This is a genomic window from Curvibacter gracilis ATCC BAA-807 (assembly GCF_000518645.1).
Lineage (GTDB): Bacteria > Pseudomonadota > Gammaproteobacteria > Burkholderiales > Burkholderiaceae_C > Curvibacter > Curvibacter gracilis.
In genome coordinates, this window is record NZ_JADZ01000016.1 from 1 (window position 1) to 56,581 (window position 56,581).

Consider the following 56,581-nt stretch of genomic DNA (forward strand, 5'->3'; position numbering starts at 1 on the left):
ATGAGGTTGCCCTCGAATTTCGGAGTTCATAGCTCAGCCCGGAGAATGCCGGGAAAGGACAGAAGAGATGAACGCTGGAGTGATGAGCAGAGCCAAGTACACCTTGGAGTTCAAGCAAGAAGCTGTCAGGCAAGTCAAGGCCGGACGACCAGCCTCCGTGGTGGCAAAGACCTTGGGCATGCCCAGCGCTAGCTTGACCAACTGGGTTCGGGCAGACGCAAAGGGGCAGCTTGGGGTATCGGCAGATGGCAAGCCCGCAGCAGTGGTGAGCCCTGAACAGGCAGAGATTGCCCGACTGAAGGCAGAAGTTGCACGCCTGAAGATGGAGCGAGATATTGCAAAAAAAGCGGCGGCGTACTTTGCACAGGATGTGCTGCAAAGTACGCCTGGATTCAATCGATGAGGCAACGCTGGCCGATCACGCTGATGTGCGAGGTCCTGCAAGTCAGCCCCAGTGGATATTTCAGTTGGGACCGGGCTGGCAAGAGTGGCCACGATGGGCCCACGCGGTTTCACAGCGACGAGGCTGTGCTCGCCCATATGCGAGCCATCCATGCCGAGGTCAAGGGTGAATATGGCTGGCCACGCATGCACAAGGAGCTGTCAGTCAGGGGCATCCGAGTCGGCAAAGACCGGGTACGCAAGCTGATGCAACAACACGGCATCCGAGCTAAGACGAAGCGCAAATTCGTGGTCACCACCGATAGCAGACACCGTTTGCCGGTGGCAGCCGATTTGGTCCAGCGACAGTTCACTCCACCAGCACCCAACCAACTGTGGAGCGGCGACATCACGTATATCGCCACGGACGAGGGGTGGCTGTACCTGGCAGCAGTGCTGGACCTGCACAGTCGTCAGGTGGTGGGCTGGAGCCTGCAAACGCACATGCAAACTAGCCTGGTCAAGGATGCGTTGCTGATGGCCTGTTGGCGTCGCCGACCTGCCAGGGGCCTGATCTTTCACAGCGATAGGGGCAGTCAATATTGCAGCGATGATTTCCAACGGACACTCAAGGGCCGGGGCATTGTCAGTTCAATGAGTCGCAAGGGGAATTGCTGGGATAACGCCCCTACCGAGAGCCTTTGGGGACATTTGAAAACAGCGTGTGTTCATGGTCAAAAATTCGCGACCAGAGCTCAAGCAAGGCAGGTGATTTTGGAATGGATCGGGTTCTACAACCATTCCCGACTACATTCGACATTGGGCTACATGAGCCCTATGCAGTACGAAAAACGCTGGTTGGCGGCGCAGCAAAAATCTGCCGCTTGAAGACCGGTTATGCACTCCGATTTTCAGGGGCAACCTCACGACACCTTGGTTTTCAAGGCATCCATCGCGTCTTGTTGACTGAGGTGCGCTGGAGGCGCGCTTGACAATTTCAGTGCCAGTGCTTTTTTGGCGAGAGTCGCTATCTGACGCGCTCGCGGCTCTTCAGACGGATTCTGAGCAAGGCCTTTCAAGGCATCCTGTCCATATTGACCACTGCTGAAGCGCAAGAAGTTCCAGTCAAATTGGGATGGATCGAGCTTGCCTGACTGCAGCCGTTCCAGCTGGTCATTGACCGCAATTTTGCTGACATCCGCCACTGGACTGATCAATGTTGTCACGATGACGATCAAGGCGATTGCAGCGGTGATATTGGTTGCGGGAAGCGATGCCATCCATTGCGAACGCTTGAACAACGACAGGGCGTAACCTGCGGAATACACCGAGAAAAGGGTCGCCGCGACGGATGCCCAGATGCGTGAGATTGACCAGCCGTGCTGCAGGATACGTTGGGCCAGAGCCCAATCTGCGAGCAGCGCCAACGGTATCAAGGTCAACCAGGCCCAAGACAGCACCAAGGCCAGCCAGTGGGGATAGGCAGGCTTTTCACATCCGTCTTGAAATGCCGCGTTGGTGAAACAGGTGACCAACGCGCCGAACCACAACAGATAGAACGCTGCATTGTGGGTTGCGAACAGTTTTTCAGTGCCCGTGAAAGGCAGCGCCAAGACCCATAGCAGCGCAAACGTCAGTGCCAGCGGCAGGAACCATGCGTTCACCGACAGGCTGAATTGGCGGGACGCCTTCAAAAGCTCTGCCTTTCCGAGGGCCAAACCGATTGCTATGCCAAACCCTCCGGCGCTGAGCAAATACGCCACCGATCGCTGAGCCAGGAAATGGCGAAAACCATCCAATCCGATGCTTTCCAAAAGCCATGCACCGGCCCAGAGCAGCATCCAGAAAATAAGCGTGAGGGCAGCAGCAGCAAGCAGCAAAATCGCATTGCGCCACGAGTGTTCGAAGAGCCGCTGGTAGTCAAACCGCCTTCGTGAGCTGTCATAGCCTGACGCGAGTGGAACCAACATGAATCCCATCACACCGGCTGCAAGCAGGTGATCCATCTGCACCGAACCGTAGACACCAGGAACCCAGGACTGGCCCGCATGAGCACCCAACAAAGTGAACACCCCACCGGTCACCAAGGCAAATGCCATTCGGTGTAAACGGTTGGCCCACCCACCTGCGGCCAGGTACCAGGCGATTGGCACGGAGACGGTGAGGTAGAACGCAGCCCCCAACCAAGGCCCAGAGGTGCCCGGCCAGATACCGTGCTCAATGGCACGCTGCAATGACCACAGCACGGCCCCTTGAAGCAGGCCCACCAAGCCGTATACCCAGACCTTCAGGCTCCTGCTCCTGTGCGCTGGTTGTGGCATGACAGCGCCTTGTTCGTTCTCTGGCATCTTCGCTCCCCTTTTTTGAGGGATCTTATGTGATCCGTCTCAACCCATCGCCACTCAGCACGCACTCGAAACGCGGCCTCACCGCTACCGAGACCGATGCCCTCCCCGCATAAGCTCAGGCGCTCCTGTTCTTGACGGCCCCAAGCCCGGATGAAACCATCGCAGCATGGATCGACTCACCCTCCGCCCCGCCCGGGCCGACGATGCCCCCGGCATTGCCGCCATTCACTGCGCCAGTTGGCGCGACACCTATTCGAATGTGCTCTCGCCCGAATTCCTCGCCGGGCCGATTGAACAGAACCGAAGCGAGCTGTGGGCCGCCCGTCTGGCGGCGCCGGATGAGGCGCGGCAGGTGCTGGTGGCCGAGTCGCCCAGCACCGGCCCGGCGGCCTTTCTGTCGGCCTACCGCGACGCCGACGCCCGATGGGGCAGCCTGATCGAGAACCTGCATGTTTCGCCGGCGCTGCGCGGCCAGAGGATAGGCGAACGCCTGATCCGCACCGCGGCCACGGCGCTGGCAGCCCAGGCCAAGGCGACCGGGGTTTACCTGTGGGTGTTCGAAGCCAACCAGGCCGGGCTGAGGTTCTATCAACGGCTGGGCGGCCAAGTCGTCGAGCGCAGCACTTCGAAATTGGCGGAAGCCCGCGGCGCAACGGTCCTTCGCGTGTTCTGGCCCTCACTGGAGGCCTTGCGGGTTTAGCCGAGGGCTGCCCTCCCCGGAAAGCCACCCCAACTGCCCATGAGCCGGTTGGCCCAGTCGGCCCAGTCGGCACATGGCCGGGCAATGGCCCGTGCCCTTGGCCGGCCGCCAGGTCAATACCTTTTGGCTAGCCGACCCAATGGGCGAACAGGGGTGCAAGCAACACCATCGAGACCCCGGTGAAGACCATGACCAGGCTGGCGACAGCACCTTCCTGGTCGCCGATCTCGTAGGCCTTGGAGGTGCCGAACCCGTGTGCTGAAGCGCCCAACGCAGCCCCCTTGGAGACGCTTGAGCGCAGACCGAGCCAGCCCAGAAAGGCGTCACCGATGAGGAGACCGAAGATGCCCGTGACCATGACGCAGATCACGGTGAGGTTCTTGTCGCCGCCGAACGCGCCCGCAGCCGCCAAGGCAAACGGGGTTGAGACCGAACGCGGCAGGAGGCTGTGGGCCAGATCAGGCGGCAGCCCGAACAAGCGCGCCAGCAGCCAGGAACTGAACAACCCCAGGCACAGGCCGGCGCTCACCCCGACGAACAGGGTGACCGGATAGCGGCGCAGCAACGCGCGCTGCGTGTAGATGGGGTATGCGAAAGCGATGGTGGCGGGCCCCAACAGCCAGGACAGCCAGCGTGTGTCCTCGAAATAGACGGTAAACGGCGTGTGCGTGAGCTTGACCAGGATGATCAGCGCGATCGGCGTCACGACGACGGGGGAGAGCCAGAGCCGAGGGCGGCGCTGGTAAAGCCCTTTGGAGACGCCATAGATCACGACCGTGGCGGCGAAGAACAGCAGGGCGATCAGGTGGGTGTTCATATCAACCTCAACACAACGACTTCGCCGGCCCCTGCCGACGGGATTCAAGATGAAAGACCCAGTCGACGATCAGGCCGGTGCAGGACATCACCACGAGGCTGCCGAGCAGCACGGCGGCGAGCAGGGCGAAGCCGTAGCGGGCAAACACCTGGCCGAAGTCCATGACCGAGAGCAGTGGCGGGATGAAGAACAAAGGCATCTCCGCCAACAGCCGGCGGGCGCCCGATTCGATGTGGCGATGCGCCATGAGACCGGTCATGAGCAGTGCCGTGACCACGACCAGGCCGATCACGCCCGCCGGCATCGGCCAATGTTCGAAATCAGCCAGCCGATCACCGATCAGCCACAGGCCGACAAAGAAGAGGATCTGGACCGATTGCAGGGTGATGCGAGCGAGGAGCTTCATGGGCAGGAAATCAATCGAACGTCGAGGCTGCTTAGATTAGTCCGCTCAAAAATTCCATGCATGAATTGTTATCATGATGTGCATTCCAAAACAGAATGCTTCAACCATGGAACTGCGAGCCTTGCGGGCCTTTGTCGAAGTGGCCAGAAGTGGCAGCTTTACCCTGGCGGCCGAGCACCTGGCGGTCACCCAGCCGACCATCAGCAAGCTGATCGCGAGGCTGGAGGATGAGCTGGGACAGCCGCTGTTTCAGCGGCATCGGCGGCAGGCCGAGCTGACCGACGGTGGTCGGGTCGTCCTGAGCTACGCCGAGAACATGTTGGCGAATGCGGCGAACATCCATCGTGCGCTGGATGAACTGGCCGGGCTCCAAAAAGGCGATTTGCGCATTGGCATCCCCCCGCTCGGACCTCGCCTGTTCGTTCCCCTGCTCGGCGATTTCAAACTGCGTCATCCCGACATCGAGTTGAAGCTCTTCGAGGATGGTTCGCATGCGATCGTGACGGCACTGATTGATGGGCAGCTTGAGTTGGGCGGCCTCCTGGCGCCGGTCGATGAAGCCCGTTTTGAATACCGCGGGCTGGTGGATGACCGGCTGGCTTTGCTGGCACCGGCCAGCTCATGCTGGGCCAAGCGCGACGAGGTGCGCCTGGGGGAATTGGCCGAGGAGCCCTTCATCCTGTTTCCGCCCGCCTATGCCATCAATGAACGGATCGAGCAGGCCTGCCAGCAATGCGGCTTTGCGCCCGAGGTCGTGGGCCGCAGTGGCCAGATCGGCCTCATCCTCGAAATGGTGCGCTACGGCGTGGGCATCTGCCTGCTGCCGAGCTCGCAACTGGGTCCGTTGGACTTGAGCGAGTTTTCGGTTTCCACCCTGACCGACCCGGTGATTCCTTGGCGGATCGAGCTGGCCTGGTTGCGTGGGAGCTATTTGTCTGCAGCAGCGAAGGCTTGGCTGGCGATGCTCGACAGCGCTGGGTGAACCCGGTTCGCGTGGTGGGGCAGCGCCGCGAAGCGGGTGCGCTCAAGGGCTTGTCGTGGCACCCGATGGGGGCCTGATCCAGATCCGGCAGGGGTTGCGGCTGCATGGCCAGCGCAGATCAGGGCGGCCGGGAACGGGTGGATTGAATGGCAGTCGACGGGGCCGCTTGGCGCCGGGTTTCAATCCCGCTACCCTTGCCTGGCTGCCGCCGCGATGGAGCTCCACCAGGGCCGCCATCGGCCGCGCTGCATGCCCCAACTGAAGGAGTTTGCCGTGTCTTCACAACGCCTGGCCGGGCTGCGGGTGCTGATCACCCAGGCCAATGAGTTCATGGGCCCCACCTTGTGCGAGGTGTTTGCCGAGCAGGGAGCCGTGGTGCTGGCCGATGACGGGCCCCTGACCGACCCGCAGGCACCGGCCCGGCTGGTGGCCGGGCACGGGCCCATCGATGTGCTGGTGGCCAATCTGGCGGTGCCGGCGCCCAGCACCCCGGCGCATCAGGTCAGCGAGCAGGAGTGGCGCGACACCTTTGCCGCCCTGGTCGACCCCCTGCCCCGGCTCTGCCAGGCCGTGTTGCCTGACATGATGGCGCGGCGCAGCGGCCGGATTCTGGTGATGGGCAGCGCGGCCGCCTTGCGGGGCATGAAGCGCACCTCGACCTACAGCGCCGCGCGGGGTGCGCAACTGGCCTATGTGCAGGCCTTGGGGGTGGAGGTGGCCAGCCACAACATCCAGGTGAATGCGATCGCCCAGAACCTGGTGGACAACCCGACCTACTTTCCACCCGAGGTGCAGGCCGACCCGCGCTTTCAGGAGCGCCTGCGGCGCGAGGTGCCCCTGGGCCGCCTGGTGAGCGCGCGCGAAGACGCCGAGTTTGCCGCCTACCTGTGCAGCGCGCCCGCGGCCTGCTTTGTGGGCCAAGTGTTCCCGGTCTGCGGCGGGTGGGTGGGGCGCTGAGCAGCGCAGTTTGAACGTGCCGAGCCCGGGCCTCAAACCCGAGCGCATTCCTCGCACTCCAGCACTGTCGATTGACCTCTCCGCAGGCCGTCCCGGATACTGAGCCTTTCATACAGCCCCCATACCGCCCACGTGCAGCCCGGAGTCTCATGCGCCCGTTTCTCGTGACCCGCTGGGCCCTCTGGGCTGGCCTGGTGCTGACTTGCGGCACCAGCCTGGCCGACCCCAGCTATTACCTGGTCACGGTCTACGACAACGAGGGCGAGACCAACCTCAGTTTCCGCTACTGGACGGTGGAGTCCAAGCACCGGCGCCAGATCGTCTGGCCCGAGGTGGGCGTGGGCTACGGCGTCACCAGCCGCTGGTACACCGAGGTGTTTGCCAGCGCGATCGGCTCGGACTTCTGGCAGACCAGGGCTGAGGCGCTTCATTGGCAGAACGACTACCTGCTGACCCAGGGGCAGTACCCGTTTGACCTGGCCCTGCACAGCAAGCTGATGTTCAACCACGATGCCGCCGATGGCACCATGCTGCAGTGGGGGCCCGTGCTGCAGACCGAGGTGGGCAGGCTCCAGCTCAACGGCAATGTGTTTTTTGAACGGACCGTCAGAGCCGCCTCAGCGGTTCCGTCCGACATGAAATACCAGTGGCAGGCCAAGTACCACTGGCGGCCCGGACTGCAGGTGGGGCTGCAAGGCTTCGGCGAACTGGGCCCCTGGGACCAATGGCTGCCCGCTGCCCGCCAATCCCACCGCGTGGGCCCGGTGCTGACAGGCAGCCTGAGCCTGGGCCACAAAGAGTCGCTGCGCTACAGCGTGGCCTACTTGGTGGGCAAATCGTATGGGCAGCAGGGGCAGATGCTGTCGGTGAGGCTGCAGTACGCGTTCTGAGGCGGGGCCAGGGCGCTCGGCATGGCCCCGCCTCATGCGGCAGCCTGTGAGCCAGGCAAAATGATCAAGATCAGATATTCAGTCCAGCATTGCCATTTTGATTCGATGCATCGAATACGATACATCTTGTTTCAAATAGGGAGAGAGACTGAAATGAAGAGCCGATTCGCCATCCTGGCGTCCATGGTCATGCTGAGCACCGGTTGCTCGTCCATCACCGGTACCACGGGCCAAAGCGTGTCCTTGCAAACCCGTGACAAGACGGGTGCCGAAGTGCCCGGTGCCGCCTGCGAGCTGACCAACAACAAAGGCAAATGGTTTGTGACGACCCCGGGCTCGGTCCAGATCCGGCGCTCCAATGACGACATGCTGGTGCAATGCACCAAGACCGGCCACGAAACCGGCCAGGCTTCGGTGGTGTCAGACACCAAAGGTTCGATGTTCGGCAACATCATCTTCGGCGGCGGCATCGGGGCGGTGATCGACCACAACACGGGCTCGGCGTATGAATACCCCACCTTGATCCAGGTGGTCATGGGCCTGGTCACCAAGGTGGAAACCCCCAGAACCGGCACACCCGGCTCGGGCAGCATTCCGGCGGATGCCTCGCCCTCTCACCCACAAACCCTGCCCCAGGCCCAGCCTCAGGCCGCGGTGCAGCCGCAGGCTCAGGTGGCGGCACCCGCTCCGGTGCAGGCCCCAGTCAGCGCAGCGGCAGCGGCGCCGGCGCCGACACCGTTGCAGCAGGCAGCCCCGGCCACCCCAGTCCAACCGGCGTCTGTGATCGACTTGGCGGCCAAAGCCCCCACGCCCGCAGCCTACGCCCAGGTCACCGCCAACAACACCCGTGGCGTCGAGGCCCGACTGCTGGAGCTCAAGCGCATGCGCGACGCCAACCTGATCAGCCCCGAGATCTATCTGGAACGCCAGCGCAGCATTCTGGACGGGCACTGACCGGATCGCTCCACCCGCTCGCGGCTGAAGGCCTGACCCGGCTCGACAGCCGATGAGCGAGTTGTCCTCAGCCGGGCGCGGAAGGTCGGTGCTGCAGCCAGCCCGGCGGGCCCCTCAATCCAGCTTCACATTGGCCTTGACCACGATCTTGGCAAAGCGCTCCTGCTCGGCCTTGAGAAACTGGCGCGCCGCCTCGGGGGTGCTGGGGTTGATCACGTTGTCCTGCTTGGCCATGGCGGCCTTGACCTCGGGGTCGGCAAAGGCGACCACCACGGCTTCATGGATGCGCTTGACCTGGGCGGCCGGCAGCCGGGCGGGGGCCACCACGGCGAACCAGCCCATCACGTCCACCTCCGGAAAGCCCTGCTCGGCAAAGGTGGGCAGATCGGGCAGCGAGGCCACGCGGCTCTTGCCCAGCACGCCGATGGCGCGCAGGGTGCCGCTCTTGAGTTGGCCCTGCACCGAGGGCACCGAGGCCACGCCCATCTCCAACTGGCCGGCCATGATGTCGGTGATCATGGGCCCCATGCCTTTGTAGGGCACGTGGCGCACCTCAACGCCCAGGGCGTCGATGACCATCTCGCCGGCCAGGTGGATGACGGTGCCGTTGCCTGAGGAGGCGTAGTTGTGCTCTTCGGGCTTGATCTTCAGAAAGGCCTGCAGCTCTTTGGCGTTGCGCGCACTCACCAGCTTGGGGTTGACCACCAGCAAAAAGGGCGAGCCGCCCACCACGCTGATCGGGGTGATGTCGTTGAGGCTGTCGTAGGGCAGCTTCTTGAACACGCTGGGGTTGACCGCGTGGTTGTTCGAGATCACGGCGATGGTGTTGCCGTCGGGCGCCGCCTTGACCAGGGCCGAGGTGCCGGTGATGCCGCCGGCGCCGGGCAGGTTCTCGATCACCACGGGCTGGTTCAAGGCCTTGGCCAGGGCCACCTGGGCAGCCCGCACGATGGTGTCCACCCCCGAGCCCGGGCCCACGGGCAGGATCACCCGCATCGGGGGCGTGTCGGCCCAGGCGGGCGCGGCCAGCATCAGGGCGGCCCCCAGGGCCAGGGCCGCACAGCGTTTGTGATTGAAGTTCATGGCGTTTGTCTCTTTTTTGTCTCTGGTTTGTCTCTGTCTTGGTTTCTTGAAAAAGCAGGCCAGGGTTCAGCGTTTCAGGGTGGCCAGCACCTCCTCGGTGTGCTCGCCCACGCGGGGCAAGGGCCGGCGCACCCCCGGGCGGCGCCCGCCCATCAACAGGGGCAGCAGCACCACCTGGGTGCTGTCGCCGTCGTCGGTCTGCATGGGCACCAGGCCGCCACTGGCCAGCAGGTGTTCGTCCTGCACCAGTTGATCGGGGCGCACCACCTTGGCATAGGGCAGGCCGGCGGCCTTGAGGCGGGTGCACAGCTCTTCGATCTCGAATCCGATGGTGCTCTCGGCCAGGCGCGCCAGCAAGTCGGGGCGCACCGCCACCCGCTGGGCATTGGTGGCCAGGGCCGGGTCGCTGGCCAGGTCAGGGCGGTTCAGCACCTCGCACAGGGTGGTGAACTGCTTGTCGCTGACGGCGCCAATGAACAGTTGCTCGCCATGGGCCACCTCAAAGGTGTCGTACACGCTCCAGGCCGACACGCGCGAGGGGAACGGTGGCGGCACCTCGCCCGTCATCTGGAACTGCTGCATGTGCTGCGAGGCCAGCAGGCAGCAGTTCTCGAACAGGGCGCTCTGGATCTCCTGACCCTGGCCGGTGCGATCGCGTTCGCGCAGCGCAGCCAGCACGCCGATGGCCCCGAACATGCCGCCCATGATGTCGTTGACCGAGGTACCGGCGCGCAGCGGGCGGCCCTGGGGGCCGGTCATGTAGGTCAGGCCGGCCATGTTCTGCACCACCTCGTCCAGCGCCAGCCGGTCTTCATAGGGGCCGGGCAGAAAGCCCTTGTGCGACACATAGATCAGGCGCGGAAACTGGGCCTTCAGCGCCTCGGCGCCCAGGCCCAGCCGGTCCATCAGGCCGGGGCGGAAGTTCTCCAGCAGCACATCGCTCTGGCCGATCAGCTCTTTGGCGGTGGCCAGGCCTTCGGGCGTCTGGATGTCGAGCACCACGCTCTTCTTGTTGCGGTTGAAGCTGCGGAAAAAGCCGATGCCCAGGCCGGGCAGCTGGCGTGTCTTGTCGCCGCCCGGGGGCTCGATCTTGATGACCTCGGCGCCCAGGTCGGCCAGGATCATGCCGCAGGTGGGCCCCATGACCATGTGGGTGAATTCGATGACGCGGATGCCTTCCAGGGGCAGGCCGGTGCCTTGTTCTGTGTTCATGTCAGAGGTGCTTCTTTGAAGGATGATGGGCTCAGCAGTGCAAGGCGCCTGCGGGGTGAAAGGTCTTGGGCAGGCCGGCCCGGTGCAGGCTGCCGTGCGTGGCCTCGCCGGCCAGCCAGCCCGTGACCTGGGCCCGCAGGGCCAGCAGTTGGGGCAGGTCGATGCCGGTGGCCACACCCCCTGCCTCCAGCAAAAAGGCCAGGTCTTCGCTGGCGGCATTGCCGCTGGCGCCGGGCGCGTGCGGGCAGCCGCCGATACCGGCCAGGGAGGCATCGAAGCGGTTCACGCCCAGCTGCAATGATGCGTACACATTGGCCAGCGCCAGCCCGCGGGTGTCGTGGAAGTGGCCGCACCAGAAGCGCTCACCGGCCAGGCGCAAGGCCTGTTCGAACAGGCGGCTGACCGAGGCCGGGTCGGCATAGCCCACGGTGTCGGCCAGGCTCACGCGGTCGGCACCGGCATCCAGCAGGGCCTGCATCAGGCGCAGCACCTCGGAGGGCTTCACCTCGCCTTGCAGGGTGCAGCCAAAGGCCGTGCCCACACCGCCTTCGATCAGGGTCTTGCGGCCCGAGGCATCGCGGGCGGCGCGGATGCGGCCCAGCTCGGCCACCACCTCATCGGGGGTCTTGCGCAGGTTGGCCAGGCTGTGCGCATGGCTGGCCGACAGGGGCAGCAGCATCAGGTCGGCGTCACCCGCCAGGGCGGCTTCGGCGCCCCGGAGGTTGGGCACCAGCACCGAGGCGAACAGCCCGGGCAGGGTCTTGGCATGGGCCAGCAGCTCGGCGGTGTCGGCCAGTTGGGGCAGCAGGCGGGCCGGCACAAAAGAGCCCACCTCGATCTCGCGCAGGCCGGCCGCGTGGGCCTGGTCGATCCAGGCGATCTTCTGCGCCGTGGGCAGGACGGTCTGGATGCTTTGCAGGCCGTCGCGCAGGCCGACCTCGCGGATCACCGCGCGGGGGGGAAGGGTGGTGAGGGGGGGCATGGGGCTGTCTCCGCGTCTCAAGGACGTGTTTTTCAATGAACAAGAGTTTCTAAAATTCCAAATAAAACATCAAATGAAACGTGGGAACCATTTGGATTCCAAAATGGAAACATCATGAGAGACTTGGACCTCAAAACCCTGCGCCTGCTGGTGGCCGTGTGCGACCTGGGCAACATCAAGGACGCAGCGGCCCAAGAGCTGATCGAGCCCTCGGCCATCAGCAAACGCATCACCCAGCTCGAAGACGCCCTGGGCCTGCAGGTGCTGGTGCGCGGGCGGCGCGGCACCGAGCCCACACCAGCCGGGCAGGTGCTGCTGGAGCACGCCCGCACGGTGCTGTTCACGATGGAGAAGATCGAGGCCGACATGGCCGGCTTCAAAGGGGGCATCCAGGGCCATGTGCGGGTGGTGGCCAGCGCCTCGGCGATTGCCGAATCGCTGCTGGACGATCTGGCCGCCTTCATGCGCGAGCCCCGGCACCAGAACATCCAGGTCGACATCGAAGAGCGGGTCTCCAAAGACATCGTGGGCCTGGTGCGCGACGGGGTGGTGTCGCTCGGTGTGTGCTGGAGCCAGATCGACCTGGGCGGGCTGGAAAGCCGGCCCTACCGCCACGACGAGCTGGTGCTGGCCGTGCCGGTGGGCCACCCGCTGGCCGGGCAGCCAGCCCTGCACTTTGAAGACACGCTGGATTTCGAGCACGTGGGCCTGCCGCCGTCCACGGCGGTCTACACCCTGCTGCACCGCTGCGCGCTCAAGGCGGGCAAGCCCCTGAGCTACCGGGCGGTGGTGTCCAACTTCGACGCGGCCTTCCGGGTGGTCGGTGCCGGCCTGGGGGTGAGCGTGGTGCCGCTGGAGATCAGCCGCCTGCACACCGCGGCCGGGCGCATCCAGACCGTGGCCCTGCTGGATGACTGGGCACACCGCACTTTTTCGATCTGCTTTCGGCGCCAGCAGGCGCTGACGCCGGCCGCACAGCGCCTGCTGGCCTATCTGGAAGAGCGGGCCGCAACAGCCCCCGCGCCCCCGGCCGCAGGCTGAGCGCCCAGCTCAGCGCAGCAACACCGACTTGCCCAGCAGGCTTTCGATCATGGCCACCAGGCACTCGGCGGTCTGGTTGCGCACATCGCAGGCGGGGTTGAGCTCGACCACATCAAGCGAGCCCAGCCGGCCGGTGTCGGCCACCATCTCCATGCACAGCTGGGCCTCACGGTAGCCCGGGCCGCCGGGCACGGCGGTGCCCACGCCCGGGGCGATGTCAGGGTCCAGAAAATCGGCGTCCAGGCTCACGTGCAGATGGGTGTGTTCGTCCAGCCCGGCCAGGGCCCGGCGCAGGGTCTCGGCCATGCCGTGTTCATCGATGAAGCGCATGTCGTAGGCCTCGATGCCCAGCTGGCGCAGTTCGAGCTTTTCGGCCGGGTCCACGCTGCGCAGGCCGATCTGGCGCAGCTCGGCGGGCTGCAGGGCGGGCGGCGGGCCGCCCAGGGTGGTCAAGGCCTCGGGGCCCAGGCCGCACAGGCAGGACACGGGCATGCCGTGCAGATTGCCGCTGGGCGTGGTTTCGCCCACGTTGACGTCGGCATGGGCGTCCAGCCACAGCACGCGCAGGCGCTGGCCCTGCTCGCGGCAGTGCCGGGCCACAGCGCTGATCGAGCCGATGGCCACGCTGTGGTCGCCGCCCAGCAGCACCGGCAGTTGCCCGGCGCGCAGGCTGGCCAGGGTGGCCTGGTGCACGCTGCGGTTCCAGGCGATCACCTCGTCCAGATGCCGGTAGCCCGCCTGCACCGGACCCAGCGGGTTGGCCGGCCCGCACAGGTCACCGGCATCCAGCACCGTCCGCCCCAGGCCTTGCAGCGCCGCCGCCAGGCCCGCCACCCGCAAGGCCTCGGGGCCCATCGAGGCGCCCCGGCGGCTGGCGCCCACATCGGTGGGGGCGCCGATCAGGCAGATGGGAGAGAGGCCGGTGGCGGTGGACGGTTTCATGCAGGGCTCCTGGAGCGGCCAGCCCACTATACAAAGCCTGCGGCCCGCAAACACAAAGAGCGCCACCTGGGCGCTCCTTCAAAAGCCCTTGACGGGGCTCAGGCCTTGCGGGCGCGGCGGGCCTTGACGGCCTCAGACAGCACGGCCAGCACGTCGGCCGAGTCGTCCCAGCCCAGGCAGGCGTCGGTGATGCTCTTGCCGTATTCCAGGTCAGCGACCTGGTCCTTGCCCGGGGTGAACTTCTGGGCGCCGGCATGCAGGTGGCTTTCCACCATCAGGCCGAACACCTGGTGCGAGCCGCCTTCGATCTGGGTGGCGATGTCGCGGGCCACGTCGATCTGACGCTGGTGCTGCTTGCTGCTGTTGGCATGGCTGCAGTCCACCATCAGGGTGGCGGGCAGCTTGGAAGCCTCGAGCTCCTTGCAGGCAGCGGCCACGCTGTCGGCGTCGTAGTTGGGGGTCTTGCCGCCACGCAGGATCACGTGGCAGTCCTTGTTGCCCTGGGTCTGCACGATGGCGACCTGGCCGTTCTTGTGCACCGACAGGAAGTGGTGGCCGCGGGCCGCCGCCTGGATGGCGTCGGTGGCGATGCGGATATTGCCGTCGGTGCCGTTCTTGAAGCCGATCGGGGCCGAGATGCCCGAGGCCAGTTCGCGGTGCACCTGGCTTTCGGTGGTGCGGGCACCGATGGCGCCCCAGCTGATCAGGTCGCCGATGTACTGGGGCGAGATCACGTCGAGGAACTCGCTGCCGGCCGGCAGGCCCAGGCGGTTGATCTCGATCAGCAGCTGGCGGGCAATGCGCAGGCCTTCGTCGATGCGGTAGCTCTCATCGAGGTAGGGGTCGTTGATCAGGCCCTTCCAGCCGACGGTGGTGCGGGGCTTCTCGAAGTAGACGCGCATCACGATCTCGAGCGTGTCGGCGTATTTTTCGCGCTCGACCTTGAGGCGGCGGGCGTATTCAACCGCGGCGGCCGGGTCGTGGATGGAGCAGGGGCCGATCACCACCAGCAGGCGGTCGTCCTTGCCGGCCATGATGTTGTGGATGTTGTGGCGGGTTTCGGTGATCAGCGACTCGACCTGCGTGCCGTGGATGGGGAAGAAGCGGATCAGATGTTCGGGAGGCGGAAGCACGGTGATGTCCTTGATGCGTTTGTCGTCGGTCTGGCTGGTCTTGTCGACATTCGCGTACCAGGCATCGGCCTTGGTGCTGGGCTTGTTCATGGTGGGGCTCCTTTGGATTTGAAACAGGTTGGAATCAGTTTTCGGTCGGGCAGAAAAAAACCGCCGGGCTTTTCAGCTTCGGCGGTTCCTGGGAGGGGTGTTCGGGTGCTTACGCGCTCGCCTCTCGTCCGCCGGGGACAGAGAACCAAAAGTAAAAATAAAAGGCTGCGCGAACTTGCATGGCAGGCAATTTAGCACAGCAAGCGCCCCAATTGCCGTCTGTCGCCCCCACACCACATCGGTTTTTTTGCGCGATAGGCACCTCCAGCGTGCGCAAAGCGCGCAAATGGCGCGTGGAAAAGGCATTTTTGCCTCAAAAATAAGCAAAAACGCCGCTAAAACAGCTTTTGGGCAGCACCACAAAAAATTTGCTTTTTTCTGTAGCGAGGGGGCTGGACGGTACCCACGACCACTCATCACCCCTTCAAGGGCGTGTCAAGGCTGAGCGGAACCACGTGCCCAGCGCACCCTTGCGCGCCCCAGCCCGACCGCCCGACCGGACACCGGCCCCATGCCGCTGCAGCAGCCGTGACATGCCCCAAAAAATGGGTTTTCACCTTGCTGAAGGGATGCAACATGGGGCTGATCAGAAGTGCCTGGGCCTGGCTCGTGGGCTTGATGGGGCTGGGTTTGAGCGCCGGGGGCGCGTACTTGCTGTGGCTGGGCGGCTCCCCGTATTACCTGGCCGCCGGCCTGGTGCTGGTGGGCGCCGCCGCCCTGATGGGGCGCTGCCGCGCCAGCGGGGCCTGGGGGGTGGCGGCCCTGGCCGTGCTGAGCGTGCCCTGGGCGCTGTGGGAGAGCGGGCTCGACTTCTGGGCCCTGTTCCCGCGGCTGATGGCACCGTTGGCCCTGGCCACCGTGTCGCTGCTGCTGGCGCCCTGCCCGGCCGACGGCGCCGATGGCCGAGGCACGGTGCGGGCTGGCCTGGTTGTCGGCCTGATTTTCGGGCTCGCTTTTGTGCTGGGGCTGGCGCTGGCCTTTGTGCCGCATGGCGTGGTGCAGCCCGATGCGACCCTGGCCTACGAGGCACCGCACGGCGACAACCGGCCGGCCGATTGGCACGCCTACGGTCGCACGCCCGAGGGGCGTCGCGATGCCCCCTTCGACCAGATCAACCGCGACACCGTGCACCGCCTGCAGCCCGCCTGGACCTACCGCAGCGGCGACACCCAGCCCGGGGTGGACCAGAACACCCCGCTGCAGATCGGCCATCTGGTGTACAGCTGCACCCGGCGCGACCGGGTGATCGCCCTGGACGCCGACACCGGCCAGCAGCGCTGGCTGTTCGACCCCCAGGCCAGCGCCCCGTTCTGGCAGCGCTGTCGCGGCCTGGGCTACTGGCACGACACCGAGCCCAGCCCTGAAGGCACCACCGGCCGCTGCCGTGAGCGCATCGTGCAGACCACCATGGACGCCCGCCTGATCGCGCTGGACGCCCACAGCGGCCAACCTTGCGAAGGCTTCGGCCAGCAGGGCACCGTGTCGCTGGCGCAGGGCATGGGCCCGGTGCGGCCGGGCTTCTACTTCCAGACCTCGGCCCCGCTGGTGGCACGCGAGCTGATCGTGGTCGGCGGCTGGGTGGTGGACAACCAGATGCGCGGCGAGCCCTCGGGCGTGATCCGCGCCTTCAGCGCCCGCACCGGGGAGCTGGTGTGGGCCTGGGACCTGGGCCACCCGGCCACCACCCGCGAGCCCCCCGAGGGCCAGAGCTACACCCCGGGCACGCCCAATATGTGGAGCACCGCGGCCTACGACGACGAGTTGGGCCTGGTCTATGCGCCCCTGGGCAATGCCACGCCCGACTACTACGGGCGCGACCGGCCGCCCCACTCGGACGAGTACAACTCGTCGCTGGTGGCCCTGGACATCCGCACCGGGCGGCCGCGCTGGCACTTTCAAACCGTGCACCACGACATCTGGGACTACGACCTGCCCTCGCAGCCGGCCCTGATCGATCTGCCCGACGGCCAGGGCGGCAGCGTGCCGGCGGTGCTGCAGACCACCAAGCGGGGCCAGGTGTTTTTGCTGAACCGCGCCACCGGCCAGCCCCTGGCCCAGGTGGCCGAGAAACCCGTGCCGCAGAACGGCGCCGTGCCCGAAGAGGCGCTGTCGCCCACGCAACCGTATTCGGTGGGCATGCCCACCATCGGGGCCGAACCCCTCAGCGAAGGCAGGATGTGGGGCATGACGATGTTCGACCAGCTGCTGTGCCGCATCGAGTACCGCCAGATGCGCTACGACGGCGACTTCACGCCACCCGGCCTGCAGCGCGCCATCCAGCAGCCGGGCAATGTGGGGGGCATGAACTGGGGCAGCGTGTCGGTGGACCCGCACAACCAGCGGGTGTTCCTCAATGACATCCGGGTGCCCAGCGTGTTCCAACTGGTGCCGCGCGCCGACTATGCCGAGTTCTCCAAAACCCACCCACCGGTGAGCGACGGCCATGGGCCCTCGGCCCAACTGGGCACGCCCTACGGCATCTACACCACGATCTGGTTGTCCAAGCTGGGGGTGCCGTGCGTGCAACCGCCCTTCGGCACCCTGACGGCCATCGACCTGAAGACACGCCGGGTTGCCTGGCAGGTGCCCGCCGGCACCGCCCAGGAGGTGGGGCCCCTGGGCCTGCGGCTGGGGCTGCCCATGCCCATCGGCCTGCCCAGCTATGCGGGCACGCTGAGCACGGCGGGTGGGCTGGTGTTCTTCTCGGGCAGCCAGGATTTCTACCTGCGCGCCTACGACGCCCAGACCGGGGCCGAGGTCTGGAAGCACCCGCTGCCCGTGGGCAGCAGCGCCACGCCCATGAGCTATGTGTCGCCCAAGACAGGCAAGCAGTACATCGTGGTGACGGCCGGCGGAGCCGCCTATTCCAAGCGCCTGGGGGACTACGTGATGGCCTTTGCCCTGCCCTGAGGGGCTTCGTGAGCCGGGCTTGGGCCCCGGCCCGGTTCAGAAACGCCCGCTCAGGCGGTGCCGCCCACCGTCATGCCGTCGATGCGCAAGGTGGGCTGGCCCACGCCCACGGGCACGCTCTGGCCCTCTTTGCCACAAGTGCCTACGCCGCTGTCCAGGCGCATGTCGTTGCCGATCATGGTGACGCGCTTGAGGGCCTCGGGGCCGCTGCCGACCAGGGTGGCGCCCTTGACGGGGTATTGGATCTTGCCGTTTTCCACCCAGAAGGCTTCGCTGGCCGAGAACACGAACTTGCCCGAGGTGATGTCCACCTGGCCGCCGCCGAAGTTGGTGGCGTACAGGCCTTTCTTGATGCTGGCCACGATTTCCTCGGGACTCTTGTCGCCGCCCAGCATGTAGGTGTTGGTCATGCGCGGCATGGGCACATGGGCGTAGCTTTCGCGGCGGCCGTTGCCCGTGGGCTTCACGCCCATCAGGCGGGCGTTCATCGAATCCTGGATGTAGCCCTTGAGAATGCCATCCTCGATCAGCACATTGCGCTGGGTGGCGTGGCCCTCGTCGTCCACGTTCAACGAGCCGCGGCGGTCGGCGATGGTGCCGTCGTCCAGCACCGTGACGCCCTTGGCGGCCACGCGCTGGCCGATGCGGCCGGTGAAGGCGCTCGAACCCTTGCGGTTGAAGTCGCCCTCCAGGCCGTGGCCGATGGCTTCGTGCAGCAGCACGCCGGGCCAGCCCGGGCCCAGCACCACGGTCAGCTCGCCGGCCGGTGCCGGGCGCGCTTCGAGGTTGGTGAGGGCGGCATTCACCGCATCGGACACATAGGTGTCGATCACGGCGTCGTCGAAATACGCCATGCCGAAGCGGCCACCGCCGCCGCCCGAGCCCACCTCGCGGCGGCCGTTGTGTTCGGCGATCACGGTGACCGACAGGCGCACCAGCGGGCGCACATCGGCCGCCAGGGTGCCGTCGGCACGGGCGATCAGCACCACGTCGTACTCACCGGCCAGGCCGGCCATCACCTGCACCACGCGCGGGTCGCGGGCGCGGGCGCGCTGTTCGACCTTTTCCAGCAGGCGCACCTTGGCGGTGCTGTCCAGCGTGGCGATCGGGTCCAGCCCGGGGTACAGCGAGCGGCTGGGCGCCACCTTGCGCGTCACGGCCCGCACGCGGGCGTTGCCGCCTTGGCCCGAGATGGTGCGCACCGTGTGCGCCGCATCCAGCAGCGAGGCCAGCGAAATGTCGTCGGAATAGGCAAAGGCGGTTTTCTCGCCGCTCACGGCCCGCACCCCCACGCCCTGGTCGATGCTGAAGGAACCCGTCTTGACGATGCCCTCTTCCAGGCTCCAGCCCTCGGCCCGGGTGTATTGGAAGTAAAGATCCGCGTCATCCACCCGGTGCGCCCGGATCTCGTTGAGCGCCTTCGTCAGGTGGGTCTCGTCCAGACCAAAGGGTTCAAGCAGCAATTGCCGGGCAATGGCCAGGCGCTCGAGAGTGGGTTCGCGTGAAATCATGCGGCCATTTTAGGGCGCGCCCGGCGCCCGACCGACCTGTGGGGGCAAGGCCCAGGCCGGCGCAGGGCTGGACAGGGCGAAGAGCGTCCGCGTCTCGCGGCCGCACGTGCGACCACACGAGGTGAGGGAGCGTGGGGGCCCAGGCCGGCGCCGGGCCGCCCCAAGGCGGCCTGCGGCCCCCTCGGGGGGCAGGGAGTGACACGAAGTGCACGACCGTGGGGGCCACATTCATCAGGTGGGTACCAGGCGCTTGGCCCGGGCCACGGACATCAGAATCCCCAGCCCCATGCCCAGCGTGACCATGGCCGTGCCGCCATAGCTGATGAAGGGCAGCGGCACCCCCACCACGGGCAGGATGCCGCTCACCATGCCCATGTTCACAAAGGCGTAGGTGAAGAAGATGCAGCACACGGCCCCGGCCAGCAGGCGCGAGAACAGCGTGGGCGCCTCCAGCGCGATCATCAGGCCACGCCCGACCAGGAACAGAAACGACACGATCAGACACAGGTTGCCGATCAGGCCGAACTCTTCCGAGAAGGCGGCAAAGATGAAGTCGGTGGTGCGCTCGGGGATGAACTCCAGGTGGGTCTGGGTGCCGGCCATGAAGCCTTTGCCGAACACGCCCCCCGAGCCGATGGCGATCATGCCCTGGATGATGTGAAAGCCCTTGCCCAGCGGGTCGCGCGAGGGGTCGAGCAGGGTGCAGATGCGCTGCTGCTGGTAGTCGTGCAGCACCGGCCAGCGCATGCCATCGGCGCACAGCCGGGGCTCGAACCACACGATCAGGGCCACGCCGATGACGCCCAGCAGCACCGGCGGCAGGATCAGGCGCCAGCTGAGGCCGGCAAAGAAGATCACCGACAGGCCCGCCGCCAGCACCAGCAGCGAGGTGCCCAGGTCGGGCTGCTTCATGATCAGGCCCACCGGCAGCAACAGCAGCAGCCCGGCCACCAGAAAGTCGAGGGGGCGCAACTGCCCCTCGCGGCGCTGGAACCACCAGGCCAGCATCAGCGGCATGGCGATCTTGAGGATTTCGCTGGGCTGGATGACCACCCCCAGGTTGATCCAGCGCCGTGCGCCCTTCTTGGTGAGGCCGAACAAGGCCACGGCCACCAGCAGCGACACCCCCAGCACATACAGGGGCACGGCGAAGGTCATCAAACGCTGGGGCGGTACCTGGGCCACCACGAACATGATCATGCCCGCCAGGATCATGTTGCGCCCATGGTCGACAAAGCGCGTGCCGTGGTCATAGCCGGAGGAGTACATGGTGAGCAGGCCAGCGCACACCAGCAGGAAGACGGCAAACGCCAAGGGCCCGTCAAAGCCCTGGAACAAGGGCATCAGACGCTGGCGCAGGGACGGCTTTTCAAAGACGGCGGACATGGCGCGATTATCGGCCCAGCGGCAAGTCAGACCGGCCGGCACGGCTTCTGCGCGCAACGGCAGACCCCAGCAGACCCCAGCAGAAGAGTCGCTCAGGCCGCCTTGTCGGGCCGGGCCTGGCGCAGGCGGAACAACTGCACCAGTTGGCCGCCCAGCCGGCGCAGCAGCTCACGCGAGCCCGGGTCCATCAGCAAGGTGCCGGGCTCGGCCGCGTCGGCATACAACAGGGCAAACACCTGGTCACGATGTCGCAAGGGCAGCAGCCAATAGGCGGCGGGCGGTGCGGGATCGCACAACCAGGGGGGCAATTGCCGGCGCAGCACCGGGTCGGACGCCACATCGGGCACCACCGTGAGTTCGCCACTGCGGCAGGCCTGGCCCAGCGCCCCGCCCTGCCCCAGGCCCAACTCGACGCGGAACACGGCCTGCAGCGGCGCCGCCCCCGTGCCCACGGCCAGGCGGGCCGACACGGCCGCGGCCTGGGGGTCGCGCAGGCAGAAGACCACCCGATCGGTCTCCAGCGCGCCATGCAGGCCGGTGACCAGCTTGCGCAAGCCCTCGGCCAGCGGCACCTGGCGGGCCGCATCGGGCTCGTCCAGCCAGGTCTGCAGGGTGTGCTCCAGCGCGCGCAGGGCCTCGTGTTGGCGGCCCAGCCGGCTGGTGCGCGCCTGGGTCGACGAAGGCCCGGCCGCTGGCCCCAGGGGGGCAGGCCGCGAATGAGTGCCTGCCGAGGCGGGCTCGGCACGCCCACCTGGGGCGGTCACCGTGGGGGGCGCAGCGGCTGGCTTGGGCGCCGCGGCCACGGATGGTGGCGCTGGCGCTGGCGCTGGCGCTGGCGCTGGCGCTGGCGCAGGCGCAGGTGCAGGTGCAGGCCGCTGTGCAGGCGCCGTTGCAGCCACGGGTACCGCAGCAGCCGGCGTCGCCAGGGACTGCGGCACGGGTGTGGTGAAGCTGCGCGCCTGGCTGGCCGGAAAGCCCAGGGCGTCGGCCATGCCCTTGAGGCGGGCCTGGGCCTGGATCACGCCCTCCTGGAAATCTTCGGCCGCCAGGCCCAGCACCCGGGCATAGCGGTCGGTGACGGTCTTGAGGCGCTGCGCCGGCTCGATGTTGTCGGGGCCGGTCAGGGCGGCGGTGAGGTCGTTGGCGGCCACGGCCAACCAGCGCAGATACTCGCGCCCGGCCTGCGGGCGGCGGGCCGGCGGGCGCCCGAAGGGCCGGCGCATGCAATACAGCAGATCGCTGGGCAGGCCCCAGCTGCGGGCCACGCCGCAGCCGAAGTCCTCCAGGCTCAGGCCCAGGTAATGAAGAGCCGCCGTGACCTCGCCGCCCGAAAAGCGCCCCTCGGCCACGGCCCGCTCCATTTGCACCGCCTCGGCCGGAAAGTAGTAGCCCAGCAGCATGCGGCCCAGGTTCTGGAACAGCGCGGCCAAGAAGGCGTCTTCGCGCAGGTGCTGCGAGGCGCACAGCTCGCTGGCCAGCGAGCCCGCCATCAGCGCCCGCAGAAACTGGGTCTTGAGCTGGCCCGCATGCGCCTGGTCGGGCATGCGCTCCAGCAGCTTCAGGCTCAGAGCCAGGTTGCGCACGCCGTTGAAGCCCACCAGGCCCACGGCGCGCGACACCGTGGTCACCATGCCACTGACCTGGGCGTACTGCGCGCTGTTGACCACCCGCAGCAGCTGCTGGGTCAAGGCCACGTCGCGCAGGATCTCGCGCGCCAGGTCTTCCAGGCTGTGGTCGTCGGAGCCGGCCACCTGCAGGATGCGCCCCATGGAATCGGCCAGGGCTGGAAAGTCGCCCTGGCGGCGCATGCGCGCCAGCAGGGTTTCGAGGGTGCGGGCTGCCGCCGTGCCGGCCCAGGCCGACAAGGCGGCCTGAAACTCACTGACCTCGGCAAAGCGCTGCTCGGGCTCAGGGTGCAGGGCGCGGGTGATCTGGGCCTGCAAAGGGGGGTCGAGGTTGCGCCCCCAGTCTTCGGGCAGGTCCTGAAAGCGGCGCTCCAGTGCGTCGTGCGAACGGCCGGCCGCGCGCTGCTCGGAGGCCGTCCCGGTGAGCATCTCGGCCAGCAGCACCCCGGCGGCAAACACACCTTCTTCGGGGGTCTCGGCCAGGCCCTGCTCCCAGCGGGCCTGAGGCCAGGCCAGCGCGGCAGCCACCGCCTCGTGGGGCAGCAGGATCCCCGCCTCAGGTGGGCGGGCAGCGGACTGGGACTCACTCATGTCGCAAAATAGAAGAATCGGGGCGTTTCAGGGCCGGGCAGGCAAGCGCCGGCCACGCCACCCAGTTTAGGGCCAGTTGACCGGCCCCGGCCTCAACTGCAACCCCAACTTCAGCCCCAAGCGCCAGCCCAACTCCAGCGTTCAGCCCGTCCCGGCCCTCGGCGGCCTGTTCGGCCTCCAGCCAGCCACCCGCTTCACAATCCAGCCCATGCCCCGCACAACCCATCTGCTGTATTTGCACGGTTTCCGATCCTCCCCGCAGTCGGCCAAGGCCCGGCAGATGGCCGCGGCGGTGGCCGAGCGGCACCCCCAGGTGCACTGGTGGTGCCCCCAGTTGCCGCCCTCGCCACGCGCCGCCGCCGAGCTGCTGAGCGAGGGCCTGCGCGACTGGCCCCAGGCCCGCATGGCGGTGGTGGGCTCGTCGCTGGGCGGGTTCTACGCCTCGTGGGTGGCGCGCCAGACGGGCTGCCCCTCGGTGCTGATCAACCCGGCGGTGGACCCGGCGCGCGACCTGGCCCGCTACATCGGCGAGCAGACCTTCTGGCACCAGCCCGAACAGCGCTTCTTTTTCGAGCCTCGTTTTGTCGACGAATTGCGGGCCATGGCCACTGAAGGCCGCTGTGCCCCGGGCCCCGAACTGGCCCTGATCGCCAAGGGCGACGAGGTGCTGGACTGGCGCGAGATGAGCGCCCGCTACGCCCATGCGCGCCTGCATGTGCTGGAGGGCGGCGACCATGCGCTCAGTGATTTTCCGGCCCACCTCGATGAGGTCCTGGGTTTTCTGGATCTGGTCTAGGGGACAATCGGCGCATGTACGCACTGTTTGATGAAGCCGGCAAATTTCAGGCCGGACGCATTCTGTCGGAAGCCGATAGCTCCCTGCAGGTGGAACTGGAATCGGGTAAGCGGGTCAAGGTCAAGGCCGCCAACCTGCTGCTCAAATTTGAAAAGCCCGCCCCGTCCGAGCTGATCGCCCAGGCCCAGGCCGCGGCCGAAGGCATCGAGCTGGAGCTGGCCTGGGAATTCGCGCCCGAAGAAGACTTCGGCTTTGCCGAGCTGGCCCGCGACTATTTCAGCGAACAAGCCACCCTGGTGCAGCAGACCGCGGCCCTGTTCCGCCTGCACGAGGCCCCGCACTATTTCCGCCGCGCCGGCAAGGGCCGCTACAAAAAGGCCCCGGCCGAGATCGTGCAGCAGGCGCTGGCCGCCATCGAAAAGAAGAAGCTGCTGCTGCAGCAGATCGCCGACTGGGCCGCCGAACTGGGCCGGGGCGAATGCCCGCAGCCGATCCGCGACCAGCTCTACAAGATCCTGTTCCGCCCCGACAAGAACGCGCCTGAGTACAAGGCGGTGGTCGAGGCCTCGCGCGCCACCCAGACGGCCCCGCTGGACCTGCTGCGCCAGGCCGGCGCCATCGATTCGGCCTACCAGTTCCACTGGAAGCGCTTTCTGTTCGACAACTTCCCCAAGGGCACGGGGTTCCCGGCCCTGCAGGCCCCCGACATCACCGACGAGCTGCCGCTGGCGAATGTGCAGGCCTACTCGATCGACGACTCGCAGACCACCGAAATCGACGATGCGCTGTCGGTTCAGGGCCTGGGCAGCGGCACGGTGACCCTGGGCGTGCACATCGCGGCGCCCGGCCTGGCCCTGCAGACCGGCACCCCGATCGACCAGGTGGCCCGCAACCGCCTGTCCACCGTCTACATGCCGGGCTACAAGATCACCATGCTGCCCGACGAGGTGGTGCAGCGCTACACCCTGGCCGAAGGCCGCGCCTGCCCGGCGGTGTCGCTGTACGTGAGCTTTGACGAGGCCAGCCTGGAGATCCAGGCCAGCGAAACCAGGCTCGAACGCGTGCCCATCGCCGCCAACCTGCGCCACGACCAGCTCGACAAGGTGGTCACCGAGGCCTGGATGGAGAGCGACAACCCGGGCCAGACCGAACTGCCCGGCGGCATGACGCACGCCACCATGGCTTTTCTGTGGCGCCTGGCCAAGACCCTGAAGGCCCGCCGTGAGGTGGTGCGCGGCAAGCCCGAAACCTTCAACCGGCCCGATTACAACTTCCGCCTGGTCGGCAACGACGGCGCCGAACCCACCGGGCAGGAGACCGTGCAGATCAGCGTGCGCCAGCGCGGCGCCCCGCTCGACCTGATCGTGGCCGAGGCCATGATCCTGGCCAACAGCCACTGGGGCCTGTGGCTGGCCGAGTGCGGCGTGCCCGGCATCTACCGCAGCCAGGCCAGCCTGGCGCCGGGCGTGAAGGTGCGCATGGGCACCAAGGCCCAGCCGCACGCGGGCATCGGGGTCAAGGCCTATGCCTGGAGCACCTCGCCCCTGCGCCGCTACACCGACCTGGTCAACCAGTGGCAGATCATTGCCTGCGCCCGCCACGGCAAGACGGCGGCCCTGGCGGCCCCCTTCAAGCCCAAGGATGCCGAGCTGTTCTCGATCATCAGCGGCTTCGATGCAGCCTACAGCGCCTACAACGGCTACCAGGCCGGCATGGAGCGCTTCTGGACGCTGAAGTACGTGCAGCAGAACGCCATCACCGAGCTGACGGCCGCCGTCTTCAAGGAAGGCCCCAATGGCAGCGTGCTGGTGCGCGCCGACGACCTGCCCCTGGTGCTGGCGGCCCACGGCATGAGCAGCCTGCCGCGCGGCGCCCGGGTGCGGGTGAAGCTGGGTGAGATCGACGAGATCGCGCTCGACCTCAGCGGCACCATCGTGGAGCGGCTCGATGCCGAGCTGCCGCTGGACGGCGCCGACGAGGACGAGGGCGACGACGAGCCGGTGGCCGGCCCGATCGCGATCGCCGTGGACGTGAACGAAGCAGAGCCCGCTGCGGGCGAAGCGAGCGCCGCCTGAATCCCTGATCCAGCCCCGCCCGAGCCGTGCGCGCCCTCGCCTTCCTGCACCACCTCAGCACCCTGCAGATCACGCTGGCCGTGTCGGCGCTGGTGCATGCCGGCCTGCTGACGCTGCGCATCGTCGACCCCGAGTCCTTCAACCGGGTGTTCCAGGACACCCCGCTGGAGGTGATTCTGGTGAACGCCAAGTCGGATGCCCGGGCCGAGCGGCCCACGGCCATCGCCCAGGCCAACCTGGCCGGCGGGGGCGAGGCCAGCCGGGGCCGAGCCACCTCGCCCTTGCCGAGCTCGGCGCTCAGCAGCGTGGGCGACACCCTTGAAGAAAGCCAGCGCCAGCTGGCCGCGCTGGAGCAACTGCAGGCCCGCATGCTGACCAGCGTGCACCAGCAGCTTGCCAGCCTGCCCCGGCCGGACCCGAACCGCAGCACCCTGACGCCCCAGGAGCAGGCCCAGGAAGAAAAACGCCGCCAGTTGCTCAAGCTGCTGGCCGAGATCGAGCGGCGCATCAATGAAGAGAATGCGCGCCCCAAGAAGCGCTACATCAGCCCGGCCACCCGCGAAGAGGTGTACGCCACCTACTACGACCAGCTGCGCCACAAGGTGGAAGACAAGGGCACCGAGAACTTCCCCGAAAAAGACGGCAAGAAGCTGTACGGCGAACTCACCATGACGCTGACCATCAACGCCAGCGGCCGCCTGCTGTCCACCGAGATCGTGCAAAGCTCGGGCAACCGCACCCTGGACCGCCGTGCCGAGGCCATTGCCCGCTCGGCCGAGCCTTTTGGCAACTTCAGCCCGGCGATGCGACGCCAGGCCGACCAGATCGTGGTGGTGTCGCGCTTTCGCTTCACCCGCGACGAAACCCTGGAAGCCAACGTCCGATAATCCCGCACCGAGACAAAACCCGCCTGGGCCCCAGGCACCCGCCATCCCTATGAGCCAAGATCATTACTGCGTGTTGGGCAACCCGGTTGAACACAGCCGCTCGCCCTGGATCCACACCCGTTTTGCCGAGCTGACCGGCCAGAGCCTGCACTACGGGCGCCAGCTCGTCGAGCTCGACAAGTTCCACGAGACCCTGCACCGCCTGCAGCTCGAAGGCTGCAAAGGCTGCAACGTGACCGTGCCCTTCAAGTTCGAGGCGGCCCAGGCGGCCAAGGTGCTGAGCCCGCGGGCCGCGCTGGCCGGTGCGGCCAATGTGCTGAGCCTGCGCGCCGATGGGCTGTATGCCGACAACAGCGACGGCATCGGCCTGGTCAACGACCTGCAGAACAACGCCGGCGTGCCGCTGCGGGGCAAGGCGCTGTTGCTGATCGGCGCCGGCGGTGCCGCGGCCGGGGTGCTGGGGCCTTTGCTGGAGGCGGGCCCGGCCCGCCTGACCGTGGTCAACCGCACCCACGACAAGGCCACGGCCCTGGTGGCCCGCCACCAGGCGCTGGCGCAGAGCCATGGCGTGGCGCTGGATGCGCCGGCGCTGGAGGCCCTGCAGGGCAGCTTCGACGTGGTGATCAATGCCACCGCCAGCAGCCTGAGCGGCGCCGGGGTGCCCGTGCCGGCCAGCGTGCTGCGCCCGGGCAGCCTGGCCCTGGACATGATGTACGGGCCGGCCGCCCAGGGCTTTCTCGACTGGGCACAGGCCCACGGGGCCCAGGGCCGCGACGGCCTGGGCATGCTGGTGGAACAGGCGGCCGAGGCCTTTGCGCTGTGGCGCGGTGTGCGCCCGCCCTCGGCCCAGGTGCTGGCCGAACTGCGCCAGCAACTCTGAGCCGGACCGCCAGGCCATGAAAGCCCTGCTGCGCTGGAGCGCCTGTCTGTTGCTGGCCTGGCTGGCACTGGAGCTGTTCTTTGTGCTGCGGGTGGCCAGCCTGACCGTGCTGGACCCGGCCTCGACCGCATTCCAGCGCTCCGAGGCGGTGCGCATCCAGCGCGAGACCGGGCACCTGCGCTGGCAGCAGCAATGGGTGCCCTACGGCCAGATTTCGGATCACCTCAAGCGGGCGGTGATTGCCTCCGAGGATGACGGCTTCACCCAGCACGATGGCGTGGACTGGGAGGCCATCCAGAAGGCCTGGAAACGCAACGCCCAGGCCGAGGCCCGCGTGCAGGGCCTGCGCCCCGGCAACGGCAGCAAGACCCGCTCACCCAAGGTGGTGGGCGGCTCCACCATCACCCAGCAACTGGCCAAGAACCTGCTGCTCTCGGGCGAACGCACGCTGCCGCGCAAGGCCCAGGAGCTGGTGCTGACGCTGCTGCTGGAGGCCTTTCTGAGCAAGCAGCGCATCCTGGAGGTCTACCTCAACAGCGTGGAATGGGGTGAGGGGGTGTTTGGCGCCGAGGCGGCCGCCCAGCACTACTTCCGCAAGCCGGCGGCCCGCTTGAACGCCGCCGAGGCGGCCCGGCTGGCCGTGATGCTGCCGCGGCCCAAATACTTCGAACAACTGCCCAACTCGCCCTACCTGGCCAGCCGCAGCAGCGTGATCCAGGCCCGCATGGGCAACTCGATCCTGCCCTGAAGGGGGCGCTCACAACATGGTCTGGCCCGTGGGCGGCTCGCCGCGCAGCCTGCGCTCGCGGCGTTCGAGGTTGCGGCGCCAACGCTCGATGCCCAGCACCAGGCGCCGCGCCGCATAGCGCAGGCTCACCCCGGCCGCATCGATCAAGGCCCCCCGACGCAGCGCCAAGCCGAGGTCATGGCGCCACATGGCCTTGCACACCGCACTGAGAAAGCTGAGGGGCAGGCGCCCCCGCCGATGCAGGGCCACACGGGCGTAGGTGGGCAGGAACAGGCTGGCCGGGTATTCACGGCGATCGACGAACTGTTCGGGATACAAGCCGATCGGCTGCAGCAACCGACCGGCCGGGTCGAACTGCACACTGCTCAGGTCCAGGGCCTGTGCATCGTCAAAACGCACGGCCCAGTGGTCCACGAAATCGTCTTCGCCCACCACCCGCCAGCGCAGCAGGGTGACGGCCAAGCCCCGCTTGTGGGCGTCCAGCGCCAGATCCAATGAGCATGAGAAGCAGCGCCCGCGCGCATGCACCGCCGAGCGCAGGCGGTGACGGGCAGCCAGACGCAGCAGCAGGCGTTGCTGCGGCGTGACCTGGCCCGCGTCAGCGCGCGCACGCGCTGCTCTCAAGTTCATGAAGGGTGCCTCATCAGAAATTCGATCTCGATTGTAAATCTGTGATCGAACCGCCCCCGCGAGCCTGTGTCAGCGCTTGGCAAAGCGCGGCCGGCCAAGGCCTGGGTGAGACCCTCTACACTGGCGGCCTCATGAGAATTCTTGGCATCGACCCCGGTCTGCAGACCACCGGCTTTGGCGTGATCGACGTGCAGGGCTCACAACTGGGCTACGTGGCCAGCGGCACCATCAAGACCACCCATCTGGCCCTGGGCGACCTGCCCGGGCGGCTGAAGGTGCTGTACGACGGCATCCGTGAGGTGAGTGCCCGCTACCAGCCCGAGGTGGCCACGGTGGAGATCATCTTTGTCAACGTCAACCCCCAGTCGACCCTGCTGCTGGGCCAGGCCCGGGGCGCCTGTGTGACGGCCCTGGTGTCCTGCGACCTGCCGGTGGCCGAATACACCGCCTTGCAGATGAAAAAAGCGGTGGTCGGTCATGGACGGGCCGCCAAGTCGCAGGTGCAGGAGATGGTGCGGCGTCTGCTGCGCCTGCCCGGCTTGCCGGGCACCGATGCCGCCGACGCCCTGGGCATGGCCATCACCCACGCCCATGCCGGCCAGGCCATGAGCCGGCTGACCGAGGCCGGCGGCACCCTGCAGCGCAAGACCCACGCGATGTACAAAAGCGGACGCAGCTACTGAGGCCCAGAACCGGGACGCAAATTGAGGGGGCATTGGCCGTCTGCTCGACGGTTTTGACAGGCCCACGTGGGTTACGCTCGACCTACCGCTGGCAGGGATCCTCTTGCCGGCCGGCACTGGCCCCCCTATCACCCATGTTCTCCACTCTTGACGAGGCTTTCGAGCTGCCTGCGGCAGAAGCAGCCCCCCCTTCCCTTGCCCAGGTGAGCCCGGCGGCTGGCGCCGCCGCGGCGGCCATTCCAGTACCGCCGGTGACCTACCGGCTGGCCCTTTACAAGCCGGGCAGCAGCGTGGAATGGCAAGGCCGCGACATGACCGTCAGCCACGTGCTGCTGCGGCGTGGCCGCCTGATGGTGTACCTGCAGGGCCACACCGAACCGGTGGAGCCCGAAACCCTCACCATGCCGCTGACACGGCTCGTCCTGCAGCGCACCGCAGAACGTTGAGCGCCGGCCGCTCCCGGCCGGCGTGGGCCGGGGTGCTCAGGCCACCGGCTTGATCGGCACGTAGAGATCGCCCCCGCCGCGCTTGAACTCGTCGGACTTCTCGGCCATGCCCTGGGCGGCAAATTCACGCACCTCCTGGGTGATCTTCATCGAGCAGAACTTGGGCCCGCACATCGAGCAGAAGTGCGCCACCTTGGCCGAGTCCTTGGGCAGGGTCTCGTCGTGGAAGTTGCGCGCCGTGTCGGGGTCCAGGCTCAGGTTGAACTGGTCCATCCAGCGGAAATCGAAACGGGCCTGCGACAGCGCATCGTCGCGGGCGCGCGAACCCGGGTGGCCCTTGGCCACGTCGGCCGCGTGGGCTGCGATCTTGTAGGCGATGATGCCCTGCTTGACGTCTTCACGGTCGGGCAGGCCCAGGTGCTCCTTGGGCGTGACGTAGCACAGCATGGCCGTGCCCATCCAGCCGATCATGGCGGCGCCGATGGCGCTGGCGATGTGGTCGTAGCCCGGGGCGATGTCGATGGTCAGCGGGCCCAGGGTGTAGAACGGGGCCTCATGGCAGTGCTTGAGCTGCTCGGTCATGTTGGCCTGGATCATGTGCATGGGCACGTGGCCAGGGCCTTCGATCATGGTCTGCACATCGTGTTTCCAGGCCACCTGGGTCAGCTCGCCCAGGGTGTGCAGCTCGGCAAACTGGGCTTCGTCGTTGGCATCCGAGCCCGAGCCCGGGCGCAGGCCGTCGCCCAGCGAGAAGCTCACGTCGTAGGCCTTCATGATGTCGCAGATGTCTTCGAAGTGCTCGTACAAGAAGCTTTCCTTGTGGTGCGCGATGCACCACTTGGCCATGATCGAGCCCCCGCGCGAGACGATGCCGGTGCGGCGGTTCGCCGTCAGGTGGATGTGGGCCAGACGGATGCCGGCGTGGATGGTGAAATAGTCCACGCCCTGCTCGGCCTGCTCGATCAGCGTGTCGCGGAAGATCTCCCAGGTCAGGTCTTCGGCCACGCCGCCCACCTTCTCCAGCGCCTGGTAGATGGGCACGGTGCCGATGGGCACCGGGCTGTTGCGCACGATCCAGTCGCGCGTGGTGTGGATGTTGCGGCCGGTGGACAGGTCCATCACGTTGTCGGCGCCCCAGCGGATGGCCCAGACGAGTTTTTCAACCTCTTCCTCGATGCTCGAGGTGACGGCCGAGTTGCCGATGTTGGCGTTGATCTTGACCAGGAAGTTGCGCCCGATGGCCATGGGCTCGACCTCGGGGTGGTTGATGTTGGCCGGGATGATGGCGCGGCCGCGGGCCACCTCGTCGCGCACGAACTCGGGCGTGATGATCTTCGGGATCAGCGCGCCCATGGGGTTGCCCTGCAGGCGCTTTTCGCGCGCCTCGTCGGCCAGGTACTGGGCCATCCATTCACGGCGGCCGTTCTCGCGGATGGCGACAAACTCCATCTCGGGCGTGATGATGCCCTGGCGGGCGTAGTGCATCTGGCTCACGTTGCGGCCGGCCTTGGCACGGATCGGGCGGCGCTGCAGGCCCGCGGCCTCGTCGCGCAGGGCCTGCAGGCGGGCATCCTCGGCATCGCCCTTCTGGCCGTCGTCCAGGGCCACGCGGGCCCGGCCTTCGTAGGTCTCGGTGTCGCCCCGGCGGGCAATCCACTCGCCGCGCACGCTGGGCAGGCCACGGCGCACATCGATGGCCGCGCTGGGCTCGGTGTAGGGGCCCGAGGTGTCGTACACCGTGACCTGCTCGCCATTGCTCAGGTCGATGCGGCGCATGGGCACGCGCAGGTCCGGGTGCAGGGCACCGGTCTCATAGACCTTGGTGGAGGCGGGGAAGGGTTCGCGGGTGAGCGACAGCAACTCGGCGAATTTCTCGCGGGCTTGGAGATCGGGAGCGTTCATGGTGTGGGTCCTTTCCGGCAGGCTGACTGAAAGCCCCGGAGTGAACCCTGCAACCGAGCCCCCTCGCCGGGGGTGTTGCGGCCTGCCGCCCTCAGCAAAGAGGGCATGAGGCCTGAAGTTCAGCTCTTCTTACGCCGGTATTAACCGGATCAAGTTCGTCGGGTTCAGCGTGCCTGCCGGATTCGATCCAACAGCCGCCGTCTCAGCACATGGTGCACCCCGGAGCAGCGCGAAGTATACGCGGCGCTGAAGGTCGACGTCAGGCCAGTCGTTCGAGAATCAGCACCGCAAAGAAGACAAAGGCCGCGATCAGCGTCCACTTGAGCACGGTCCAGCCCCAACGCTTGAAGCGGGGCTGACCGGTGCCGGCGTAAAAGGCGAAGCACACCGCCGCGCCCAGCAAGAACATCAGCACCAACCAGCGAAACAGCAGCATGGGTGAGGCCTGAAGATGCAGGGCCTACCAGGCGCGGGCGGGTTGGGCGAAACCGGCGGGGGCCTGGCGCTCGTCCTCGAAGGTGACCATGTCCCAGCACTCCGGGTGGGCCAGCAGTTCGCGCAGCAGCCGGTTGTTCATGGCATGGCCCGAGCGGAAGGCGGTGTACTCGGCCAGCAGGGGTTTGCCGATCAGGTACAGATCGCCCATGGCGTCGAGGATCTTGTGCTTGACGAACTCGTCGTCGTAGCGCAGGCCATCGCTGTTGAGCACCTTGTAGTCGTCCATCACGATGGCGTTGTCCAGCCCGCCGCCCAGGGCCAGGCCATTGGAGCGCAGCATCTCGAAATCGCGCGTGAAGCCGAAGGTGCGGGCCCGTGCGATATCACGGCTGTAGTTGCCGCTGCCCAGGTCAAAGGCCACGTACTGGCCGGTGGAATCGACCGCGGGGTGACCGAAGTCGATCTCGAAATTGAGCTTGTAGCCGTGGTAAGGCGTCAGGCGGGCCCATTTGGTCTGGGCACCCTCGCCCTCGCGCACTTCCACCGGATGCTTGACGCGGATGAAGCGGCGCGGCGCCTTCTGCAACTCGATGCCGGCACTCTGCAGCAAAAACACGAAGGAGGCCGAAGAGCCGTCGAGGATGGGCACCTCTTCGGCGGTGATGTCCACGTACAGGTTGTCGATGCCCAGGCCGGCGCAGGCCGACATCAGATGCTCCACCGTGTGCACCTTGGCCCCACCGGCCGAGATGGTGGAGGCCAGCCGGGTGTCGGTGACCGCCTGCGCGGTGATGGGGATGTCCACCGGCTCGGGCAGATCAATGCGGCGAAAGACGATGCCGGTGTCAGGCTGTGCAGGCCTCAGGGTCAGTTCGACCCGTTGCCCGCTGTGCAGGCCGACGCCCACGGCGCGGGTCAGGGTCTTGAGGGTTCGTTGCTGCAGCATGGTGTCATTTTAAGGCGAGGCCGTGCCCCTCGGGGGCGACAGGGGCATCGGGCGCCCCGCGCCAGATCCAGCGCTGACGCCATCTGCGGACTCTGCGAAAAAGCCGCCCCGCAGCCCCGTGTTGGGTCGCACAACGAACACAGGTCAAGCCAACCCATGACCCAGATCATAGGGTCTTTACTTAATGGCCCGACCCGAGTCCCCAGCACCGGATGTCCCATTGAAAATAAGTGGAAACAGTGTGTAAAGCACGCACGGCAGGCCGAAAGCCGCTGCCGACCCACCACCTCATTCTTCAGCCCTCTCCACCATGAACAAACTCAGTTTCAAAACCAAGATCCTGCTGCTGATGTCCATGGCCCTGCTGGCAATCGCCGTGCTGGCCATCGGCTCGCTGCTGCAGCAGCGGCGCATGATCATCGACGCCCGTCAGGAGCAGCTGACCACCGCCGTGCAAGGGGCCTACAGCATCGTGGCCGCCTACCAGGCCAAGGCGGCCAGCGGAGCCCTCTCGGTCGAGGACGCCCAGACCGCGGCCAAGAACGCACTGCGCGTGTCGCGCTACGGCGGCCCCGAAGGCAAGACAGAGTACTTCTACATCTGGACCCTGGACGGCAAGGGGGTGATGCACCCGATCAAGCCCGAATGGGAGGGCAAGGACATGGCCGGCCAGATCAAGGACGGTACCGGCACCGACATCATCAAGCTGCTGGCCGACGCCATCCGCGCCAGCAAGGACGGCCGCGCCTTCGTGCCCACCCAGTTCGCGCGACCGGGCCAGCAGACCCTGGTGCCCAAGACGCTGTATGCCATCCGCGTGGACGCCTGGAACTGGATGGTGGGCTCGGGCGTGTACACCGACGACGTCGATCAGATGGTGCGCGACACCCTGCTGTTCAACCTGGGCATCGTGGCGTTCGTGATCCTGGCCGTGGGCGGCATCGGCACGATGGTGTCGCGCTCGGTGATCCAGCAGATCGGTGGCGACCCGACCGTGGCCATCGCCGCCATGTCGGAAGTGGCCGAAGGCAATCTGGACGTGAAGATCCCGCCCTCGCCCGCCGGCTCGCTGCTCGACGTGCTGGAGCACATGGTGGTGTCACTGCGCCGGCTGGTGACCGAGGTGCGCTCGGCCACCGACAGCATCGCCACCGCCTCGAGCGAGATCGCCCAGGGCAACACCGACCTGTCGCAACGCACCGAACAGACCGCCAGCAACCTGCAGGCCGCGGCCGGCAGCATGGAAGAGCTGACCAGCACGGTGCAACAGACCTCGGACTCGGCCCAGACCGCCAACCAGATGGCCAACTCGGCCGCCGAAGTGGCGCAACGCGGTGGCCAGGTGGTGTCGGAGGTGGTGTCGACCATGGAAGAGATCAACACCAGCAGCAAGAAGATCTCCGACATCATCGGCGTGATCGACGGCATCGCCTTCCAGACCAACATCCTGGCCCTGAACGCCGCGGTGGAGGCCGCCCGGGCCGGTGAGCAAGGCCGCGGCTTTGCCGTGGTGGCCGGTGAGGTGCGCAGCCTGGCCGGCCGCAGCGCCGAAGCGGCCAAGGAGATCAAGTCGCTGATCGGCGCCTCGGTCGAGAAGGTGGAAAGCGGCACCCGCCTGGTGGGCAATGCCGGCAACACCATGACCGAGATCGTGGCCAGCGTGCAGCGTGTGACCGACATCATCGGCGAGATCCGCGCCGCCACCTCGGAGCAAAGCCAGGGCATCGCCCAGGTGAACACCGCCGTCAACCAACTCGACCAGATGACACAGCAGAACTCGGCCCTGGTCGAGCAGTCGGCCGCCGCCGCCGACAGCCTGCGTGAGCAGGCCATGCGCCTGACCGAGGTGGTGGCCCGCTTCCGCGTGCATGGCAGCGAGGTCGCTGCGCCCCGCCCCCGGCCTGCACCGAGCACGCGCCCGGCCGCACCCCGCCCCGCCCCGGCCCCCAGGGTGAGCGCCGCACCCGCCAAGGCCCTGCCCAGCACGGCCGCCAGCGCGCCGGCGCCTGCGCCAAGGTCAACGCCGGCCCCTGCCCCCCGCATCAGTGCTGCGGCACCGGCCCAGAGCTCCGAGGGCGATTGGGAGTCGTTCTGAGCCGTTACCGGGGGCCGCGGCACCGCCGGTGCCTCCCGGGCCCACCATCCAGCCGGTGCGCGCCCGGCTGACCGCCCGGCCTTCCTAGAGTGGCTGCTTTCTGTGTCCAGGAGGCAGCACCATGACAACACCCACCCCACCCCGCCTGAGCCTCTGGCTCTCACTGGCCCTGCTGCTGAGCAGCTGCGGCGGCAGCGATGCCCCCACGGCCCCAGGCCTGCACGTGCAACAGGTCACCGTGTTCGGCGACAGCCTCAGCGATGTCGGTACCTATGGCCCCTTGACCGGCGAGGCCGCCAAGCCGGGCAAATTCACGGTCAACCCCGGGCTGGTCTGGGCCGAAGTGGTGGCGGCGCGCTACGGGGTGACACTGAAACCCCGGCGTCTGGTCGGCGACGGCCCCCAGGCCCAGGTGGTGGGGGGCAACGACTACGCCGAGGGCGGCGCCCGCGTGGCCCTGCTGCCCGGTGTGAGCGCCCTGGGCCGCAATGATGACGTGACACCGGTGCGGGCCCAGATCTCGGCCCGGTTGGCCCAGGGGCCGATGGGCAGCCACGAACTGGTGCTGCTGGCCGCCGGTGGCAATGACCTCTACGCCCAGTTCGATGCCGCGTTCTGGTCGCGCCCAGCCGGGCAGGATGAAGCCGAGGCGCTGGCCCAGGCCACGGCGGGTGTCGACGAGGCGGCCGACGCGCTGGCGGCCGAGGTGCAGCGCCTGCTGCAACATGGCGCGCCGCTGGTGGTGCTGGGGCTGGCGCTCGACTTCTCCAGCAACCCCTTTGCGCAGCGCTGGCTCGATGAGAAGCAGCGGCGCCAGGTGCGCGTGTGGGCGCAGCGCTTCGAGCAGCGACTGCAGGCGGCCCTGGGCCAGCCGCCCGGCCTGGTCTGGGTCGATTGGGGCCCGCTGGGTGAACGCCTGCTGGCCCAGCCCGGCACCTATGGCCTGATCGATGTGCAGACCCCTGCGTGCAGCAACACCACGCCCTCGCCCAGCGCCGTCTTCTGCTCTGCCGAGACCCTGGTGCAGCCCGATGCCGCCGATCGCTTTCTGTATGCGGACGACTTCCACTTCACGCCCCGGGGCCACGCCCTGCTGGCCGAAGAGGTGCTGAAAAAACTCAAGGCCCTGGCACATTGACGTGCACAGGGCCTCGGGGCTTTGGCAGTGGGCCCCGCAGGGGGCCCATCAGGCGGGGGGATCAGGCGGCGATCAGTCGGCTTGCTTGCGCAGGAAAGCCGGGATCTCCAGGTCGTCCATGCCACCCGACACCAGGGCGTCGACCTTGGCGGCGGCCTGGGTGCGGTTGGTGCGCCACACGCTGGGCACGCTCATGCTGCCGTAGTCGGAGCCGCCCACGGTGCTGCCCATGCCCACCTGGGCCACGCCGCCCACACCGGCGCCAGCCGAGGCCACGGGCAGGTTGAAGCCGACGTTGTCGGTGCCGGTGCGCAGCACCTGCAGCGGAGGCGCGGCACGGCGTGCGTTCTGGCGGCTCAGGCCGGTGGCCACCACGGTCACGCGGATGTTCTCACCCAGCGAGTCGTCGTAGGCGGCACCGTAGATCACGTGCGCATCGGGCGATGCGTAGGCGTTGATGGTGCTCATGGCCAGCTTGGACTCGGACAGCTTCAGGCTGCCCTTGGCGGCCGTCACCAGCACCAGCACGCCCTTGGCGCCCGACAGGTCGATGCCTTCGAGCAGCGGGCAGGCCACGGCCTGTTCGGCGGCGATGCGGGCGCGGTCCGGGCCGCTGGCCACGGCGGTGCCCATCATGGCCTTGCCGGGTTCGCCCATCACGGTGCGCACGTCTTCGAAGTCGACGTTCACATGGCCGTACTCGTTGATGATTTCGGCAATGCCGCCGACGGCGTTCTTCAGCACGTCGTTGGCGTGGGCAAAGGCTTCGTCTTGCGTGATGTCGTCACCCAGCACGTCGAGCAGCTTCTCGTTGAGCACCACGATCAGCGAGTCGACATTGGCTTCGAGTTCGGCCAGGCCATCGTCGGCGTTGGCCATGCGGCGCTTGCCTTCCCAGTCGAAGGGCTTGGTCACCACACCGACGGTGAGGATGCCCATTTCCTTGGCCACGCGGGCGATCACCGGCGCGGCGCCGGTGCCGGTGCCACCGCCCATGCCGGCGGTGATGAACAGCATGTGCGCGCCCGAGATGGCGGCACGGATGTCTTCCAGGGCGGCTTCAGCGGCATCACGGCCCTTGTCGGGCTTGCTGCCGGCACCCAGGCCGCTTTGGCCCAGCTGGATGGTGCGGTGTGCCGCGCTGCGACCCAGGGCCTGCGCGTCGGTGTTGGCGCAGACGAACTCAACGCCCTGCACATGACGCTGGATCATGTGCTCCACGGCGTTGCCGCCCCCCCCACCAACGCCAATCACCTTGATCTGAGTGCCCATGTTGAATTCTTCAACTTCGATCATTTCGATGGTCATCTTGTTGCTCCTGAATCTGCCTGCTTTGCAATTGCCAAAAATTTTTTACTGACGGAATTGTGACTTGCCTTGAGCGTCTTATGGCGGTCCTGTAGAGTGCCAGCGCTCTTTTTCTTGCAAGGGCGGGCTGCCTCTGGCCAGCCAGCGTTTGCGAGGCGGCGGCCCCAAGGCCGGCCCCCCCGAAAACGGGGCGCTGCCGGCCAGGAAAAGAGGCCGCTGGGCCATGTCAGAAATTCCCCACGATGAAGTCCTTGAAGCGGCCGAACGCCGTCTTCATGGAGCCACTCTTCTGCGCCACCTTGAAGCCGCGGATGCGGGCCTGGCGGGCTTCCTCCATCAGGCCCATCACGGTGGCGGCGCGCGGCTGGGCCACCATGTCGGACAGGGCGCTGGAGTACTTGGGCAGGCCACGGCGCACCGGCTTCAGGAAGATGTCTTCGGCCAGTTCGACCATGCCCGGCATCACGGCACTGCCGCCGGTGAGCACGATGCCCGAGGACAGCACCTCTTCATAGCCCGACTCGCGGATCACCTGCTGCACCAGCGAGAAGATCTCTTCGACGCGCGGCTCGATCACGCCGGCCAGGGCCTGGCGGCTCAGCATGCGCGGGCCGCGGTCGCCCAGGCCGGGCACTTCGACCTGGGTCTCGGCATCGGCCAGCAGTTGCTTGGCGTAGCCCGATTCGACCTTGATGTCTTCGGCGTCCTTGGTCGGGGTGCGCAAGGCCATGGCGATGTCGCTGGTGATCAGGTCGCCCGCGATCGGGATCACCGCGGTGTGGCGGATCGCCCCATTGGTGAAGATGGCCACATCGGTGGTGCCGGCGCCGATGTCGACCACGGCCACCCCCAGCTCGCGCTCGTCATCGGTCAGCACGGCCTGGCTGGAGGCCAGCGGGTTGAGCATCAGCTGCTCCACATCGAGGCCGCAGCGGCGCACGCACTTGATGATGTTCTCGGCCGCGCTCTGGGCGCCGGTCACGATGTGCACCTTGGCCTCCAGGCGCAGGCCGCTCATGCCGATGGGCTCCTTGACGTCCTGGCCGTCGATCACGAACTCTTGCGGCTCGACCAGCAGCAGGCGCTGGTCGGTCGAGATGTTGATGGCCTTGGCCGTCTCCACCACGCGGGCCACGTCGGCCGGGGTGACTTCCTTGTCCTTGACGGCCACCATGCCGCTGGAGTTGAGGCCGCGGATGTGGCTGCCGGTGATGCCGGTGTAGACGCGGGTGATCTTGCAGTCGGCCATCAGCTCGGCCTCCTTGAGCGCCTGCTGGATGCTCTGCACGGTGGCGTCGATGTTCACCACCACGCCGCGCTTCAAGCCGTTGCTGGGGGCCACGCCCAAGCCCGCCAGCTTGAGCTCGCCGCCGGGCAGGACCTCGGCCACCACCGCCATGACCTTGGCAGTGCCAATGTCCAGGCCCACCACCAGATCCTTGTATTCCTTTGCCATATGTGTACCTGTTCTATTCTGTGTTGGTTGGGTCTGTGTTCTTATTTCTTGGGCATCTTGGGCAGGTCGGCGCTGACCGTGGTCACGCCGCGCAAGCGCAGCGCATAGCCTTCGGTGTGGCGCAGATCGGCCGATTCGAGCGAGCCTGGGCGGCGTCCGTAGCGCGAGGTGACCTGGGTCAGCGTGGCCACGAAGCGGCGCGTGCGGGCCAGCACCTCATTGACGCTGCCACTGCCCAGTTCGATCGTGGCGCCCGAGTCCAGCGTGGCACGCCAGCCGCCACGCGGGGTCAGCTCCAGTTCGGCCAGATCGAGTTCGACCTGCTGCAGGATGGGGCGCAGGCGGCCATACATGTCGAGCACCTCGACCGATTGGCCGGCCGGGCCGTACAGGCGCGGCAGGTCGTCCTGGTCCACGTCGTCGACGTTGGCCTCGAACACCTCACCGAAACTGTTGAGCATGCCCGAGCCGCTCTCCGGCCCCCACAAGGCCACCGGCACATGCTCTTCGAGCGTGATCTGCAATTGATTCGGGAACTGGCGCCGCACCGCGGCATGGCGCACCCAGGGCACGCCCTCGAAGGCCTCGCGCACCTGGCGCAGGTCGACGGTGAAGAAGTTGCCCATCAGCTTGTGCGCCACGTTGGCGCGCAGGGTGACCGCGTTGTTGTGCGTGAACTCACCCTGCACCGAGAGGCTGCCGATCGAGAACGCCGGGTGCCGCAGCACCCACCAGCCGCCCGAGGCCACGACCAGGGCGACACAGCCCATGAACAGGACCGAAGCGGTCAGGTTCATCAGCTTGACGTCCAGGGGTACGGCCAGGGGATCACTCATGGCGCATCAGGCTCCGGCTTGCGGTTTGACAGGGCTGTCGAGCGTGGCACCGGCCAGCACCTGCAGGCACAGGTCTTCGTAGCTCAGGCCGATGGCGCGGGCCGACATCGGCACCAGCGAGTGGCCCGTCATGCCCGGCGAGGTGTTCATCTCGAGCAGGAAGGGCTTGCGGTCGCTGGCACGGATCATCAGGTCGGCACGGCCCCAGCCCCGGCAGCCCAGGGCGCGGTACGAGGCCAGCACGATGCGCTGGATCTCGGCCTCTTCCTCGGGCGGCAGGCCGCTCGGGCACTGGTACTTCACGTCGTCGGTGAAGTACTTGTTCTGGTAGTCGTAGGCGCCTTCGGGCGCGACGATGCGGATCACCGGCAGGGCCCGGGCCTCGGCGCCGCTGCCCAGCACCGGGCAGGTCACCTCTTCGCCCTCGATGAATTCCTCGCACAGCACGTCGGGGTCATAGCGGGCCGACAGCGTGACCGCGTCCTGCATCTGGGAGTAGCCACGCACCTTGGTCACACCGATGGACGAGCCTTCACGCGGGGGCTTGATGATCAGGGGCAGGCCCAGTTCATCGGGTACCTGGCGCACTTGCTCGCGGGTCTGCTGCTCGGGCGACAGCCACACATAGCGCGGCGTGGGCAGGCCCTCGGCGCTCCACAGGCGCTTGGTCATGACCTTGTCCATGGCCACACTCGAGGCCATCACGCCCGAGCCGGTGTAGGGGATGCCCAGCAGTTCCAGCGCGCCTTGCACCGTGCCGTCTTCGCCATGGCGGCCGTGCAAGGCGATGAAGCAGCGCTGAAAGCCATGCTTCTTGAGTTCGCTGAGGTCACGCCCGGCCGGGTCGAAGGGGTGGGCGTCCACGCCGCGCGACAACAGGGCCTGCAACACGCCCTGGCCCGACATCAACGACACCTCGCGCTCGGCCGAGGTGCCGCCCAGCAGCACCGCCACCTTGCCCAGATCACTTGCCTGGATGTTCATCAAACCTGCCCTCCCACACCACTCACAACACCACTCACCACACCTTGTTGTGCCTGCTGCTGCAGCCACTCCACCACCTTGGCCGGCACCCCGCCGATGGAGCCCGCGCCCATGCACATCACCACATCGCCTGCCCGGGCGTTGGCGGCAATCGCCTGCGGCAGTTCCTCGACCCGGTCGACGAACAAGGGCTCGACCTTGCCGGCCACACGCAATGCCCGGGCCAGTGCCCGGCCGTCGGCGGCCACGATGGGGGCCTCGCCCGCGGCATACACCTCGGTCAGCAGCACCGCATCGGCGTGGCCGATGACCTTGATGAAATCCTCGAAGCAGTCGCGCGTGCGGGTGAAACGGTGCGGCTGGAAGGCCAGCACCAGGCGCCGGCCCGGAAAGGCACCGCGCGCGGCTGCCAGGGTGGCGGCCATCTCCACCGGGTGGTGGCCGTAGTCGTCGATCAGGGTGAAACGCCCGCCGTCGGCCGTGGGCAGCTCGCCATAGCGCTGGAAGCGCCGACCCACGCCCTTGAACTGGGCCAGACCGCGCTGCAGGGCTTCGTCGGGGATGCCGAGTTCGACCGCCACCGCGACCGCCGACAAGGCATTGAGCACGTTGTGTTCGCCGGCCAGGTTCAGCACCACGGGCAGGTCGGGCATCGTCACGCCGTTGCGGCGTTGCACGGTGAAATGCATCTGCCCATCCACCGCGCGCACATCCACGGCGCGCACCTGGGCCTCTTCGCCGAAGCCGTAGCTGGTGATGGGGCACTGCACGCGGGGCATGATCTCGCGGATGGCCGCGTCGTCCGAGCACAGGATGGCCGTGCCATAGAAAGGCATGCGGTGCAGGAAATCCACGAACGCCGACTTCAGCTTGTTGAAGTCGTGGCCGTAGGTCTCCATGTGGTCGGCATCGATGTTGGTCACCACCGCCATCACCGGCAACAGGTTCAGGAACGAGGCATCCGACTCGTCGGCCTCGACCACGATGTACTCGCCGCTGCCCAGCTTGGCATTGGCGCCGGCGCTGTTGAGCCGGCCACCGATCACGAAGGTGGGGTCCAGACCGGCCTCGGCCAGCACGCTGGTGACCAGGCTGGTGGTGGTGGTCTTGCCATGGGTGCCGGCAATCGCGATGCCCCGCTTGAGGCGCATCAGCTCGGCCAGCATGACGGCACGCGGCACCACCGGAATGCGTTTCTCACGCGCTTTCAGCACCTCGGGGTTGTCGGCCTGCACGGCCGTCGAGGTGACCACGCAGTCCACGTCTTCAAGGTGGGACGCGTCGTGGCCCACGAAGGTGCGGATGCCCAGGCCCTGCAGGCGGCGCAGGGTGGCGCTGTCGGCCAGGTCGGAGCCCGAGATGGTGTAGCCCAGGTTGTGCAGCACTTCGGCGATGCCGCTCATGCCGGCCCCGCCGAGGCCCACGAAATGGATGTGACGGATGGCGTGCTTCATCGGGCCAGCTCCTCACAGGCGCTCACCACCTCGGTGGTGGCTTCAATCTTTTGCATCTTCTTGGCTTGCTCTGCCCGCGCCAGCAGGTCGGCGCGGGTGGTTTGGAGAATCAGCCCGGCCAGGTGCTCGGGCGTGAGTTCGGTCTGCGGCATCAGCCAGCCCCCGCCGGCTTCGACCAGGAAGCGGGCATTGGTGGTCTGGTGGTCGTCCACCGCAAAGGGGAAGGGAACATACACCGCCGCCGCACCCACGGCCGCGATCTCGGTCACGGTGCTGGCGCCGGCGCGGCAGAGGATCAGGTCGGCCTCGGCAAAGGCGGTGGCGGTGTCGTCGATGAAGGGCGTCAGTTCGGCCTGCACGCCGGCGGCACGGTAGGCCTCGCGCAGCGCGTCGATCTGCTTGGCGCCGCTTTGGTGGATCACCTGCGGGCGCTGGGCTTCGGGGAGGCGGGCCAGCGCCAGCGGCACGGTGTCGTTCAGGGCCTTGGCGCCCAGGCTGCCGCCCACCACCAGCACGCGCAGCGGGCCGCTGCGACCGGCAAAGCGCTCGGCCGGGGCGGGCTGCGAGGTGAAGCCGGCGCGCAGCGGGTTGCCCACCCAGCGGCCCTTGGCCATCACCTGGGGGAAGGCGGTGAACACGCGGTCGGCCACACCGGCCAGGATCTTGTTGGCCATGCCGGCCACCGAGTTCTGCTCGTGCAGCACCAGGGGCTTGCCCAGCAGCACGGCCATCATGCCGGCCGGGAAGGTGATGTAGCCGCCCAGGCCCACCACCACATCGGGCTGCACGCGGCGCACCACCTGCAGGCTTTGCCAGAAGGCCTTGAGCAGGCGCAGGGGCAGCAGGAACAGGGTCTTCAGGCCCTTGCCGCGCACGCCCGAGAAGTCGACCGTTTCGAAAGTGAAGCCACGCGGGGGCACCAGCCGGCTTTCCATGCTGTCGGGCCCGCCCAGCCAGTGCACGCGCCAGCCGCGTTCGCGCAGGGCCTCGGCCACGGCCAGGCCGGGGAAGATGTGGCCGCCAGTGCCACCGGCCATGATGAGGGCGGTCTTGGCGCTCATACCCGGCCCCCCTTCATCATCACCTTGTTCTCGTAATCGATGCGCAGCACCACGGCAATGGTCACCAGGTTCATGAGCACGGCCGAGCCGCCATAGCTCATCAGCGGCAGGGTCAGGCCCTTGGTGGGCAATGCGCCCAGGTTCACGCCCATGTTGATGAAGGCCTGGAAGCCCATCCAGATGCCCACGCCCTGCGCCACCAGGCCGGGGAACACCCGGTCGAGCGCAATCGCCTGGCGCCCGATGTGCATCATGCGGCGCGTCATCCACAGGAACAGGCCGATCACGCACAGCACGCCCACCAGGCCGAACTCTTCGCCGATCACGGCCAGCAGAAAGTCGGTGTGGGCTTCGGGCAGCCAGTGCAGCTTCTCGACGCTGCCGCCCAGGCCGACACCGAAGATCTCGCCCCGGCCGATGGCGATCAGCGAGTGCGACAGCTGGTAGCCCTTGCCCAGCGCGTTGTGCTCGCTCCAGGGGTCCAGGTAGGCAAAGATGCGCTCGCGCCGCCAGGGCGAGGCGGCGATCATCAGGCCGAAGGCGCCCACCAGCACGGCCGCGATCAGGAAGAACATGCGGGCGTTGACCCCGCCCAGGAACAGAATGCCCATGGCGATCACGGCGATCACCATGAAGGCGCCCATGTCGGGCTCGGCCAGCAGCAAGGCGCCCACCAGGGCCACCGCAGCGCCCATGGGCCAGACGGCCTGGAAGAAGCGCTCTTTCACTTCCATCTTGCGCACCATGTAGTCGGCGGCATAGAGCAGCACGGCAAACTTGGCCAGCTCGGAGGGCTGAAAGCTCAGCGGGCCCAGGCCGATCCAGCGACGGGCGCCGTACACCACCTTGCCCACGTGCGGGATCAGCACCAGGATCAGCAGCACCAGCGAAACCACGAACAACCAGGGCGCGGCCTTCTCCCAGACCTTCATCGGCACCTGGAAGGTGAGCAGCGCAGCCACAAAGCCCATCACCAGCCACAGGGCGTGGCGGGTCAGGAAGTAGGTGGGCGTGTAATTGGCAAAGCGCGGGTTGTCGGGCATGGCCACCGAGGCCGAATACACCATCACCAGGCCCCAGGCCAACAAGGCCACCGTGACCCAGACCAGCGCCTGATCCACCCCCAGCATGCTGGCGCGCATCGGCTCGCCCCGACCCTCGTCGGCCGACCAGGTGCGGATGGGTAGCACCTCGCCCGCGGCCTTGGACACGCCGCTGAACCAGCCCGAAAGCCGGCCCGAGAAGCCGAGGGTGGCGTTGCGCGTGTTCATGCGAAGCCGCCCTCCAGGGTCTGGCCAGCCTCTTCGGCCAGCAGCTGCACCGTGTCGCAGAACACGCGGGCCCGGTGGGCGTAGTTGTCGAACATGTCCAGGCTGGCGCAGGCCGGCGACATCAGCACCGCGTCGCCCGGCTGGGCCAGCTCGGCGGCCAGGCGCACGGCCTCGGGCAAGGTGGCGCAGCGGTCGCAGCGCACACCGCTGTCTTGCAGCGCGGCGGCGATCTGGGGGCCGTCGCGGCCGATCAGCACCACGGCGCGGGCAAAGCGGCTGACCGGCTCGGCCAGGGGCGAGAAATCCTGACCCTTGCCGTCGCCGCCCAGGATGACCACCAGGCGGCGGTCGGCGCCCAGGCCCTGCAGGGCCGCCACGGTGGCGCCCACATTGGTGCCCTTGCTGTCGTCAAAGTATTCAACCTCGCGCACCAGGGCCACCGACTCGACCCGATGCGGCTCGCCCAGGTATTCGCGCAGGCCATACAGCATGGGGCCGATGGCGCAGCCGGCCGCGCTGGCCAGCGCCAGCGCCGCCAGGGCGTTGGTGGCGTTGTGGCGGCCGCGGATGCGCAGGGCATCGGCGGGCATCAGGCGCTGGATGTGCAGCTCTTCGGCTTCGTCCTTGCGGCGCTTGCGGGTCTCGTCGGCCTCGAGGGCGCGCACCAGCCAGGCCATGCCGTTGACCACCTCGATGCCGAAATCGCCCGGGCGCTGCGGCATGCCGGCGCCGAAGGTGACGTGGGCGCGGATCTGGGGCTTTTGCAGCTTCACCCGCTGCGGCGCCGGCAGCATGGCCATGACCGCCGCATCGTCGCGGTTGAGCACCATCAGCGAGCGCTCGCCGAACACCCGGGCCTTGGCCTGGGCATAGGCCTGCAGGCTGCCATGCCAGTCAAGGTGGTCTTGCGTGACGTTGAGCACGGTGGCGGCGGTGGGCTCGAAGCCGGTGATGCCGTCGAGCTGGAAGCTGGACAACTCCAGCACCCAGACCTGGGGCAAGGTGCCGGCGTCCAGATGCTGTTGCAGCGTGTCGAGCAAGGTGGGGCCGATGTTGCCGGCCACGGCCACGGTCTTGCCGGCCCGCTCGACCAGCTGGCCGGTCAACGAGGTGACGGTGGTCTTGCCGTTGGTGCCGGTGATGGCCAGCACGGCCGGGGCGTAGGCCTTGGGGGCCGGCGCGGGTGCCTCAGCTTCGGGCTGGGGGTCTGAAGCCGGCTTGGATGGGTCTTCGGACGGGCGTTCAGAGGGGGTGTCACCCGCCGCCTCAGGCAGCTCGGCCAGTTGCGCCAGCGCGTGGGTGAACAGGCTCAGTTCGCCCCCCACCCACAGGCCGACGGCGCGCGCCGGCTCACAGACCACGGCCACCGAGGCCGGCGACAGGCCGGGCGATCGGAACACGGCACGCACATCGGTGCCTTCGACCAGCGCGGCGCTGAAGGGGCCGCCCACAAAACGCACCTCAGGCCATTCGGCGTGCAGGGTGGCCAGTTGCGGCGGTTGCTCGCGGGTGTCGGCCACGGTCACGCGGGCACCCTGACGCGCGCACCAGCGCGCCATCGCCAGGCCGGACGCGCCCAGGCCCAGGATGAGCACGTGTTGATCTTGCAGGGAGGGCTGGCTCACGGCTTACCTCAGCTTCAGGGTGGTCAGGCCCAGCAGACACAGCAGCATGGTGATGATCCAGAAGCGGACCACGACCTGGGTCTCTTTCCAGCCACTCTTTTCGAAGTGGTGGTGCAGCGGCGCCATCTTGAGCAGGCGCCGGCCTTCGCCGTACTTGCGCTTGGTGTACTTGAACCAGCTCACCTGCAGCATCACCGACAGGGCCTCGACCACGAAGATGCCGCCCATGATGGCCAGCACCACTTCCTGGCGCACGATGATGGCAACGGTGCCCAGCGCGCCGCCCAGGGCCAGGGCCCCGACGTCGCCCATGAAGACCTGGGCCGGGTGGGTGTTGAACCACAGAAAGGCCAGACCTGCGCCGGCCATGGCCGAGCAGAAGATCAGCAGCTCACCCGAGCCCGGGATGTGCGGGAACAGCAGGTATTTGCTGTAGACCGCGCTGCCCGTGACGTAGGCGAACACGCCCAGCGACGAGCCCACCATCACCACCGGCATGATGGCCAGGCCGTCCAGCCCGTCGGTCAGGTTGACCGCGTTGCTGGAACCGACGATCACCAGGTAGGTCAGGATCACGAAGCCGAACACGCCCAGCGGGTAGCTGACCTCTTTGAAGAAGGGCAGCAGCAGGCCGGCCTTGGGCGGCAGGTCGACGTCAAAGCCCGAGCGCACCCAGGTGATGAACAGCTCCAGCACGCGCAGGTTGGACACCTCGGAGATGCTGAACACCAGGTACAGCGCAGCCAGCAGGCCGATCACCGATTGCCAGAAATACTTTTCGCGCGAGCGCATGCCCTCGGGGTCTTTGTTGACCACCTTGCGCCAGTCGTCCACCCAGCCGATGGCGCCGAAGCCCAGCGTGACCAGCAGCACGATCCAGACGAAGCGGTTGCTCAGATCCGACCACAGCAGGGTGGAGATGGCGATCGACAGCAGGATCAGCACGCCACCCATGGTGGGGGTGCCGCTCTTGCTGAGGTGGCTTTCCATGGCATAGCCGCGGATCGGCTGGCCGATCTTCAGGGCGCGCAGGCGACGGATCACGGCGGGGCCGGCCAGCAGGCCGATCAGCAAGGCGGTGGTGGCGCCCATGACGGCGCGAAAGGTCAGGTACTGGAACACCCGGAAAAATCCGAACTCGGGCGACAGCGTCTGCAACCATTGGGCAAGACTCAGCAGCATGGTTGCTTCTCCTCAAATACAAACACAGTCTCAGGCGAGCGGCGCATGGGGCACCTCCTGAGCGGGGCGGGTGGCGGCTTCGATCGCCGCGATCACGCGCTCCATCTTCATGAAACGAGACCCCTTCACCAGCACCGAGGCCTGGGCCGGCAAAGCGGCCAGCACCTCGTCGCGCAAGGCGTCGAAATCGGTGAAATGCCGGCCCCCCGCAAAGGCGCGGGTGGTTTCGGCGGTCAACTCGCCCAGCGTCAGCACCTGATCGATGCCACGCTCGCGGGCATAGGCGCCGACCTCGGCATGGAAGGCCGGGCCCTGCTCGCCCACCTCGCCGAAATCGCCCAGCACCAGCAGGCGCGGGGCCGGCAGGCTGATCAGCACATCGATGGCGGCACGCACCGAATCGGGGTTGGCGTTGTAGGTGTCATCCACCACGGTCAGCGGGTGGGCGGAGGCGCCCTCGCCCAGCACGGCCTGCCAGGCCCGCGAGCGGCCCTTGACCGGGGTGAAGGCGGCAATGCCTTGCTCGATGGCGGCCACCGGCACGCCGGCGCCCAGCGCGCAGGCCACGGTGGCCAGCGAGTTGCGCACGTTGTGCAGACCGGCCAGGGCCAGGGTGTAGTTCAGCGTGCCGGCCGGGCTGTGCACCTGCACGGCCCAGGCCGCGCCGGTCCAGCGGGCCGAGCCCAGCGTGACCTCGGCAGCGACGCCTTCGGTGGCCGAGAAACGCAGCAGCCGGGCTGCCGGGCCGGCCAGACCGGCCCACAGCCCGGCATAGGGCTCGTCGGCCGGGAACACCGCCACGCCGCCCGCAGGCAACTGGGTCAGCACCTGACCGTTTTCGAGCGCCACGGCCTCGACCGTGCCCATGAATTCCTGGTGCTCGCGCTGGGCGTTGTTGACCAGGGCCACGGTGGGGCGGGCCAGAGGGGCCAGGTAGGCGATCTCGCCGGGGTGGTTCATGCCCAGTTCGACCACCGCGGCGCGGTGCTCGGGGCGCAGGCGCAGCAGGGTCAGCGGCACGCCGATGTCGTTGTTGAAATTGCCGGCCGTGGCCAGCGCGGCCTCGCCCCAATGGGCGCGCAGCACCGAGGCCAGCATCTGGGTGGTGGTGGTCTTGCCATTGCTGCCGGTGACCGCGATCAGCGGGCCGGTGAAGCGTTGGCGCCAGGCAGCCGCCAGGGTGCCCAAGGCCAGGCGGCTGTCGGCCACCTCGACACCGCTCAGGCCAGCCTCGCCCAGGCCACGTTCGGCCAGGGCGGCACTGGCGCCGGCGCCGGCGGCCTGGGGCAGGAAGTCGTGGGCGTCGAAGCGCTCGCCGCGCAGGGCCACGAACAGGTCGCCGGCCTGCAGCGTGCGGGTGTCGGTGTGCACCCGCTGCAAGGGGGTGTCGGGCTGGCCCAGCAGGCGCGCGCCGGGCAAGGCGGCGGCCACGTCAGCCAGGGTGAGCATGCAGGTCGTCAAAGGCCTTCTCCGTTGTGGCGCAGGGCCTCTTCAATGATCTTCTGGTCGGAGAACGGCAGGCGCACGCCTTCGATCTCCTGGTAGGCCTCGTGGCCCTTGCCCGCCACCAGCACCACATCGGCCGGGGCGGCCTGGGCCAGCACCTCGCGGATGGCGGCGGCGCGGTCCAGCTGCACCTCCACGCAGTCGCGGTGGCTCAGACCCAGCAGGATCTGGCTGATGATGAGTTCGGGTTTTTCAAAGCGTGGGTTGTCGCTGGTCACCATGACCACGTCAGCCTCTTTCTCGGCCACGGCAGCCATCAGCGGGCGCTTGATCGGGTCGCGGTCGCCGCCACAGCCGAACACGCACCACAGGCGGCCACCGCGCTCGGTGGCGGCCGGGCGCAGGGCCTGCAAGGCTTTTTCGAGGGCATCGGGGGTGTGGGCGTAGTCCACCACCACCAGGGGCTGGCCGTCGCCGCCGCGGCAATCCATGCGGCCGGGCACGGGCAGCAGGGTCTGGCAGACCGCCACCGCGTCGGCCAGGGGCACGCCGAGCGCGCGCTGGGCCGCGATCACGCCCAGCAGGTTGCTGACGTTGTAGGCGCCGATCAGCGCGGTGTGCAGGGTGTGGCTGTGCTCAGCCTCGTGGATCTCGAAGCTGAGGCCGCGTGCACCATGGCGCAGGCCGCTGGCACGCAGGCGGGCGGGCGCATTCAGCGAGACCGTCCAGAGGTCGAGCGGGCCGGCCTGCAGGCGCTCGGCCAGCGCGGCGCCCTGGGCATCGTCCACATTGATCACGGCGGCCTGCAGGCCGGGCCAGCCGAACAGCGCCTCTTTGGCCTGCCAGTAGGCGGCCATGCTGCCGTGGTAGTCCAGGTGGTCCTGGGTGAAATTGGTGAACAGGGCCACGCGCACGCGGCAGCCATCAAGCCGGTGCTCGGCCAGGCCGATGGACGAGGCCTCGATGGCGCAGGCCTTCAGGCCCTGGTCCACGAAGCGGCGCAACTGGCGTTGCAGCAGCACCGGGTCGGGGGTGGTCATGCCCGTGCCGCTGATGTGGGCCAAGGGGTCGTCCGCGCCCGGGGCGGGCACCCGGCCCGTGCCCAGTGTGCCGACCATGGCGCAGGGATGGGCCACGGCGGCGGGCAGGTTGGACAGGGCCTGGGCCAGCCACCAGGCGGTGGAGGTCTTACCGTTGGTGCCGGTGATGGCCAGCAGGTCGATGTGCTCGCTGGGGTGATCAAACCACTGGGCGGCAATGGGGCCGGTGGCGGCCTTGAGGCCTGCGAATGGGGCCACGGGCGCATCCAGTGGCCAATCGGCCAGGGCCTCCAGGCCGCTTTCTTCGACCACGCAGGCGAGCGAGCCCTGGGCCAGGGCGGCGCGCACATAGCGGCGCCCATCGGTGGCCGCACCGGGCCAGGCGATGAAGGCCGCACCGGGGCTGAGCTGGCGGCTGTCGGGCACGATGTCGGTGGCGCCCTGGGCGCGCAGCCAGGACACCAGTTCGGCGGGGCTGTGGAGGGGCTTCAGCATCAGAAGGACTCCTCGACTTCCTGCGCCACCACCTGCGGCTTGACCGACAGGTCGGGCTGCACGCCCATCATGCGCAGGGTCTGTTGCACCACTTCGCTGAACACCGGGGCGGCCACGGTGCCGCCGTAGTACTGGCCGGCGCTGGGTTCGTCGACCATCACGCCCACGATGATGCGGGGCTTGTCGATGGGCGCCATGCCCGTGAACCAGGAGCGGTATTTGTTGCTGGCGTAGCCCTTGCCCACCTGCTTGTGCGCGGTGCCCGACTTGCCGCCGACCGAATAGCCCACGGTCTGGGCCTTCATGCCGGTGCCGCCCGGGCCGGCCGCCATCTGCAGCATCTTGCGCACCGCAGTGGCGGTCTGGGGCGAGAACACCTTGACGCCGCTGGCGCGGTTGTCGTTCTTGAGGATGGTGGCGGGGATGATCTCGCCGTCGTGGGCAAACGCGGTGTACGAACGCACCATCTGGAACAGCGAGGCCGACAGGCCATAGCCGTAGGACATGGTGGCCTGCTCGATGGGGCGCCAGCTCTTGTAGGGGCGCACCCGGCCCGACACGGCACCGGGGAAGGAGATCTGCGGCTTCTGGCCGAAACCGAGCGCGGAGTAGGTGTCCCACATCTCATGCGGGCTCATGCGCTGGGCGATCTTGGTGGCGCCCACGTTGCTCGACTTCTGGATCACGCCCTCGACCGTCAGCACGCCGTAGTTGTGGGTGTCGGTGATGGTCGAGCCGGTGATGGTGAGGCGGCCCGGGGTGGTGTCGATGATGGTCTGGGGCGTGATGCGGCCGGCCTCCAGGGCCATGCCCACGGTGATCGGCTTCATGGTCGAGCCGGGCTCGAAGGTGTCGGTCAGGGCGCGGTTGCGCAGCTGCTCACCGCTCAGGTTCTGGCGCTTGTCGGGCTGGTAGCTGGGGTAGTTGGCCAGGGCCAGCACCTCGCCGGTGCTGGAGTCGATCACCACCACACTGCCGGCCTTGGCCTTGTTGGCGATCACAGCCTCACGCAGGCGCTGGTAGGCAAAGAACTGCACCTTGCTGTCGATGCTGAGTTCGATGTCGCGACCGTCCATCGGGGGGATCTGCTCGCCCACGTCTTCCACCACACGGCCCAGGCGGTCCTTGATCACGCGGCGCGAACCGGGCTTGCCGCCCAGGTCCTTGTTGAAAGCCAGCTCGATGCCTTCCTGGCCCTGGTCTTCGACATTGGTGAAGCCGACCACGTGGGCCGCACTTTCGCCTTCGGGGTACTGGCGCTTGTATTCCTTGCGCTGGTAGATGCCCTTGATGCCGAGCTCGGCCACCTTGCGGGCCACGGGCTCATCGACCTGGCGCTTGATCCAGACAAAGGTCTTGTCTTCGTCTTCGAGCTTCTTGTTGAGCTCGGCCAGGGGCATCTCGATCAGGCGGGCCAGCTCGCGCAGCTTGACCGGGTCGCGGTCCACGTCTTCGGGAATGGCCCACAGGCTGGGCGCCGGCACGCTGGAGGCCAGGATCAGGCCATTGCGGTCCAGGATGCGGCCCCGGCTGGCCGGCAGCTCGAGCGTGCGGGCGAAACGCACTTCGCCCTGGCGCTGGAAGAAGGCATTGGCCACCACCTGGATGTAGGCCGCGCGGGCCGCCAGGCCGAGAAAGCCCAAGGCCACCACCGCGACGATGAATTTGCTGCGCCAGACCGGGGTCTTGCTGGCCAGCAAGGGGCTGGAGGTGTAGAGCACGCTGCGGCTCATTGCTTGCCCCCTGCCCCATCCGTCTGGGCATTGCCGCCGTACTGCACGTACTGGGTGATCGACGGCGTGGCGTTGCGCATCTGCAGCTGCGTGCGCGCCAGCCGTTCGATGCGCGAAGGTGTGGCCTGGGCCCGCTTCTCGACTTGCAGGCGGTCGTTCTCGAGCTCGATCTTGCGCGCCTCGGCCTGGGCCTTGTCCAGCGCCATGAACAGGCGACGCGACTCATACTGGTTGTGCACCAGGTACAGCGCGCTGAGCACGATGGCCACCAGCAGGACCAGGTTGAGACGGGTCACGCGCGCCACTCCCCGCAGCCGACGGCTGCAGCCAGGGCGAGCTCAGGCAGGCGCCAGGCGCTCATGCCACCTCCGTGCGTTGGGCCACCCGCATGATGGCGCTGCGTGCGCGCGGGTTGCGGGCCACTTCGGCCTCACCGGGCTTGATGCGGTCAAGGGCCTCGAACTTCATGGGCTGGGGCGCAGCAAAGGGGGCACGGCGGTCGTACACCTCTTTGGAGTGCTTGGCCACGAATTGCTTGACGATGCGGTCTTCCAGCGAGTGGAAGCTGATCACCGCCAGCCGCCCGCCGGGCGCCAGCACCGACAGCGAAGCCTCTAGCGCTTGTTGCAGCTCTTCAAGCTCGGCGTTGATGAAAATCCGAAGAGCCTGAAATGTGCGCGTTGCAGGGTTCTGGCCCGGCTCGCGGGTTTTGACCGTGCCAGCCACGAGCTCGGCCAGCTCGGCGGTGGTTGAAATTGGGCCCCGTTCCTGTCGGCGAGCAACAATCGCCTTTGCAATCGGAAAAGCAAACCGTTCTTCGCCGTAGTCACGTATCACCTCCGAAATCTGTTGAACCTCCGCCGTGGCCAGCCACTCAGCCACGCTCTCACCGCGCGTGGTGTCCATGCGCATGTCCAGCGGGCCATCGAAGCGGAAACTGAATCCGCGCTGCGGGTTGTCGATCTGGGGTGAGCTCACGCCCAGATCCATGAGAACACCGTGGACGCTGCCGGCCGGCAGCTCGCCCAGGTGGCAAAAACCTTCGTGCCGGATGGAAAAACGCGCATCGGTGATGCGCGCGGCTTCCTGGATGGCATCGGGGTCTTTGTCGAATGCGATCAGCCGGTCATGCGGCCGCAGCCGCGAGAGCAGGAGGCGCGAGTGGCCGCCGCGCCCGAAGGTGGCGTCCACATAGGTGGCCGGGCCGTCGGGTGGCGGGTTGCCCAGCAAGGCGTCGACCGCCTCGTCAAGCAGGACCGTGGTGTGTTGGAAAGGGTTGTCCACCGAGGGGCCTCAAAAAGAAAAGTCCTTGAAGACCTCGGGCATCTCGCCCTGCATGGCCTTGGCTTCCTGCTCGTCGTAGGTCGCCTTGTCCCAGAGCTCGAAGTGATTGCCCATGCCCAGCAGCATGGTGTCCTTGGCGATGCCGGCCGCCTGACGCAGTTCGGGCGACACCAGCACACGGCCGGTGCCGTCCATCTCGACGTCCATCGCGTTGCCCAGAAAGATGCGCTTCCACCACTGGGCGGACATCGGCAGCTCGGCCACGCGTTCGCGGAACTTCTCCCACTCAGGACGCGGAAAGATCATCAGACAGCCATGGGGGTGCTTGGTGATGGTCAGTTGACCCGCAGCCGTCGCGCTCAGGACGTCACGATGCCGGGTCGGCACAGAAAGCCGGCCCTTCGCATCCAGACTCAGAGACGAAGCCCCTTGAAACACGACAGCACACCCCAGGTTGATTTCCGGCGCTCAGGTGGCGAAAACAGCTTTTGAAGGCACTTTTCACCACTTAATTGCACTTTTTTCCACTGTAGCAGGAAATGCTCACGCCGCAAGGGGACTTGCCACAATTTTTTGTAATGAAATCAAGGACTTAGAGACCAAACCGAAAGTCGTCGGCGGCCAAAAATCGTTCCAGATGAAGCACTTAGCTCAGGCTCTGAAAGTGAACTGTGAAGCTCCAGTGAAGCCAGGCAACGCGCAGCGGCCCATGACGGGCCAGCTGTGAAACCGGGCTCGAATTGTCAGAGGATGTAACGCGACAAATCCTCGTCCTGGCTCAGTTCGGCCAGACGGGCATCGACAAAGGCCGCGTCGATGCGCACGGTCTGGCCCTGCAGTCGGGCCGCGTCAAAGCTCACCTCATCGAGCAGGCGCTCCATGACGGTGGACAAGCGGCGGGCGCCGATGTTCTCGGTGCGTTCGTTGACCTGGAATGCCGTCTGGGCCAGGCGGGTGATGCCTTCGGGGGTGAATTCGAGGGTGACGCCCTCGGTGGCCAGCAGGGCCTGGTATTGCTTGACCAGGGAGGCGTGGGTCTGCACCAGGATGGCCTCGAAATCCTCGACCGACAGCGACTGCAGTTCGACGCGGATCGGGAAGCGCCCCTGCAACTCGGGGATCAGGTCGCTGGGCTTGCTCAGGTGGAAGGCCCCCGAGGCAATGAACAGGATGTGGTCGGTCTTGATGATGCCGTACTTGGTGGACACGGCCGTGCCTTCCACCAGGGGCAGCAGGTCGCGCTGCACGCCCTGGCGCGACACCTCGGCACCGCTGCCTTCGCTGCGCGAGGTGACCTTGTCGATCTCGTCGATGAAGACGATGCCGCTCTGCTCGGCGTGGCTGAGGGCCTGGGCCCGGATCTCTTCTTCGTTGACCAGTTTGGCAGCCTCTTCGTCGACCAGCTGGCGCAACGCATCGGCGATGCGCAGCTTGCGTGTCTTGCGCTTGCCCTGCCCCATCTGGCTGAACATGCCCCGCAGCTGCTCGGTCATTTCCTCCATGCCGGCCGGGCCCATGATCTCCAGGGGCTGCTTGTTGTCGGCCAGGTCGATCTCGATCTCGCGGTCATCCAGCTGGCCTTCACGCAGCTTCTTGCGGAAGGCCTGGCGCGCGGCACCGTCGGGGACGGGTTCGGTCGGCTCGCTGCCGAACACCGGTCGGGCCGGCGGGATCAGGATGTCGAGGATGCGGTCTTCGGCCGCGTCTTCGGCCCGGGTGCGCACCTGGCGCTTGGCGGTTTCACGGGCCTGCTTGACGGCCACCTCGGCGAGGTCACGGATGATGGAGTCCACGTCCTTGCCGACATAGCCCACCTCGGTGAACTTGGTGGCCTCGACCTTGATGAAGGGAGCGTCGGCCAAGCGGGCCAGCCGGCGCGCGATCTCGGTCTTGCCCACGCCGGTGGGGCCGATCATGAGGATGTTCTTGGGGGTGATCTCGGGGCGCAGCTTGGCATCCACCTGCTGGCGGCGCCAGCGGTTGCGCAGCGCAATCGCGACTGCGCGCTTGGCACTGGCCTGGCCGACGATGTGATTGTCCAGTTCGGACACGATTTCCTGGGGGGTCATGGAAGACATGGGCAGATCCTGGGGGGCCGCCCGCCAGCGCCTGGGGCTGGCCGGGCTGAAACGGGCTGATCAGTCGAGGGTCTCGATCGTGTGGTGCATGTTGGTGTAGATGCACAGCTCGCCGGCGATCGCCAGCGACTTGCGCACCACCTGCTCGGGCGGCAGGTCGGTGTTCTCGATCAGGGCCTTGGCGGCCGAGTGCGCATAGGAGCCTCCCGAGCCGATGGCCACGATGCCCTGCTCGGGCTCCAGCACATCGCCATTGCCGGTGATGATCAAGGAGGCCTCCCGGTCGGCCACGGCCAGCATGGCCTCCAGGCGCCGCAGCACGCGGTCGGTGCGCCACTCCTTGGTCAGTTCGATGGCCGAACGCACCAGGTGGCCCTGGTGCTTTTCCAGCTTGGCCTCGAAGCGCTCGAAGAGGGTGAAAGCGTCGGCGGTGGCACCGGCAAAGCCGGCCAACACGCGACCGTGGTGAAGCTTGCGCACTTTGCGGGCCGTGCCTTTGACAACGATGTTGCCCAGGGTCACCTGGCCATCGCCGCCGATGGCCACCAGCACGCCAGAGGGGGTTTGCCGACGCACGCTGAGGATGGTCGTTCCGTGAAATTGTTCCATAGGGTTCTGAAATAAGGGCGCGGCGCCGATTTGCAACCGGTCAACAACCAATCATCGTGCCGCTGGTCAGCCCGCGCGCCTGGGCGACGGGACGGGAGGGATCAATCCTGCCGG

51 protein-coding genes and 1 riboswitch (1 of these 52 cut by a window edge) are annotated in these 56,581 nt (G+C 67.3%); of the genes, 18 read left to right on the forward strand and 33 right to left on the reverse strand.

The window, feature by feature from the left end; genetic code table 11:
- Positions 1-82 precede the first annotated feature (82 nt).
- A protein-coding gene (locus tag L880_RS0113965; RefSeq protein ID WP_425389181.1) for an IS3 family transposase occupies positions 83-1,269 on the forward strand; the annotation gives its coding sequence in 2 pieces (ribosomal slippage) (positions 83-338 and positions 338-1,269; 1,188 coding nt in all).
- Positions 1,270-1,304: 35 nt separating this feature from the next.
- On the opposite strand, the gene L880_RS0113970 is transcribed toward L880_RS0113965, so the two are convergent.
- Positions 1,305-2,729 (reverse strand): DUF4153 domain-containing protein, encoded by a 1,425-nt coding sequence (locus L880_RS0113970; RefSeq protein WP_027476204.1) that lies wholly within the window; start codon positions 2,727-2,729, stop codon positions 1,305-1,307.
- Between the two features lie 166 nt (positions 2,730-2,895).
- On the opposite strand from L880_RS0113970, the gene L880_RS0113975 reads away from it, so the two are divergent.
- Entirely contained in the window at positions 2,896-3,429 is a 534-nt protein-coding gene (locus L880_RS0113975; protein WP_027476205.1) for a GNAT family N-acetyltransferase, read from the forward strand.
- Between the two features lie 127 nt (positions 3,430-3,556).
- On the opposite strand, the gene L880_RS0113980 is transcribed toward L880_RS0113975, so the two are convergent.
- Both L880_RS0113980 and L880_RS0113985 read right to left on the reverse strand, forming a co-directional pair.
- Positions 3,557-4,246, reverse strand: a complete 690-nt coding sequence (locus tag L880_RS0113980) for an LrgB family protein (protein WP_027476206.1) — start codon at positions 4,244-4,246, stop codon at positions 3,557-3,559.
- A gap of 7 nt (positions 4,247-4,253) precedes the next feature.
- On the reverse strand, positions 4,254-4,652 hold the full coding sequence (locus tag L880_RS0113985; protein ID WP_051443305.1) for a CidA/LrgA family protein: 399 nt from the start codon (positions 4,650-4,652) through the stop codon (positions 4,254-4,256).
- A 106-nt stretch (positions 4,653-4,758) separates the two neighbouring features.
- On the opposite strand from L880_RS0113985, the gene L880_RS0113990 reads away from it, so the two are divergent.
- The 4 genes from L880_RS0113990 to L880_RS34395 all read left to right on the forward strand — a co-directional run bounded on the left by L880_RS0113990 (position 4,759) and on the right by L880_RS34395 (position 8,435).
- Positions 4,759-5,634: a LysR substrate-binding domain-containing protein gene (locus tag L880_RS0113990; RefSeq protein WP_027476208.1), complete on the forward strand. Its 876-nt coding sequence runs from the start codon at positions 4,759-4,761 to the stop codon at positions 5,632-5,634.
- Between the two features lie 273 nt (positions 5,635-5,907).
- Entirely contained in the window at positions 5,908-6,591 is a 684-nt protein-coding gene (locus L880_RS0113995) for an SDR family oxidoreductase (RefSeq protein ID WP_027476209.1), read from the forward strand.
- A 149-nt stretch (positions 6,592-6,740) separates the two neighbouring features.
- Positions 6,741-7,481: a hypothetical protein gene (locus L880_RS0114000; RefSeq protein ID WP_051443306.1), complete on the forward strand. Its 741-nt coding sequence runs from the start codon at positions 6,741-6,743 to the stop codon at positions 7,479-7,481.
- A gap of 153 nt (positions 7,482-7,634) precedes the next feature.
- Positions 7,635-8,435: a hypothetical protein gene (locus tag L880_RS34395; protein ID WP_051443307.1), complete on the forward strand. Its 801-nt coding sequence runs from the start codon at positions 7,635-7,637 to the stop codon at positions 8,433-8,435.
- A 114-nt stretch (positions 8,436-8,549) separates the two neighbouring features.
- On the opposite strand, the gene L880_RS0114010 is transcribed toward L880_RS34395, so the two are convergent.
- The 3 genes from L880_RS0114010 to L880_RS0114020 form a co-directional block, all read right to left on the reverse strand.
- The gene (locus L880_RS0114010; RefSeq protein WP_027476211.1) at positions 8,550-9,518 is read right to left on the reverse strand and encodes a tripartite tricarboxylate transporter substrate binding protein; all 969 of its coding nucleotides are present in this window, start codon (positions 9,516-9,518) and stop codon (positions 8,550-8,552) included.
- Between the two features lie 66 nt (positions 9,519-9,584).
- Positions 9,585-10,730: a CaiB/BaiF CoA transferase family protein gene (locus L880_RS0114015; protein WP_027476212.1), complete on the reverse strand. Its 1,146-nt coding sequence runs from the start codon at positions 10,728-10,730 to the stop codon at positions 9,585-9,587.
- Positions 10,731-10,761: 31 nt separating this feature from the next.
- The gene (locus L880_RS0114020) at positions 10,762-11,712 is read right to left on the reverse strand and encodes a hydroxymethylglutaryl-CoA lyase (protein ID WP_027476213.1); all 951 of its coding nucleotides are present in this window, start codon (positions 11,710-11,712) and stop codon (positions 10,762-10,764) included.
- A 114-nt stretch (positions 11,713-11,826) separates the two neighbouring features.
- Between L880_RS0114020 and L880_RS0114025 the strand changes: the two genes are divergently transcribed.
- Complete coding sequence (locus L880_RS0114025) at positions 11,827-12,753, forward strand: LysR substrate-binding domain-containing protein (protein WP_027476214.1); 927 nt, start codon at positions 11,827-11,829, stop codon at positions 12,751-12,753.
- Between the two features lie 9 nt (positions 12,754-12,762).
- Here L880_RS0114025 and rocF read toward each other — a convergent pair whose 3' ends face one another.
- Positions 12,763-13,695 carry an arginase gene (gene rocF / locus L880_RS0114030; RefSeq protein ID WP_027476215.1) on the reverse strand — a complete coding sequence of 311 codons (933 nt, stop codon included), beginning with the start codon at positions 13,693-13,695 and terminating at the stop codon, positions 12,763-12,765.
- 98 nt (positions 13,696-13,793) lie between these two features.
- Positions 13,794-14,918 (reverse strand): 3-deoxy-7-phosphoheptulonate synthase, encoded by a 1,125-nt coding sequence (locus L880_RS0114035; RefSeq protein ID WP_019574076.1) that lies wholly within the window; start codon positions 14,916-14,918, stop codon positions 13,794-13,796.
- Positions 14,919-15,494: 576 nt separating this feature from the next.
- Between L880_RS0114035 and L880_RS0114040 the strand changes: the two genes are divergently transcribed.
- A complete protein-coding gene (locus L880_RS0114040) occupies positions 15,495-17,828 on the forward strand; it encodes a membrane-bound PQQ-dependent dehydrogenase, glucose/quinate/shikimate family (protein WP_027476216.1) in 2,334 nt (777 codons plus the stop codon).
- Positions 17,829-17,878: 50 nt separating this feature from the next.
- On the opposite strand, the gene tldD is transcribed toward L880_RS0114040, so the two are convergent.
- The 3 genes from tldD to L880_RS0114055 form a co-directional block, all read right to left on the reverse strand.
- Positions 17,879-19,339: a metalloprotease TldD gene (gene tldD, locus L880_RS0114045; protein WP_027476217.1), complete on the reverse strand. Its 1,461-nt coding sequence runs from the start codon at positions 19,337-19,339 to the stop codon at positions 17,879-17,881.
- Positions 19,340-19,570: 231 nt separating this feature from the next.
- Positions 19,571-20,725, reverse strand: a complete 1,155-nt coding sequence (gene rodA / locus L880_RS0114050; RefSeq protein ID WP_027476218.1) for a rod shape-determining protein RodA — start codon at positions 20,723-20,725, stop codon at positions 19,571-19,573.
- Positions 20,726-20,817: 92 nt separating this feature from the next.
- On the reverse strand, positions 20,818-22,941 hold the full coding sequence (locus L880_RS0114055) for an HDOD domain-containing protein (RefSeq protein WP_027476219.1): 2,124 nt from the start codon (positions 22,939-22,941) through the stop codon (positions 20,818-20,820).
- 208 nt (positions 22,942-23,149) lie between these two features.
- On the opposite strand from L880_RS0114055, the gene L880_RS0114060 reads away from it, so the two are divergent.
- Genes L880_RS0114060 through mtgA form a run of 5 tightly spaced genes read left to right on the forward strand, consistent with a single transcriptional unit; the run spans position 23,150 to position 28,327 of the window.
- Complete coding sequence (locus L880_RS0114060; protein ID WP_027476220.1) at positions 23,150-23,737, forward strand: YqiA/YcfP family alpha/beta fold hydrolase; 588 nt, start codon at positions 23,150-23,152, stop codon at positions 23,735-23,737.
- A 14-nt stretch (positions 23,738-23,751) separates the two neighbouring features.
- Positions 23,752-25,812, forward strand: coding sequence for a ribonuclease catalytic domain-containing protein (locus L880_RS0114065; RefSeq protein WP_027476221.1), 2,061 nt, complete (start codon positions 23,752-23,754; stop codon positions 25,810-25,812).
- A gap of 26 nt (positions 25,813-25,838) precedes the next feature.
- Complete coding sequence (locus L880_RS0114070) at positions 25,839-26,699, forward strand: energy transducer TonB (protein WP_019574085.1); 861 nt, start codon at positions 25,839-25,841, stop codon at positions 26,697-26,699.
- A gap of 49 nt (positions 26,700-26,748) precedes the next feature.
- Positions 26,749-27,579 carry a shikimate dehydrogenase gene (gene aroE, locus L880_RS0114075; RefSeq protein ID WP_027476222.1) on the forward strand — a complete coding sequence of 277 codons (831 nt, stop codon included), beginning with the start codon at positions 26,749-26,751 and terminating at the stop codon, positions 27,577-27,579.
- 16 nt (positions 27,580-27,595) lie between these two features.
- A complete protein-coding gene (mtgA, locus tag L880_RS0114080) occupies positions 27,596-28,327 on the forward strand; it encodes a monofunctional biosynthetic peptidoglycan transglycosylase (protein ID WP_027476223.1) in 732 nt (243 codons plus the stop codon).
- A 9-nt stretch (positions 28,328-28,336) separates the two neighbouring features.
- Here the strand turns inward: mtgA and L880_RS0114085 are convergent, their stop codons facing one another.
- Positions 28,337-28,957: a hypothetical protein gene (locus L880_RS0114085; protein WP_027476224.1), complete on the reverse strand. Its 621-nt coding sequence runs from the start codon at positions 28,955-28,957 to the stop codon at positions 28,337-28,339.
- Between the two features lie 131 nt (positions 28,958-29,088).
- Here L880_RS0114085 and ruvC point away from each other — a divergent pair, with 131 nt between their 5' ends.
- Together ruvC and L880_RS36385 are read left to right on the forward strand one after the other, a co-directional pair.
- The gene (ruvC, locus tag L880_RS0114090; RefSeq protein WP_027476225.1) at positions 29,089-29,640 is read left to right on the forward strand and encodes a crossover junction endodeoxyribonuclease RuvC; all 552 of its coding nucleotides are present in this window, start codon (positions 29,089-29,091) and stop codon (positions 29,638-29,640) included.
- Between the two features lie 134 nt (positions 29,641-29,774).
- A complete protein-coding gene (locus L880_RS36385) occupies positions 29,775-30,086 on the forward strand; it encodes a hypothetical protein (protein WP_245615150.1) in 312 nt (103 codons plus the stop codon).
- Between the two features lie 36 nt (positions 30,087-30,122).
- On the opposite strand, the gene thiC is transcribed toward L880_RS36385, so the two are convergent.
- The 3 genes from thiC to lpxC all read right to left on the reverse strand — a co-directional run bounded on the left by thiC (position 30,123) and on the right by lpxC (position 33,372).
- Positions 30,123-31,988 carry a phosphomethylpyrimidine synthase ThiC gene (gene thiC / locus L880_RS0114100; protein WP_027476226.1) on the reverse strand — a complete coding sequence of 622 codons (1,866 nt, stop codon included), beginning with the start codon at positions 31,986-31,988 and terminating at the stop codon, positions 30,123-30,125.
- Positions 31,989-32,097: 109 nt separating this feature from the next.
- Positions 32,098-32,220, reverse strand: a riboswitch (TPP riboswitch).
- Between the two features lie 27 nt (positions 32,221-32,247).
- Positions 32,248-32,424, reverse strand: a complete 177-nt coding sequence (locus L880_RS36045; protein WP_169737761.1) for a hypothetical protein — start codon at positions 32,422-32,424, stop codon at positions 32,248-32,250.
- 24 nt (positions 32,425-32,448) lie between these two features.
- Complete coding sequence (lpxC, locus tag L880_RS0114110) at positions 32,449-33,372, reverse strand: UDP-3-O-acyl-N-acetylglucosamine deacetylase (RefSeq protein ID WP_027476227.1); 924 nt, start codon at positions 33,370-33,372, stop codon at positions 32,449-32,451.
- 310 nt (positions 33,373-33,682) lie between these two features.
- Between lpxC and L880_RS0114115 the strand changes: the two genes are divergently transcribed.
- The gene (locus L880_RS0114115; protein ID WP_027476228.1) at positions 33,683-35,467 is read left to right on the forward strand and encodes a methyl-accepting chemotaxis protein; all 1,785 of its coding nucleotides are present in this window, start codon (positions 33,683-33,685) and stop codon (positions 35,465-35,467) included.
- 121 nt (positions 35,468-35,588) lie between these two features.
- Complete coding sequence (locus L880_RS0114120; RefSeq protein ID WP_027476229.1) at positions 35,589-36,605, forward strand: SGNH/GDSL hydrolase family protein; 1,017 nt, start codon at positions 35,589-35,591, stop codon at positions 36,603-36,605.
- A 72-nt stretch (positions 36,606-36,677) separates the two neighbouring features.
- On the opposite strand, the gene ftsZ is transcribed toward L880_RS0114120, so the two are convergent.
- The 15 genes from ftsZ to mraZ all read right to left on the reverse strand — a co-directional run bounded on the left by ftsZ (position 36,678) and on the right by mraZ (position 54,218).
- On the reverse strand, positions 36,678-37,913 hold the full coding sequence (ftsZ, locus tag L880_RS0114125; RefSeq protein ID WP_027476230.1) for a cell division protein FtsZ: 1,236 nt from the start codon (positions 37,911-37,913) through the stop codon (positions 36,678-36,680).
- A 226-nt stretch (positions 37,914-38,139) separates the two neighbouring features.
- Positions 38,140-39,369: a cell division protein FtsA gene (gene ftsA, locus L880_RS0114130; RefSeq protein ID WP_019574097.1), complete on the reverse strand. Its 1,230-nt coding sequence runs from the start codon at positions 39,367-39,369 to the stop codon at positions 38,140-38,142.
- A 41-nt stretch (positions 39,370-39,410) separates the two neighbouring features.
- On the reverse strand, positions 39,411-40,205 hold the full coding sequence (locus tag L880_RS0114135) for a cell division protein FtsQ/DivIB (RefSeq protein ID WP_027476231.1): 795 nt from the start codon (positions 40,203-40,205) through the stop codon (positions 39,411-39,413).
- Between the two features lie 6 nt (positions 40,206-40,211).
- A complete protein-coding gene (locus L880_RS0114140) occupies positions 40,212-41,189 on the reverse strand; it encodes a D-alanine--D-alanine ligase (protein WP_019574099.1) in 978 nt (325 codons plus the stop codon).
- Positions 41,189-42,643: a UDP-N-acetylmuramate--L-alanine ligase gene (gene murC / locus L880_RS0114145; RefSeq protein ID WP_027476232.1), complete on the reverse strand. Its 1,455-nt coding sequence runs from the start codon at positions 42,641-42,643 to the stop codon at positions 41,189-41,191. Before murC ends, L880_RS0114140 begins: the two co-directional genes overlap by 1 nt.
- Positions 42,640-43,704: an undecaprenyldiphospho-muramoylpentapeptide beta-N-acetylglucosaminyltransferase gene (gene murG, locus L880_RS0114150; RefSeq protein WP_027476233.1), complete on the reverse strand. Its 1,065-nt coding sequence runs from the start codon at positions 43,702-43,704 to the stop codon at positions 42,640-42,642. The genes murC and murG overlap by 4 nt, the downstream gene beginning before the upstream one ends.
- Complete coding sequence (gene ftsW / locus L880_RS0114155) at positions 43,701-44,975, reverse strand: putative lipid II flippase FtsW (protein ID WP_027476234.1); 1,275 nt, start codon at positions 44,973-44,975, stop codon at positions 43,701-43,703. The genes murG and ftsW overlap by 4 nt, the downstream gene beginning before the upstream one ends.
- The gene (gene murD / locus L880_RS0114160; protein ID WP_027476235.1) at positions 44,972-46,600 is read right to left on the reverse strand and encodes a UDP-N-acetylmuramoyl-L-alanine--D-glutamate ligase; all 1,629 of its coding nucleotides are present in this window, start codon (positions 46,598-46,600) and stop codon (positions 44,972-44,974) included. The genes ftsW and murD overlap by 4 nt, the downstream gene beginning before the upstream one ends.
- Positions 46,601-46,603: 3 nt before the next feature.
- Positions 46,604-47,782, reverse strand: a complete 1,179-nt coding sequence (gene mraY, locus L880_RS0114165) for a phospho-N-acetylmuramoyl-pentapeptide-transferase (protein WP_027476236.1) — start codon at positions 47,780-47,782, stop codon at positions 46,604-46,606.
- Positions 47,783-47,812: 30 nt separating this feature from the next.
- Positions 47,813-49,231 (reverse strand): UDP-N-acetylmuramoyl-tripeptide--D-alanyl-D-alanine ligase, encoded by a 1,419-nt coding sequence (locus L880_RS0114170; protein ID WP_027476237.1) that lies wholly within the window; start codon positions 49,229-49,231, stop codon positions 47,813-47,815.
- An 8-nt stretch (positions 49,232-49,239) separates the two neighbouring features.
- A complete protein-coding gene (locus tag L880_RS0114175; RefSeq protein ID WP_027476238.1) occupies positions 49,240-50,763 on the reverse strand; it encodes a UDP-N-acetylmuramoyl-L-alanyl-D-glutamate--2,6-diaminopimelate ligase in 1,524 nt (507 codons plus the stop codon).
- The gene (locus L880_RS0114180; protein WP_027476239.1) at positions 50,763-52,496 is read right to left on the reverse strand and encodes a peptidoglycan D,D-transpeptidase FtsI family protein; all 1,734 of its coding nucleotides are present in this window, start codon (positions 52,494-52,496) and stop codon (positions 50,763-50,765) included. Before L880_RS0114180 ends, L880_RS0114175 begins: the two co-directional genes overlap by 1 nt.
- The gene (gene ftsL, locus L880_RS0114185) at positions 52,493-52,792 is read right to left on the reverse strand and encodes a cell division protein FtsL (RefSeq protein WP_027476240.1); all 300 of its coding nucleotides are present in this window, start codon (positions 52,790-52,792) and stop codon (positions 52,493-52,495) included. Before ftsL ends, L880_RS0114180 begins: the two co-directional genes overlap by 4 nt.
- 61 nt (positions 52,793-52,853) lie before the next feature.
- On the reverse strand, positions 52,854-53,780 hold the full coding sequence (gene rsmH, locus L880_RS0114190; protein WP_027476241.1) for a 16S rRNA (cytosine(1402)-N(4))-methyltransferase RsmH: 927 nt from the start codon (positions 53,778-53,780) through the stop codon (positions 52,854-52,856).
- Positions 53,781-53,789: 9 nt separating this feature from the next.
- Positions 53,790-54,218 (reverse strand): division/cell wall cluster transcriptional repressor MraZ, encoded by a 429-nt coding sequence (gene mraZ, locus L880_RS0114195; RefSeq protein ID WP_027476242.1) that lies wholly within the window; start codon positions 54,216-54,218, stop codon positions 53,790-53,792.
- A gap of 16 nt (positions 54,219-54,234) precedes the next feature.
- On the opposite strand from mraZ, the gene L880_RS35635 reads away from it, so the two are divergent.
- Positions 54,235-54,507 carry a hypothetical protein gene (locus tag L880_RS35635; RefSeq protein ID WP_157462874.1) on the forward strand — a complete coding sequence of 91 codons (273 nt, stop codon included), beginning with the start codon at positions 54,235-54,237 and terminating at the stop codon, positions 54,505-54,507.
- A gap of 16 nt (positions 54,508-54,523) precedes the next feature.
- Here L880_RS35635 and hslU read toward each other — a convergent pair whose 3' ends face one another.
- The 3 genes from hslU to L880_RS0114210 form a co-directional block, all read right to left on the reverse strand.
- Positions 54,524-55,858 carry an ATP-dependent protease ATPase subunit HslU gene (gene hslU / locus L880_RS0114200; RefSeq protein ID WP_027476243.1) on the reverse strand — a complete coding sequence of 445 codons (1,335 nt, stop codon included), beginning with the start codon at positions 55,856-55,858 and terminating at the stop codon, positions 54,524-54,526.
- Positions 55,859-55,918: 60 nt separating this feature from the next.
- Positions 55,919-56,467, reverse strand: a complete 549-nt coding sequence (hslV, locus tag L880_RS0114205) for an ATP-dependent protease subunit HslV (RefSeq protein WP_019574112.1) — start codon at positions 56,465-56,467, stop codon at positions 55,919-55,921.
- Positions 56,468-56,568: 101 nt separating this feature from the next.
- Positions 56,569-56,581 carry the end of an STAS domain-containing protein gene (locus L880_RS0114210; RefSeq protein WP_027476244.1) on the reverse strand. It continues 1,847 nt past the right edge of the window, so 13 of the gene's 1,860 nt are visible here — the last part of the coding sequence; its start codon lies beyond the right edge, outside the window — the gene reads right to left on this strand; the stop codon is at positions 56,569-56,571.

Coding starts and splice junctions, on each gene's coding strand:
- rocF (WP_027476215.1), bottom strand. CDS start 13,695: ATGAAACCGTCCACCGCCACCGGCCTCTCTCCCATCTGCCTGATCGGC.
- L880_RS0114180 (WP_027476239.1), bottom strand. CDS start 52,496: ATGAGCCGCAGCGTGCTCTACACCTCCAGCCCCTTGCTGGCCAGCAAG.
- lpxC (WP_027476227.1), bottom strand. CDS start 33,372: ATGCTGCAGCAACGAACCCTCAAGACCCTGACCCGCGCCGTGGGCGTC.
- thiC (WP_027476226.1), bottom strand. CDS start 31,988: ATGAACGCTCCCGATCTCCAAGCCCGCGAGAAATTCGCCGAGTTGCTG.
- L880_RS0113975 (WP_027476205.1), top strand. CDS start 2,896: ATGGATCGACTCACCCTCCGCCCCGCCCGGGCCGACGATGCCCCCGGC.
- ftsA (WP_019574097.1), bottom strand. CDS start 39,369: ATGGCAAAGGAATACAAGGATCTGGTGGTGGGCCTGGACATTGGCACT.
- L880_RS0114025 (WP_027476214.1), top strand. CDS start 11,827: ATGAGAGACTTGGACCTCAAAACCCTGCGCCTGCTGGTGGCCGTGTGC.
- L880_RS0113980 (WP_027476206.1), bottom strand. CDS start 4,246: ATGAACACCCACCTGATCGCCCTGCTGTTCTTCGCCGCCACGGTCGTG.
- L880_RS0113985 (WP_051443305.1), bottom strand. CDS start 4,652: ATGAAGCTCCTCGCTCGCATCACCCTGCAATCGGTCCAGATCCTCTTC.
- hslV (WP_019574112.1), bottom strand. CDS start 56,467: ATGGAACAATTTCACGGAACGACCATCCTCAGCGTGCGTCGGCAAACC.
- L880_RS0114170 (WP_027476237.1), bottom strand. CDS start 49,231: ATGCTCACCCTGGCTGACGTGGCCGCCGCCTTGCCCGGCGCGCGCCTG.
- L880_RS0114060 (WP_027476220.1), top strand. CDS start 23,150: ATGCCCCGCACAACCCATCTGCTGTATTTGCACGGTTTCCGATCCTCC.
- aroE (WP_027476222.1), top strand. CDS start 26,749: ATGAGCCAAGATCATTACTGCGTGTTGGGCAACCCGGTTGAACACAGC.
- L880_RS0114035 (WP_019574076.1), bottom strand. CDS start 14,918: ATGAACAAGCCCAGCACCAAGGCCGATGCCTGGTACGCGAATGTCGAC.
- L880_RS0114135 (WP_027476231.1), bottom strand. CDS start 40,205: ATGAGTGATCCCCTGGCCGTACCCCTGGACGTCAAGCTGATGAACCTG.
- ftsZ (WP_027476230.1), bottom strand. CDS start 37,913: ATGACCATCGAAATGATCGAAGTTGAAGAATTCAACATGGGCACTCAG.
- tldD (WP_027476217.1), bottom strand. CDS start 19,339: ATGATTTCACGCGAACCCACTCTCGAGCGCCTGGCCATTGCCCGGCAA.
- mraY (WP_027476236.1), bottom strand. CDS start 47,782: ATGCTGCTGAGTCTTGCCCAATGGTTGCAGACGCTGTCGCCCGAGTTC.
- L880_RS0114140 (WP_019574099.1), bottom strand. CDS start 41,189: ATGAACATCCAGGCAAGTGATCTGGGCAAGGTGGCGGTGCTGCTGGGC.
- murC (WP_027476232.1), bottom strand. CDS start 42,643: ATGAAGCACGCCATCCGTCACATCCATTTCGTGGGCCTCGGCGGGGCC.
- L880_RS0114175 (WP_027476238.1), bottom strand. CDS start 50,763: ATGCTGAAGCCCCTCCACAGCCCCGCCGAACTGGTGTCCTGGCTGCGC.
- L880_RS0114000 (WP_051443306.1), top strand. CDS start 6,741: ATGCGCCCGTTTCTCGTGACCCGCTGGGCCCTCTGGGCTGGCCTGGTG.
- L880_RS0114020 (WP_027476213.1), bottom strand. CDS start 11,712: ATGCCCCCCCTCACCACCCTTCCCCCCCGCGCGGTGATCCGCGAGGTC.
- L880_RS0114010 (WP_027476211.1), bottom strand. CDS start 9,518: ATGAACTTCAATCACAAACGCTGTGCGGCCCTGGCCCTGGGGGCCGCC.
- ftsW (WP_027476234.1), bottom strand. CDS start 44,975: ATGAACACGCGCAACGCCACCCTCGGCTTCTCGGGCCGGCTTTCGGGC.
- mtgA (WP_027476223.1), top strand. CDS start 27,596: ATGAAAGCCCTGCTGCGCTGGAGCGCCTGTCTGTTGCTGGCCTGGCTG.
- L880_RS0114040 (WP_027476216.1), top strand. CDS start 15,495: ATGGGGCTGATCAGAAGTGCCTGGGCCTGGCTCGTGGGCTTGATGGGG.
- L880_RS0113990 (WP_027476208.1), top strand. CDS start 4,759: ATGGAACTGCGAGCCTTGCGGGCCTTTGTCGAAGTGGCCAGAAGTGGC.
- L880_RS0114055 (WP_027476219.1), bottom strand. CDS start 22,941: ATGAGTGAGTCCCAGTCCGCTGCCCGCCCACCTGAGGCGGGGATCCTG.
- L880_RS0114085 (WP_027476224.1), bottom strand. CDS start 28,957: ATGAACTTGAGAGCAGCGCGTGCGCGCGCTGACGCGGGCCAGGTCACG.
- L880_RS36385 (WP_245615150.1), top strand. CDS start 29,775: ATGTTCTCCACTCTTGACGAGGCTTTCGAGCTGCCTGCGGCAGAAGCA.
- murG (WP_027476233.1), bottom strand. CDS start 43,704: ATGAGCGCCAAGACCGCCCTCATCATGGCCGGTGGCACTGGCGGCCAC.
- L880_RS0114120 (WP_027476229.1), top strand. CDS start 35,589: ATGACAACACCCACCCCACCCCGCCTGAGCCTCTGGCTCTCACTGGCC.
- L880_RS0113970 (WP_027476204.1), bottom strand. CDS start 2,729: ATGCCAGAGAACGAACAAGGCGCTGTCATGCCACAACCAGCGCACAGG.
- L880_RS0114065 (WP_027476221.1), top strand. CDS start 23,752: ATGTACGCACTGTTTGATGAAGCCGGCAAATTTCAGGCCGGACGCATT.
- L880_RS36045 (WP_169737761.1), bottom strand. CDS start 32,424: ATGCTGCTGTTTCGCTGGTTGGTGCTGATGTTCTTGCTGGGCGCGGCG.
- L880_RS0114015 (WP_027476212.1), bottom strand. CDS start 10,730: ATGAACACAGAACAAGGCACCGGCCTGCCCCTGGAAGGCATCCGCGTC.
- L880_RS34395 (WP_051443307.1), top strand. CDS start 7,635: ATGAAGAGCCGATTCGCCATCCTGGCGTCCATGGTCATGCTGAGCACC.
- L880_RS0114115 (WP_027476228.1), top strand. CDS start 33,683: ATGAACAAACTCAGTTTCAAAACCAAGATCCTGCTGCTGATGTCCATG.
- hslU (WP_027476243.1), bottom strand. CDS start 55,858: ATGTCTTCCATGACCCCCCAGGAAATCGTGTCCGAACTGGACAATCAC.
- rodA (WP_027476218.1), bottom strand. CDS start 20,725: ATGTCCGCCGTCTTTGAAAAGCCGTCCCTGCGCCAGCGTCTGATGCCC.
- ruvC (WP_027476225.1), top strand. CDS start 29,089: ATGAGAATTCTTGGCATCGACCCCGGTCTGCAGACCACCGGCTTTGGC.